The organism is Stenotrophomonas maltophilia (assembly GCF_013464915.1).
GTDB lineage: Bacteria > Pseudomonadota > Gammaproteobacteria > Xanthomonadales > Xanthomonadaceae > Stenotrophomonas > Stenotrophomonas maltophilia_AT.
In genome coordinates, this window is the sequence record NZ_RAVT01000049.1 from 1 (window position 1) to 56,568 (window position 56,568).

The following is a 56,568-nucleotide window of genomic DNA, read 5'->3' on the forward strand; positions in this document are numbered from 1 at the left end:
CCGGCGTGGGGACCCAAGCTACTTCACGGTCGAAAGACCTAGATCCACACGGTCGCCCACGCCGGGCTCTCGGCACCCAAAGTGCCAGATCGGCAAGAGATAAGATCCACGCCATGCGTGGATGTTCCCCACCCAACCGCCAGTAGATCCCGCCATGCGTGGATGTTCCCCACCCGGAGCGGGAACAATAGCCTCGGTCAAGGCAACGCCTCCGCCCCGCGCTACGATGCCTCCATGACCCCGGCCATCAACCTCCTCAAGCGCGAGAAGATCGCCCACACCGTGCGCAGCTACGTGCACGACGCCCACGCCGAATCGTATGGCGGCGAGGCCGTCGACAAGCTCGGCCTCGACCCGGCCCAGGTGTTCAAGACCCTGCTGGCCAGCACCGAGGCACACGAGCTGCTGGTGGCGATCGTGCCGGTGGCCGGCCAGCTGGACCTGAAGGCATTGGCCGAAGCGGCCGGCTGCAAGAAGTGCGAGATGGCCGCCGTCGATACTGCACAGCGCGCCACTGGCTACCTGGTGGGAGGTATCAGCCCGCTGGGGCAGAAAAAGCGCCTGCGCACGTTCCTGGATGCCAGTGCCGAAGCGTTGCCCGCGCTGCATGTCAGCGCCGGACGCCGTGGCCTGGAAGTCGAACTGGCACCCACCGATCTGCTGCGCCTGACCGCCGGCCACTACGCCGCGATCGGCAAGGCACGTTGATGCGCTGGCCGTGGTCCGCAACGCCGTCGCCCCGGCTTGAGGATGCTCAGGCCGACGTCCTGCTGCAGGACCTGCTGTCGCGCGACGCAACGCGCATCACCGATGCCGCCCGAACCGTCGCACGACTGTTCAGTGCCTCATCGTTGGACTCGTTGGCCGCGCATGCAGACCTGATCGAACAGCGCTGCCAGGGCGTCGCGCTCGGCGGCATGCTGATCAGCAACCAGGCCCACCTCAAGGCCGCGCTGCAACGATTGCGCTACTGGCAGGCACGCGAGGGCTGCCTGTGCGCACTCAATGCCCGCTACCCGTTCTTCGATCCGCGTCGCCTGCTTGAACAGGGACAGATGCAGCGGCTCTCGTTGCAGGAGGCCGAGGATGGTTGGGGCGATTGCCACACCGTTGCCTGCACGCAGTGCGGCCAGCATTGGCAGGCGATCGACCGCGAGTACCATTACCCGTGGTGGGAGTGGAAGGCCGTCTGAAGGGCAAGCAGCCACGCATGGCGTGGCTCTACTGCGGTCCGTGCAGCCACGCATGGCGTGGCTCTACTGCGCTGCCGCGTGGATCCACGCCATGCGTGGATGATCACGACCGCTTACGGCCGCCAGTTGGCGTTGCTCTCCCAGAAGGCGACCGAGCGCTGATAGGCCTCGCGATCCAGCGACACGCCGGAGCCGCCCTCCTCCACCCCCAGCGCATTGCGCATCATCGTGATCGGCGCCATCGGCACTTCTTCCGGCTCGGCGGTGTAGATGCAGCCGACGATGCCCCAGTCGGCCTCGATCGGTGAACCTTCCTTGGCCAGCTGTTCCGCGCTGTACAGGATCACCACCAGATAGTTCGCACGCGGCGATTCCACGCCTTCGAACCAACGTACCAGCACCGGCAATTCTTCACGATTGCGCGCCTCGTAGCCGCTGCGCAGCAGGTGGCGGTTGGCATCGGTGATCGGCACCGTCAGGCAGCGCGTGCTGGTCCAGTTCTCGTAGACGAACAGCTTGCAGAACGGCGCGTAGCCCTCGAGCACTTTCAACGGCGCGTGTGCGTTGAGGTGGGCTTCAAACTGCTCGGCAGTGCAGTCCTGGATGGTGTTGCCGCGCGGCATGCGCGGGAACAGGCGGGGACGGGCGAATTCGGTAAGGACGATGGACATGGCATGGCGTGGTCAGGAGTTCCACCGCACAGGGTAACCGCCCCGGAGGCAGGCAGGGCCGGATGCCGATGGTCACTGGCGCCCGCGTCCGGCTTGCAGCACTCTGCGGGCGACCCAATGCAAGGATCGCCGGCTCATGGATGCAGCACGCGCGTTGCCCCGTTCCGCCCGCCGTCGGCGATGGCCGATCGCCCTGGCCATCCTCCTGCTGGCGCCGCCAGTGCTGTTCGCCGCCGCTCTGCTCTGGCCGCTGTCGGCACCGCCGTTGCCCGAGCCGGGCAACAGCCGCGTGATCGTCAATGCCCGCGTGGTGCATGTCGAGCGCGGCCACGTCAGTGAACCGACCACGGTGACAGTGCGCAATGGCACGATCACCACCATTGGCGAAGTGCCACGGGACACCACAATGCCCGTTCTTGATGCCGGTGGCCGCTGGCTGGTGCCCGGCTTCTGGGACATGCATACCCATGCACTGCAGTTGTCGCCGCAGCTGCAGTTCCCGCTGATGCTGGCCAATGGCATTACCGGCACCCGCGACATGATGGACTGCCCGCAGGCTACCGACCCGCTGATCGCCTGCGTGGCCGACAAGCGCCGCTGGACCAGGCAGGCCATCGCCGGGCAGCAGGCCGCGCCACGCTTCGTACAGGTTGCCAGCTTCTATTTCGAGGACCCTTCGCTCTCGCCGGAGGCTGCCGCGTTGCGGGCACGCACCTACAGCGCGCGCGGTGTCGACGCTCTGAAGGTCTACAACCGGCTGCGTGCGGATACCTACCAGCGGCTGGCCACCGAAGCACGGCAGCTGCAGCGTCCACTGGTTGGACACCTGCCCAGGGCGGTGCGGCTGGAAGAGGCCTTGCAGGCGGGGCAGCGCAGCTTCGAACACGCCCATCTGTTCGTGCGGCATTGCTTCGACCATGCAGCCGCGTGGCGTGGCGGCACCCTCGATGGCGAAGACCCGACCGCTCTGGCCGAGCGGATGGTCAGTGGTCATCAGCCCGTGCTGTGTGACGAAGCGTTCGGCCTGATGCAGGCCAGCGGCGCAGCATTCGTGCCGACCCATGTCACCCGGGAGGAGGATGCACGCGCACGCGATCCCGCCTTCATCAACGATCCACGCCTGGCCTACCTGGATCCACTGTCACGCTGGGCCTGGCGTGACGACCTGGAGGCAACCGTAAGCCGCTACCCCGGGTCGCGCGGCGAAGAGGCGCTGAAGGCCTACTTCGCGCATGGCCTCGCGCTCACCGGTGCCGCGCATCGCGCGGGCGTCCCCGTGCTGGTCGGTACCGATACCGGGTTGGGCGGCTTCCGCTACCACGATGAACTGCAATGGCTGCGGCACGCCGGCCTGAGCCAGGCCGACGTACTGCGTGCGGCCACGCTGCAGGCCGCGCGTCATCTGCAGCTGCAGGCATCACATGGCAGCGTCGAGGTCGGCAAGGCCGCCGATCTGGTGCTGCTCGATGGCGACCCGCTGCAGGACACCGCAAACACCCGTCGCATCCACGCGGTACTGCTGGCCGGCCACCTGTACGATCGCCCGCGGCTGGATGCCCTGCTGGCGTATGCGCGTTCACAGGCACGCTCACCAGCGGTGATGGCGCGCCTGCTGTGGGGCTTCCTCACCAGCCCGGTCAGCGCCGAGCTGTAGCCGCAGCTACAACGCCATCCGCTCGCGCAGCTCGCGCGCCTGCCGCCGCGACACGTCCACTTCACTGCCGTCGTCCAGCGTCAGATCGTAGCCATCGGCAATGCTTGGCGTTACGCCGCGAATGCGGCGCAGGTTGACCAGGGTGTTGCGGTTGGCACGGAAGAACAGCTCCGGCGGCAGGCGGGCCTCCAGCGCGCTCAGGCTGCGGGTCAGCAGCGCGTTCTGGTCGCGGAACCACAGCCGCGTGTAGTTGCCATCCACCACCAGCCGGCGGATCTCGGACACCGCCACGAACCAGCAGCGTTCACCCTCGCGTACGAACACCTGGTCCTGCGCGCCCAGCGTGCCACGCAGCTCTGGCGCCTCGGCTGAAACCACGTCGCGCTGGCGCGCCCGCTCCAGCGCCTCCAGCAGCCGCGGCGCTTCCACCGGCTTCACCAGATAGTCCAGCGCATTGGCCTGGAACGCGCGCACGGCATAGGTGTCGTAGGCGGTGACGAACACCACCGCCGGCACCGTCTCCAGGCCGTCCAGCACATCGAAACCACTGCCGGAGGGCATCTGCACATCCAGCAGCACCAGGTCCGGCGCCAGCATGGCGATCGCCTCGCGTGCGGCGGGCACATCGTCGGCCTCGCCCACGCACTGCACCCACGGCAGCGCCGACAACAGCGTACGCAGCTCCTGCCGCGCCAGCCGCGCGTCATCGACGATCAGTACACGCAGTACGCCACTCATTGCGGAATCTCCAGCAGCGCCTGCATGCGATCGCCTACCGGCTGCAGGTTGAAACGCCCACGTGAACCGAGCTGGGCACGCAGATAGGCCAGACCAACACCATGCCCGTGGGTGGGCTCGCCGGCGCTGCCCAGCGGGTTGTCCACCTGCAGGCGCAACATGTCGTCGTCCAACGTGGCCCGAATCTCTATCCCGCCACCGCCGGGGCGACTGGCGATGCCGTGCTTGATCGCGTTTTCCACCAGCAGCTGCAACGCCATCGCCGGCAATTGTGCCTGCATGGCGTCGGCATCGATGTGCTGGTGCACCTGCAGGCGCTGCTCGAAGTGGATCGCCTCGATGGCCAGGTAATCGTCCACCACCATCAGCTCCTCGGCCAGGGTGACCTGCTCGCTGCGATTGTGCGCCAGCGCCTGGCGCAGCGTGCGCGACAGGCGCGTGACCATGTCGCGCGCACGCTCGGGATCTTCCAGGATCAGCGCGCGCAGGTTGTTCAGCGCATTGAACATGAAGTGCGGATTGAGACGTGCGCGAAGAGCATCGCGCTCCAGCGCGCTGCGCTCGGCCTCGGCGCGCAGGCGGGCCAGCTCACTGTGGCGGGCCCGGCGCAGACCATGCAGGCCTGCCCACAAACCGGTCCACATCAGCAGGAACAGTGCGGTGTTCATCCAGTACACCAGCAACGACGACCACTGGTAATCGGCGTGACCGCCAGGCAGCTGCACCCAGCCCAGCGCCAGCGCCGGCAGCAGCAGCGCGGCAGTTACCGCCTGCGCCACGCTGGCGCCGAGCACCACACCGGCAGCCAGCTTCAACACCAGGCTTCCCAGGCTGCCCTCCCACCAGTGCCGGCGTAGTGCAACCGCGCGCAGCGCGCCGCTGCACAACCACAGGCAGGCGGCCACGCTGACGGTGATCAGCACGATGCCGCTGAACACTACGCCGCCACCGATCCGCATCCCGACCCACAGCCCATACATCGCATAGCCAGCCCATGCCAGTGCATTGAGCGTCCAGAAGCGGCCGGATGAGGTGGTGGCGTCCATGGGGGCCTTGGCGGTTGGCAGGGAAGTGGACCGCGATCAGGAATGCGCGGCCAGGAAGCGACGCAGCTGCTCCTGCAGCCAGCGCGGATCATCCCACATCAGGAAGTGGAACCCCTGCGCGCTCATCGCCACCTGTACACCCTGCAGCTTGGCGTACTGGGCAAGGAACACCGCGCGGGTGCTTTCCTCGGTACCCCCCATCGGCTGGTAACCGGCCCAGCTGCCCAGCACCAGCGTCGGCGCGCTGATCGAGGCGATGCTGTCACGCAGGTCGGTGGTCATCACCGCGTGCATGGCGTCAGCCGTGGTCTGGCGGTCGCTGGCTTCGCCCCAGCGACCCAGCTCGGCCTGCCGCTGCGGATCGCGGGTCATGCCCGGCAGGCCGGCCTTCAGCTGCGCCTGCCACTGCGCGGCATCGGCGGCGAGCATGCCCTTGCGCAGCTGGTCGGCCATCGGCCGCACGCTGTCTGCGGTGGCGTTCGGGTCACGCGCCGCCGGCAGGAACGGCAGTGCATCAACCACCACCAGCGCGCTGACCGCCTTCGGCTCTGCCTGTGCCACCTGCAGGCCCAGCAGGCCGCCGAGGCTGTGGCCGACCACCACCACCGGTCCCAGCTGCTGGTCATGCAGGTAGGCCAGCAGCTGCCCGCGCATCGCCGGCAGGAAGCCGGCCGGACGCGGATCGGCAGGGGCCGCGCCGGCAAAGCCCGGCAGCTGCACCAGGTGGCACTGCACGTTCTTCAGCGCCAGGCACGTCTCGCGCCAGACCTCGGCGCTGCTGTTGAGGCCGGGGATCATCAGCAGCGGACGGCCCTTGCCGACCACCTCGACCTGCACCCTGCCGGTGCCGGTGGCGGCCGCCGCATGGGCCGAACCGGAGCCCAGCACGGCCATCGCCATGCCGATCATCGCCAGCCGGGCCAGCGCCTTCATTGCGTACCAGAGTGCCAGGAAGATCTTCATCGTCTGCTCCTTCATCGGGTGGGTGTTGCCGGGATGGGAACAGCGTGCCGCCGGCCACGGCACCCGGGTTGCGATTTCGGAGCAGCGGCCGATCGCCAGGGCGAACGGTCGCAGGCGACGGACGGTGCGCACTTGCACAAATTGACAACATCCATCTTGATGAAGCGATATACTGATCCGCACCTGCCGCCGCCGCCCGCGCCATGACCGCCATCAGCTTCGAGTTCTATCCGCCCAAGACCGACGAACAGCGCAGCCAGCTGGACCGTGCCGCGGCCAAGCTGAAGGACTACGATCCCCAGTATGTGTCGTGCACCTTCGGCGCCGGCGGCTCGACCCTGAGCTATACCTCCGAAACCGTGCGCCACCTCAACCAGCACCACGGATTCGACGCTGCGCCGCACCTGTCCTGCGTCGGCGGTACCCGCCAGGAGATCCGCGAACTGCTCAAGCTGTACCGCGCCATCGGCTGCCGTCGCCTGGTCGCGCTGCGCGGTGACCTGCCTTCGGGCATGGGCTTCCCCGGCGACATGCGCTATGCCGCCGAGCTGATCGACTTCATCCGCGCCGAGCACGGTGACGCGTTCCACATCGAAGTGGGCGCGTATCCGGAAACGCATCCGCAGGCGACCGATGCGCTGGCCGACCTGAAGCACTTCAAGGCCAAGATCGATGCCGGTGCCGATGCGGCGATCACCCAGTACTTCTTCAACCCGGATGCCTACTTCCACTTCGTCGACGAAGTGCGCCGGCTCGGCGTGCAGGTACCGATCACGCCCGGCATCATGCCGATCGCCAACTTCAGCCAGCTGCGCCGCTTCTCCGAACAGTGCGGTGCGGAAATTCCGCGCTGGATCGGCCGCAAGATGCAGGCCTACGGCGATGACGCCGAGTCGGTACGTGCATTCGGCACCGAAGTGGTGGCCAGGCTGTGCCAGCGCCTGATCGAAGGCGGCGCGCCCGGCCTACACTTCTACACCTTGAACCTGGCCAAGCCGACCACGTCAGTGCTGAAACTGCTGCGGGGCTGAAAGCACGCCATGCGGACCTGATCAGCGCTACCCTTCGCTGATGATCCGCCTTTCCCTCCTGCTGGTGCTGTTGCCGCTGTGCACGATGGCCCACGTTGCCCATGGGCAGTCCACGCGCCTGAACCGCTGTACCGATGCGCAGGGCCAGAGTGTCTACACCGACCGTCCCTGTGACAGCGTGGGCGCACGGTCACGGCTGCCGCCGCCTGCCCCCACCGGCAACACCGCGCCGCGCGACACGCTGGGTGCACGCTGCCCACGCCGGCTGAGCGAGCTCGTGGATGCATTGCGCAACGGCATCCTCGGCAACGACGTCAATCGGCTGTCTTCACTGTACCTGTGGGGCGCGGTGTCCGACGCGGGCGCGCAGCGCATTCTCGGCCAGCTGGAATCGCTGGCACGGCGGCCGCTGGTGGACGTGGTGCCGGTGTATCCCAGGCAGGACCAGGTCGCAGTACCGGAGGAGGGCCAGAGCCCTGCTGCGCAGGAATACGACCCTGAGCCGCCGGCCGTGCGGCATCCGGTCGGCCTGCGCCTGGAGCAGACGTTGCCGGGCAGCGTGGCGCGCGCCTCGACGGTGCTCGGGCTGCGGCGGCAGTACGGGTGTTTCTGGATCACCTTGTGATCGGCCGGGGTCGGATCCCTTTCCAGCGAAAGGGCGCCGACCCCGGATTCCGGCGATCGGGTCAGAGCCCCGCGTTGCGGGGATCCGACCCTGTTTGCATCACGCCGGCCACAGCCCACGAATGGCGGCGATGCCCTGCCCGCCGTGGCGGCGCGCTTCGGTGATGTGGCCGCGGCCCATGCCGCCCAGGGCGTAGATCGGCAGTGATACCTGCGCACGCAGCTCGGCGAAGGCATCCCAGCCCAGCGGCACGGCATCCGGGTGACTGTCCGTGGCCTGCACCGGGCCGAGCACGGCGAAGTCGCAGCCCAGCTGCTGTGCCGCCTGCAGCTGCTGCAGGTCGTGGCAGGATGCGGCCACCAGCTGGCCTTCGGGGAGTGGGCGCTGCGACAGTTCCAGCAGCTGTTCGCTGCCCAGGTGTACGCCCACGCCCAACGCACGCGCCAGTTCGATATCGCGGTTGAGCAGCCACTGCACGCCGCTGCGGCGATGCGCACGCACGACCTGCTCGACCATCGCCTGCCGCTGCGGATGCGCCGGCGGCAGGCGCAGCTGGATGCGCTGCTGGCCACCTGCTACCGCACGCTGCAGCTGTTCATGCCAGTGCTGCACGCCGTCCTCATCGTCGGCCGGCGCCGGGGTGATCAGGTAGCGGTCGGGCTGGCGCAGCGCGGCCACCACCGGCAGATCGGCCGGTGGCATCGAATAGCGGCCCAGCTTGTCCGGCGCCACCCAGGTGATCGCCTGGCCCTCGCGCCCACGCGGGGTGCCCTTCCAGCTGCGCACATGGCGCACTTCCAGGGTCAGGTGCTTGTCCGGGTAGCGCTGCGGCACGTCCATCAGCCACTCGCCGACATCGGCCTCGATGCCCAGCTCTTCGCGCAGTTCGCGCACCAGCGCCTGTTCGGAGGTCTCGCCGGATTCACGCTTGCCGCCCGGGAACTCCCACAGGCCGGCCATGTCGCGGTTCTCGGTTCGGCGGTTGAGCAGCACGCGGCCCCGGGCGTCGGTGATGACGGCGGCCACGACATGGATCGATCGGGTGGGGGAAGGCATGGGGGAAGCATGCCCAGAACAGGGCGGCCCGCGCAATCGCGGATCTGGCCAGGATCATGCACCAGAAAAGAAAAGCCCCGCTTTCGCGGGGCTCTTCGGGATCAGCTCAGCTGGCCGTGGCAGTGCTTGTACTTCTTGCCACTTCCGCACGGGCACGGATCATTGCGGCCGATCTTCGGCTCGTCGCGCTGCAGCTGCGCCACGCCCTGGCGTTCGGCCTCCACCTGCGCCGCTTCCTCGTCGGCGCTGTAGCCGCCCGCGTCCTGATGCTGGAACTGCGACTGGCGCAGGCGGGCTTCCACCTGCTGGCGCTCGGCCGCTTCCAGCGCCTGCACTTCCTCGTCGCTGCGCACGCGCACGCGCGACAGCAGGGTCACCACTTCGCGCTTGACGTTCTCCAGCATGTCCGAGAACAGCTCGAAGGCTTCCTTCTTGTATTCCTGCTTCGGCTGCTTCTGCGCGTAACCACGCAGGTAGATGCCCTGGCGCAGGTAGTCCATGCGCGCCAGGTGTTCCTTCCAGCTCTGGTCCAGCACGGTCAGCATCACGTGCTTCTCCAGCGCGCGCATGGTCTCTTCGCCCACGCCGGCTTCCTTCTCGGCGAAGTGCTGGTTCACGCGTTCCTGCACCTTGGCGGCAATCGCCTCGGCGTCCAGTTCCTCGTGTTCCTTGACCAGGCCGGTCAGCGACATCTGCAGGCCGAAGTCCGACTCCAGGGTCGCTTCCAGGCCACGCAGGTCCCACTGCTCGTCGATCGAGTTCGGCGGCACGAAGCGGGCGACCACATCGAAGATCACATCGTCGCGGATGCCGTCGACGTTGCCCTTCACCGACTCGGCGTCCAGCAGCTCGTCGCGCTGGGCGTAGATCACCTTGCGCTGGTCGTTGTTGACGTCGTCGAAGTCCAGCAGGTTCTTGCGGATGTCGAAGTTGTGGGCCTCGACCTTGCGCTGCGCCTTTTCGATCTGGCGGCTGACCAGGCGGTCCTCGATGACGTCGTCTTCCTTCATGCCCATCATGCGCATGGCCTTCTGCACCCAGTCGGAGGCGAAGATGCGCATCAGGTTGTCTTCCAGCGACAGGTAGAAGCGGGACGAACCCGGGTCACCCTGGCGGCCCGAACGGCCACGCAGCTGGTTGTCGATACGGCGCGATTCGTGGCGCTCGGTGCCAACGATGTGCAGGCCACCGGCAGCCTTCACCGCGTCGTGGCGCTTCTGCCATTCGGCCTTGACCGCAGCCTTCTGCTCGTCGGTCGCGTCCTCGCCCAGGGCGTGGATCTCGGCTTCCAGCGAACCGCCCAGCACGATATCGGTACCGCGACCGGCCATGTTGGTGGCGATGGTCACGGCCGCCGGACGGCCGGCGTTGGCGACGATGGTCGCTTCGCGGTCGTGCTGCTTGGCGTTGAGCACTTCGTGCTTCACGCCGGCCTTGCTCAGGTGCTCGGACAGCATTTCCGAGGTTTCGATCGAGGTGGTACCCACCAGCACCGGCTGGCCGCGCTTGGCGCACTCTTCGATGTCGGCCAGCACCGCGTTGAACTTGCCCTTGCGGTTGAGGAACACCTGGTCCGGGCTGTCCTTGCGGATGGTCGGGCGGTTGGTCGGGATCACCACCACTTCCAGGCCGTAGATGCTCTGGAACTCGAACGCTTCGGTATCGGCCGTACCGGTCATGCCGGACAGCTTCTTGTACATGCGGAACAGGTTCTGGAAGGTGATGCTCGCCAGCGTCTGGTTTTCGCGCTGGACCGGCACGCCTTCCTTCGCCTCCACCGCCTGGTGCAGGCCGTCGGACCAGCGGCGGCCGGCCAGGGTACGGCCGGTGAATTCGTCGACGATGACCACTTCGCCGTCGCGCACGATGTAGTCCACGTCACGCTGGTAGATGGCATGCGCGCGCAGGGCGGCATTGAGGTGGTGCACGACGGTCAGGTTCTGCGCCGCGTACAGGCCTTCGGTCTCGCCATCGAGGATGCCGGCTTCGACCAGCAGCTGCTCGGCGTGCTCCATGCCTGCTTCGGACAGGTGCACCTGCTTGCCCTTCTCGTCGACCCAGAAGTCGCCTTCGCCGTCTTCCGCTTCCTGCTTGACCAGGTTCGGCACGACGCGGTTGACGCGGATGTACAGCTCCGGGGAATCATCAGCCGGGCCGGAGATGATCAGCGGGGTACGCGCTTCGTCGATCAGGATGGAGTCGACTTCGTCGACGATGGCGTAGTGCAGGCCGCGCTGGTAGCGGTCGGCCTTGGACAGCGCCATGTTGTCGCGCAGGTAGTCGAAACCGAATTCGTTGTTGGTGCCGTAGGTGATGTCGGCGGCATAGGCTTCGCGCTTGTCGCTGTGCGGCATGCCCGGGTAGACCACGCCCACGCTCAGGCCCAGCCAGTTGTACAGCTTGCCCATCTGCGCGGCGTCGCGGCGGGCCAGGTAGTCGTTCACGGTGACCACGTGCACGCCCTTGCCTTCCAGCGCGTTGAGGTACACCGGCAGGGTCGCCACCAGGGTCTTGCCTTCACCGGTGCGCATTTCTGCGATCTTGCCCAGGTGAAGCACCATGCCGCCGATCAGCTGCACGTCGTAGTGGCGCATGCCCAGCACGCGGCGGCCGGCTTCGCGGCAGACCGCGAAGGCTTCCGGCAGCACCTTGTCCAGGGCTTCACCGTCGGCGATGCGCTGCTTGAACTCCGGCGTCTTGGCCTGAAGCTGCTCGTCGGAAAGCTTCTCGATCTCCGGCTCCAGCGCATTGATCTTGGCGACGATGCGGTTGAGCTGGCGCAGCTGTCGTTCGTTACGACTGCCAAATACGCGGGTAAGCAGGCTGTTGATCATTGAAGGAACCGGGTTGGATGGACACGACGCCCGGCCTCCCCCTTGGGATCCGTCCGCCGCAAACGAAACAGGGCGCCTGGCGCCCTGTCGATGGCAACACCCATTGTAGCTTGGGACGGCCGGCTGAGGTTTCAACCCCGAGGGGTAGTGCCGGCCGCHGGCCGGCAATCCGCGATGCTGCCGAAGATCATGAGGTTGCCGGCCAGCGGCCGGCACTACCAGATCAACCGCGTCGGGTCAGAGCCCTTCCGCGGCGCGGAAGGGATCCGACCCGGGCATCAGCCGCGGCTGACGCGGCCGACCGGCGTATTGCCGCCGTCGCCGAGGAACTTGCGCGGGTTGACCACGTTGCCGTTCTCCCACACCTCGAAGTGCACGTGGGCGCCGGTCGAACGGCCGGTGGAACCGGCCTTGGCCACTTCCTGTCCGGCACGGACCAGGTCGCCGGCCTTCACCACCAGGCGCGAATTGTGCGCGTAGCGGGTGACGTAGCCGTTACCGTGGTCGACATCGACCACGTTGCCGTAGCCGCCCTTCACACCGGCGAAGCTGACCACACCCTCGGCCACGGCCATCACCGGGTCACCAACCTTGGCGTGGAAGTCCATGCCCTTGTGGGTGGCGGCACCGCGGCCGAACGGGTCGGCACGGGTGCCGAAGCCGGAAGTCACGTAGCTGTTGCGGATCGGCATGCGCGAGGGCACGGCGTTCTGCTGCAGCTGGTGGTCGAACATCAGCGATTCCATCACCGACAGCTGGCGGCCTGAAGCAGCGAAGCGCTGCTCCAGCACCTGTAAGTCGGCGTTGACGTCCTTGACCGGGATGTCGCTGGTCGGGCCGCCGGCATCGCCATCACCGAGGCCGGGGGTCTCGTTGAAGTCGAATTCGCCGTCTTCCAGCTTGCCCATCTGGGTCAGGCGTTCGCCAAGGGCGTTCAGGCGGGTGGCCTGGGCCTGCAGCTCGCCGAGGCGGGCCGCCAGTGCGTTGACCTGGGTCTGCGCGTCGCGCTTGACCTTGGCCAGTTCCGCATCCTGGCGCTCGACCTTGGCCTGCAGCCGGGAATCATTCAGCGCGCTGGCGCCAATGCCGCCAGCAAGGCCGATAATGCAGCCTACCCCGAGCACGCTGCCCAGCAGGGCACGGGGGCGGTCCTCGAAATAGAACCGCAAACGCGCGATCGGCGACGACTTGGCCTGTCCTTCACGCGTTTTGATTACGATCTTTTTGAATGCCATCAGTGAGTTTTCATGTCTGAGCCGAAATCCAGCGTTCGCCCCGCGTCAGTGCCGAAGCCGGCGCTGGATGCGGTGATGGCGGACAAAAGCGGGAACCCGCTGCGGCGTGCCTTGTGGCTCGACGCGCTGGACCGTCAGTTGCGCCCCCAGTTGCCGCCACCTCTGCGCAGCCGTTGCCGGCTGGCCAATGTGGACGGGGAACACCTCGTTTTTCTCGTCGAATCCCCGGTCTGGCATGCCAAGTTGCGGCTTGCCGAAGCCCAGTTGCTCGACGCGGCCCGTTCCATCGGGCTGAAGGCCACCAGGGTGACCATCAAGACTGCGTCTCCCACTCCCACGCGCTCCCCAGCGCTCGACAACCGGAATGGACCCCACGCAGTTTCAGCCGCCACGCACAAAGGGCTACGCGACGCCTTGGCTTGCCTGCAGGACGTTCCTTCGAAGCCGAAGAAGCGATCCTGACAGCAACGGAGCATCCGGCTCCGCTCCCCGTCGCGCGTGTCACCACGGCGTGAAACATTTCGGGGGCCGGGTCGCATCCTAGCTGCCATCCGGGGGCCTGTCGTTAGATTGTTGTTAAAACCGCGTTAAATTCAGGCTTCCGATCCAACAGGTTCACAAAACCGTGACCTCGAACCGGCCTTGATGGCCGTCAAGCATGCTGAATGCGATGCGCGTTGCGGAAACGACAACGCCGCCCTTTCAGGCGGCGCTTTTCTCTTTGGATTCAACAACCTGCAGAAATCAGGCGTAAGCAGGGGTAGCGTATTCGACCGGATCCGGGGTGGCCGGCGAGTCGAAGCTGACCCATTCCCAGGCAGTGGCGTCGGCCATCAGTGCGCGCACCAGCTTGTTGTTGAGCGCGTGGCCGGACTTGAAGCCCTCGTAGGCGCCCAGCACCTGGCCACCGGCCAGATAGAGGTCGCCGATTGCGTCGAGGATCTTGTGGCGCACGAATTCGTCGGCGTAGCGCAGGCCGTCTTCATTGAGCACGCGGAACTCGTCCAGCACGATGGCATTGTCCATCGAACCGCCCAGGCCCAGGTTGCGCTCGCGCATGTATTCCAGGTCGCGCATGAAGCCGAAGGTACGCGCGCGGGAGATTTCCTTGGTGTAGGCCAGCGTCGAGAACTCGATTTCCTGCCGGGACTGCTTGGCCGGGATCATCGGGTGGTCGAACTGGATGGTGAAGCCCAGCTTGTAGCCCTCATAGGGGGTGAAGCGGGCCACCTTGTCGCCCTCGGTCACTTCCACGGTCTTCAGCACGCGGATGAAGCGCTTGGGCGCATCCTGTTCCACGATGCCCGCCGACTGCAGCAGGAACACGAACGGGCCGGCCGAACCGTCCATGATCGGCAGCTCGGCCGAGGACAGTTCGACGATGATGTTGTCAACGCCCAGGCCGGCCAGCGCCGACATCAGGTGTTCGACGGTCTGGATCTTGGCGTCGTTGCAGGTCAGGCCGGTGCACAGGGTCACTTCGGTGACCAGCTCGGCCTTGGCCGGCACTTCCACCACCGGGTCCAGGTCCACGCGGCGGAACACGATGCCATGGTTGACCGGTGCCGGGCGCAGGGTCATGTAGACCTTGTCACCGCTGTGCAGGCCAACGCCGGTGGCGCGGATCGTGTTCTTGAGGGTGCGTTGCTGGATCATGGGGGATGGACCGGAAGTGACACATTAGATTAACACGCACGGTCCCCTACCCCGGCTGAAAGGCAGGCAGGACAGACCGGCGCGCCAATGGGACGCACATGAAGCAGGGCGGCCGGGCCCATCCTGGCCCGGCGCCCGCGTTTTCAGGACATGGTGGCGCAACCCGGGGAGGACAACCCCGGGGCCGCCCCGCTTAGTCCGCCTGGCGGCGCAGGAACGCCGGGATGTCCAGGTAATCGTTGGGCAGTTCAGCTGCCGCCGGAGCCGAAGCGGCCGGAGCCGACGGCGCAGAAGCGGAAGCGGTGTCGCTGCTGGCACGACGCAGGCCCAGGCCCATACCGCCCACGGCCTTGGACACGGCGTCGCCGCCGTTGTCGAAGTCGCCGAATTCCGGCTGGCCGGTGGTGGCGTTGCGGACCAGCTTGATCGGCGCACGCTCGCCCGGACGCTGGGTCTTGCTGGCCGACACGCGGTTCAGGCCGGTGGCAACCACGGTCACGCGCACTTCATCCTGCATGTCCGGGTCGAGCACGGTGCCGACCACCACGGTGGCGTCTTCCGAAGCGAAGCCGTCGATGGTGCGGCCGATCTCGTCGAACTCGGCCATGGTGAAGTCCGCACCGGCGGTGATGTTGACCAGGATGCCGTTGGCACCGGCCAGGTTCACGTCGTCCAGCAGCGGGTTCTGGATGGCCGATTCGGCAGCAGCCTGGGCGCGGTCATCGCCACGGGCGGTGCCGGTACCCATCATCGCCAGGCCCATTTCGGACATGACGGTGCGCACGTCGGCGAAGTCGACGTTGATCAGGCCCGGACGCACGATCAGGTCGGCGATGCCCTGCACGGCGCCCTGCAGCACGTCGTTGGCGGCACGGAAGGCCTGGATCATGGTGGCGTTGCGGCCCAGCACGGTGATCAGCTTCTCGTTCGGAATGGTGATCAGCGAGTCGCAGTGCTGGCTCAGTTCCTCGATGCCCTTCAGCGCCACCTGCATGCGGCGACGGCCTTCGAACGGGAACGGCTTGGTGACCACGGCCACGGTCAGGATGCCCATTTCCTTGGCCAGCTGCGCCACCACCGGTGCAGCGCCGGTGCCGGTGCCACCGCCCATGCCGGCGGTGATGAACACCATGTCCGCACCCTGCAGGGCGTCCATGATGCGCTCACGGTCTTCCAGCGCGGCCTGGCGGCCGACTTCCGGGTTCGCGCCTGCGCCCAGGCCCTTGGTCACGTTGGTACCCAGCTGCAGCTGCAGCTTGGCACCGCAATTCTTGATGGCCTGCGAGTCGGTGTTGGCGGTGATGAATTCCACGCCATCCACTGCCGAGTTGACCATGTGCGCCACGGCATTGCCGCCGCCGCCGCCCACGCCAACCACCTTGATCACCGCATTGGGTGCCATCTTTTCGATCAGTTCAAAATGCGCCATGTCCGTGTCCTCGTTGTATCCGCTTTGGCTGGCATGGGCATTCGGGCGTCCTGCCGTCCTGCTGCATGCCGGCGTTGCGGCTGTGTGGGTTGTGTGTTGCCGGTGTTGCGTTGTGATGCGGGTACTGCGGGTACTGCGACCGGGCCAGGCCCGGCACTACGGGTTCCGCGTCAGAACTCGCCGCGGAACCAGGTCTTGAGTTTCTTGAACATGCTTCCGGCGCGCCCGGTCGGCAGCGACGGCCGCCGCGGGTGCTCGATCTGGCTGCCCATCAGCAGCAGGCCCACGCCGGTGGCGTGCACCGGGTTGCCCACTACTTCGCCCAGCCCGGTGACGTGCTGCGGAATGCCCACGCGCACCGGCATCTGCAGCATTTCCTCGGCCAGCTCGACCACGCCTTCCATCTTCGAAGCGCCACCGGTCAGCACCATGCCGGCGCGTACCAGTTCCTCGAAGCCGGAGCGGCGCAGTTCGGCCTGCACCATCTCGAAGATCTCCTCGTAACGGCCCTGCACCGCCTGCGCCAGCGAATGGCGCGGCATGCGGCGCGGCGGGCGGTCGCCCACCGACGGCACCTGGATGCTTTCCTCGGCGGTGGCCAGCTGGGCCAGGGCGCAGGCGTAGCGCACCTTGATCTGCTCGGCTTCCGGGGTGGGCGTGCGCAGCATGTGCGCGATGTCGTTGGTCACGTGGTCGCCGGCGATCGGCAGCGAGGCGGTGTGGCAGATCGCGCCCTGCACGAACACGGCGATATCGGTGGTGCCGGCGCCCATGTCGACCAGCACCACGCCCAGCTCGCGCTCGTCGGCGGTCAGCACTGCCACGCTGGAGGCCAGCGAGGACAGCACCAGATCGTCCACCTGCAGGCCGCAGCGCTGCACGCACTTGCTGATGTTGGCCGCGGCCGACTGCGCGCACACCACCAGGTGCGCATGCACTTCCAGGCGCACGCCGGTCATGCCGACCGGGTTGCGGATGCCTTCCTGCGAATCGTCCAGAACGTATTCGCGCGGAATCGCATGCAGGATCTTCTGGTCGGCCGGAATCGCCACCGCCTTGGCCGCATCGAGCACGCGATCCAGGTCACCCCAGGTCACTTCCCCGTCGCGGATCGGCACGATGCCCGGCGAATTCTTGCACTGCACGTGATTGCCGGAAATGGAGGCGTACACCGAGCGGATCTCGCAGCCGGCCATCAGCTCGGCTTCTTCCACCGCACGCTGGATCGACTGCACGGTCGATTCGATGTCCACCACCACGCCGCGCTTCAAACCGCGCGACTCGTGCGAGCCGATGCCGATCACTTCGATCGGATTGCCAGGCGAATACTCGCCCACCAGCGCCACCACCTTGGAGGTGCCGATGTCCAGGCCAACGATCAGCGATTTGTCACCCTTGCGATTCATGTCCTTTCCTGCGTCCTGCTGGCCGGGGTCGCCGGCGTTTTCGCCGGCGTGGCCGGGGTACCCCAGCTCAGCGTGAAACCATTGGTGTAACGGAGGTCGGCGCGCTCGATCGGCGCGTCCTGGCGGTTCAGCTGCGGCAGCACCTTGACGAAGCGCTGCATGCGCGAGCGCGCGTCGTCACGGCCAACCACCACTTCGGTGCCGTTGCTCAGCACCAGCGACCAGCTGCCGCGTGCATCCATCGTCACCCGGCGCACGTCGACGCCGGCCGGTGCGAACAATGCACGCGAGTCGCTGTACAGCTTCATCACTTCTTCGGTCTGGCTGTCCGGGCCATCCAGTTCCGGCAGCGCCAGGTCGGCCAGCTTCTTCGGCGTGGGGAACAGCTTGCCCTGCTCGGAGACCAGGCGGTCGTTGCCCCAGCGTGCGAACGGCTTGTGCTCGACCAGGGTCACTTCCAGCACATCCGGCCACTGCTTGCGCACCCGCGCGCTTTCCACCCACGGCAGCTTTTCCAGCGCGTCCTGGGCATCCTGCAGCTTGACCGCGAAGAACCCGGCGCGCGCATACGGCAGCAGCACCTGCTGCAGCTGTTCGGCCGGCACCCGCTTGAACTCACCATGCACGCGCAGCTTTGCCAGCGGCCAGCGCTCGGCGCCGACCCAGCCATTGACCACGGCCACTACCGGCAGTGCAACCACCGACAGCGCCAACAGCCAGACGAAGATGCGCAGCACCGCGTTCATGCGTGCGGGGCCTCCAGGGTCTGTTCCAGCACGCGCCACACCAGCTCTTCGAAGCTGATGCCGGCCTGGCCGGCCGCCTTGGGTACCAGCGAATGGCTGGTCATGCCCGGCGCGGTGTTCACTTCCAGCAGGAAGAAACGGCCGCTGCTGCGATCACGCATGACATCCACGCGGCCCCAGCCACGGCAACCGGCGGCACGGAACGCGGCCAGCGCAATGCGCCGGATTTCCTCTTCGTCGTCACCCTCCAGGCCCGGGCACAGGTACTGGGTGTCCTCGGCGATGTACTTGGCGTTGTAGTCGTACCACTGGCCCTTGGGCACGATGCGGATCGACGGCAGCGCGACGTCGCCGAGGATGGCCACCGTCAGTTCGTCGCCCACCACCATCTGCTCCATCAGCAGCTGGCCGTCGTAGCGCGCGGCCAGGGCCACCGCCTCGTCCAGGCCGGCGTCGTCGGTGACCCGGCTGATGCCCACGCTTGAGCCTTCGTTGGCCGGCTTCACCACCACCGGCAGGCCCAGTTCGGCCGCCAGTGCATGTACGTTCGAAGCGTCGACCTTCCTGTACTGCGGGGTCGGCAGGCCCAGCGACAGCCACACCTGCTTGGTGCGGATCTTGTCCATGCTCAGCGCCGAACCCAGCACGTTCGAGCCGGTATAAGGCACGCCGAAGGCGTCCATCAGGCCCTGCACGATGCCATCCTCACCGCCACCGTTGTGGCCGTGCAGGATGTTGAACACACGGTCGATGCCACCGGCGGCCAGCGCCTTGGCCAGCGCCGGGATGCCATCCACCGCGAACGCATCGACGCCGCGCGACTGCAGCGCTTCCAGTACGTTGCGGCCGGAGTCCAGCGACACTTCGCGTTCGCTGGAACTGCCACCGAGCAGCACGGCGACGCGGCCGAACACGGCCGGGGCGGTCACGCGCAGCGGCGGGAAGGTCAGCGTGCTCACGCCTCGCCCTCCCCCTTGAAGCCTTCCACTGCGATATGGGTGGCCACGGCGCCGATGTCGCCCGCCCCCATCATCAGCAGCAGGTCGCCGTCCTGCAGCACATCCGGCAGCACGCTGGCCAGTTCGGCAGCCTTGCCCACCACCACCGGCTCGCTGCGGCCACGCGCGCGGATGGCGCGGGCCAGCGCGTGCGAGTCGGCGCCGGCAATCGGTTCCTCACCGGCAGGGTAGACCTCGCTCAGCACCAGTGCGTCGACGCTGGACAGCACCGCGGCGAACTTGTCGAACTGGTCGCGGGTACGGCTGTAGCGGTGCGGCTGGAAGGCCACCACCAGGCGCTTGTCGGCCCAGCCACCGCGGGCGGCGGCGAACACCGCTTCCAGCTCGCTCGGGTGATGGCCGTAGTCGTCGATGATGCGGACCTTGGCACCGCTGGCGGTGGTCACTTCGCCCAGATCGTTGAAGCGACGGCCGACACCGGCGAATGCTTCCAGCGCGCGTGCGATGGCGTCCGGGGCCACGCCCAGCTGCCAGCCCACTGCGGCGGCGGCCAGTGCGTTCAGCACGTTGTGCCTGCCCGGCAGCGCCAGTACCACTTCCTGGCTGGTGCCCTGCGGCAGGCGCAGGGTGAAGCGCATGCGCGAACCTTCCTGCACCACGTTCTCGGCACGCACGTCGGCCTGCGGGCTCATGCCGTAGCTCATCACGTGGCGCGGGGTCTTCGCCGCCAACGCGGCCACTTCCGGGTCGTCGATGCACAGCACCGCCAGGCCGTAGAACGGCAGGCGCTGCAGGAACTCGGCGAACGCCGCCTGCACGCGGGCGAAGTCGTTGCCGTAGTTCTCCAGATGATCGGCGTCAATGTTCGTGATGATCGACATCAGCGGGTTCAGGCGCAGGAAGCTGCCATCGCTTTCGTCAGCCTCGGCCACCAGCCACTGGCCACCACCCAGCTTGGCGTTGGCACCGGCGGCCAGCAGCTGGCCGCCGATCACGAAGGTCGGGTCCAGGCCGCCTTCGCTCAGCACGGCAGCGGTCAGGCTGGTGGTGGTGGTCTTGCCATGAGTGCCGGCCACCGCAATGCCGCGACGGAAGCGCATCAGTTCGGCCAGCATCGCCGCACGCGGCATGATCGGAATGCGCTGGCTGCGCGCTTCCATCAGCTCCGGGTTGTCTTCGCGGATGGCGCTGGAGACCACCACGCAGTCGGTGCCCAGCACGTTGGCCGCCGAGTGGCCGCGCATGATGCGCGCACCCAGGCTGGCCAGGCGGCGGGTCGCGCCGTTGTCGGCGTTGTCCGAACCGGACACTTCATAGCCCAGCGTCAGCATCACTTCAGCGATACCGCTCATGCCGGTGCCGCCGATGCCGACGAAATGCACGCGCGGGAACGCGCGCACCAGGTCGTTGGTGTCGTGCAGGCGGCGGATCATGCGCGGCCTCGCGCAGGGCAGGCGCGGTGGCATGCCTTCTTCATACAGCTTCCTCGAGAATGATATCGGCGATGCGCTCGGCGGCATCGACCTTGGCCAGGGCACGCGCGGCTTGCGCCATCTGCATGCGGCGGGCGGGATTTTCGGACAGATCGCGCAGCAGTGCGGCAATGCCGTCGGCCAGCGTTCCGTCCTGCTTCAGCAACACCGCCGCGCCGCGCTCGACCAGATACTCCGCATTGCGGGTCTGGTGATCGTCGACGGCAGCGGGGAACGGCACCAGCACGCTGCCGACACCCACCGCGCACAGCTCGGCCAGGGTCGATGCACCGGCACGGCACACGACCAGGTCGGCCCAGGCGAACGCTTCGGCCATGTCGGCGATGAACGGGGTGATTTCGGCCTGCACACCGGCCTTGGCATACGCCTCGACCGCTTCGGCGTGTAGTTTTTCGCCGCTCTGGTGGCGTACCTGCACCGGCACCGCGGCGCCCAGCGCAGCGATGGCCTGCGGCACGCCGGTGTTGAGCGCGCGTGCACCCTGGCTGCCACCGACCACCAGCACGCGCAGCGGGCCATGGCGGTCGGCGAAGCGCTGTTCCGGCGGTGCGATGGCGGCGATTTCCGCACGCACCGGATTGCCGACGAACTCCTCGCGCGCGGCGAAGGTGCCCGGGAAACCGGTCAGCAGGCGGCGCGCATAGCGCGACAGGATGCGATTGGTCAGGCCCGGCGCGCGGTTCTGTTCATGCACGATCAGCGGCAGGCCATGCAGGCGCGTGGCCATGCCACCGGGACCGGAGGCGAATCCACCGAAGGCCACCACCACACGCGGCTGGCGCTTGCGGATGATCATGCCGGCCGCACGCAGGGCGCGCATCAGCCGCCACGGCGCGGCCAGCAACGCCAGCTTGCCCTTGCCGCGCAGGCCAGTGATGGCCAGCGTGTCGATGGCGATGTCGTGCTGCGGCACCAGGCGGGTTTCCATCGCGCCTTCGGCGCCCATCCAGGTCACCGGCACGCCACGCTCGCGCAGCACGCGGGCCACGGCCAGGCCGGGGAAGATATGACCGCCGGTACCACCGGCCAGGATCATCACCGGGCGGGCGTTGGAAGCGCTGCTCATGACAGCCTCCCGAAGGTCGGTTCGATGCGCGACTGCAGGCGGCTGGTGCCACGCGCAGCGTTCGGCGCAGCGGCAGCCACCGGCTCGGCGCTCATCGGTACGCTGGCGGCCACCGGCGCGGCCGGCTCGTCGCTCGGCTCGGCAGCAACGTCTTCGGCGCCACCGATACGCACGGCCTGGCGGCGCTCGGCGCGCTTGAGTTCATAGGACACGCGCAGCAGCAGGCCCATCGCCACGCAGGTCATCAGCACCGACGAACCGCCGGAGGAGATCAGCGGCAGCGTCAGGCCCTTGGTCGGCAGGATGCCCAGGTTCACGCCGATCGAGACAAAGGTCTGCATGCTGATCCACAGGCCGATGCCGAAGGCGATGTAACCGGAGAAGTGGCGCTTCATTTCCACGCAGCGCATGCCCAGCCAGAAGGTGCGGCCGACCAGCAGCGCGTACAGGGCCACGATCACGCAGGTGCCGAGGAAGCCGAATTCCTCGGCAGTGACCGAGAAGATGAAATCGGTGTGCGCTTCCGGCAGGTAGTACAGCTTCTGCACCGAGTTGCCCAGGCCGACGCCGGTCCACTCACCACGGCCCACTGCCATCAGCGCGTTCGACAGCTGGTAGCCGTCGCCCTGCTGGTCGGCCCACGGGTCCAGGAAGGAAGTGATGCGGCGCATGCGGTATGGCTCGATGATCGCCAGCGCGCTCATGCCCACCAGGCCGATGATCACCGGCATCGACATGCGCGGCATGTTCACACCGCCCAGCACCAGCATGCCGGCGGTGATCGCCAGCAGCAGGGTGGACGAACCGAAGTCCGGCTGCAGCAGCAGCAGCACCACCAGCGCACCGGCCACGCCCAGCGGCTTGAGCATCGCCGGCCAGGTCGCGTTGACCTCGTCGCGGAAACGCACCAGGTAGCTGGACAGCCAGACGATGTAGAGCACCTTTACCGCTTCGACCGTCTGGAACTTGGAGATGCCCAGGTTGATCCAGCGGCGCGCGCCGTTGACGGTGCTGCCCAGGCCCGGCGTGAACACCGCCAGCAGCAGCACGAAGCAGCCCAGCAGCAGCATCTGGTTGTACTGCTCGATCGACTTCAGCTCGGTGCGGGCGGCGATGACCGCCAGCACGATACCGACCGCCAGGAAGATCAGGTGGCGGTTGAGGTAGTAGAACGGGCTGCTCATCAGTGCGATCGAGCTGGACGCCACCATCACCACGCCGACACCGGTGAGCGCGATGATCGCGCCCAGCAGCCACTTGTCGTAGCTGCCTTCGATGGCTTCAAGGCGTGTTGCCTGGCGGGACAGGTCGTTCATCTCAGCGCACCTTCAACGTGGCCAGGCCGATCAGCACGAGCACGACGGAGATGATCCAGAAGCGCACGATCACGCGCGGCTCCGGCCAGCCCTTCAGTTCGAAATGGTGGTGGATCGGCGCCATGCGGAACACGCGCTTGCCGGTCAGCTTGAACGAGGCGACCTGGATCATCACCGACAGCGTCTCGATGACGAACACACCGCCCATGATCACCAGCACCAGTTCCTGGCGGGTGATCACCGCGATCGTGCCCAGCACCGCGCCCAGCGCCAGCGCACCGATGTCGCCCATGAACACCATGGCCGGATAGGTGTTGAACCACAGGAAGCCGAGGCCTGCACCGGCGATGGCCGCACAGATGATGACCAGCTCGCCGGCGCCCGGGATCTGCGGGATCTGCAGGTAGTTGGCGAACACCACGTTGCCCGAGGCGTAGGCGAACACACCCAGCGCGCAGGCCACCAGCACGGTCGGCATGATCGCCAGGCCATCCAGGCCGTCGGTCAGGTTCACCGCATTGGAGAAGCCGACGATCCAGAAGTAGGCGATGGCTACGAAGCCGATGCCGGCCAGCGGCAGCGCGATCGACTTGAACATCGGGATGTAGAAGGTCAGCGCTGCCGGCACGTCGGCCGTGTAGAACAGGAACAGGCCAGCGGCCAGGCCGAAGATCGACTGCAGCAGGTACTTCCAGCGCGACTTCAGGCCGTTCGGGTCGCGACGGACGATCTTGATCCAGTCGTCATACCAGCCGATGGCGCCGAAGCACAGCATCACCGCCAGCACCAGCCACACGTAGCGGTTGCGCAGGTCGGCCCACATCAGCACCGACAGGGTGATGGTGAGCAGGATCAGCGAACCGCCCATGGTCGGCGTGCCGGCCTTGGAGAAATGGGTCTGCGGGCCGTCCTTGCGGATCGGCTGGCCGCCCTTGAACTGGGCAAGCTTGCGGATCATCGCCGGGCCGAGCCACAGCGACAGGAACAGCGCCGTCAACGCGGCAAGGATGGCGCGGAACGTCTGGTAGTTGAACAGCCCGAACAGGCTCTCCAACTGCTGCAACCATCGAGCCAGTTCATACAACATGCGGGGATTCCTCTCCTTGCGCCAGCAGCGCTTTGACGATCAGGTCCATGGCACTGCCACGGGAACCCTTGACCAGGCAGCGCACACCAGCGTGCAACTCATCCTGCAGCGCCTGTGACAGCGCACCATGGGTAGCGAAATGGCGACCGCCTTCACCGAAGGCGGCCGCAGCGGCGGCACTGAGCGGACCCAGCGCATACAGCCGCTTCAGTCCGGCAGCGCGTGCGCGGATGCCCGCCTGCGCATGCAGCGCTTCGGCGTCCGGGCCCAGTTCGCGCATGTCGCCCAGCACCAGCCAGCCCTCTTCCGGGGCCGCGGCCAGGGCATCGATGGCCGCAGCCAGCGAGCCGGGATTGGCGTTGTAGCTGTCATCCACCAGCACCGCGCCGTTGCGCAGCTGATGGGCGATCTGGCGGCCCGGCACCGGCTGCGCTTCGGCCAGGCCGGCGGCAATCAGCGCCAGGTCGACACCAGCGGCCAGCGCCAGGCTGGCGGCAGCCAACGCATTGCTGACGTTGTGGCGGCCCGGCAGGCCGAGCACCACGCGGGCTTCACCGGCCGGCGAAACCAGGGTGAACTGGCTGCCCTGCGCACCGGCGCGGATGTCGCGCGCGGTCACCTCGGCGGTATGTTCCAGGCCGTAGCGCAGCACGCGGCAGCGCGGCGGGGTGCCGACGAAATGCTGTTCGAACCAGCGACCGTAGGCATCGTCGGTGTTGATCACCGCCACACCATCGGCCGGCAATGCGGCATAGATCGCGCCCTTGGTCACTGCCACGCCGAGCAGGCTGCCCATGCGTTCCAGGTGGGCCGGGGCGATGTTGTTGACCAGCGCATAGCGCGGGCGGGCGATATCGGTCAGGTAGGCGATGTCGCCCGGCTTGCCGGCGCCCATCTCGTAGACGGCGTAGTCGGCATCTTCCGGCGCGTCGATCACCGCCAGCGGCAGGCCGATCTCGTTGTTGCGGTTGCCCGGGTTGGCGTAGACCACCTTGTGCGCGTGCTGCGACACCTGCTGCAGGATCGACAGCAGCAGGCTCTTCACGCTGGTCTTGCCGTTGCTGCCGGTGATCGCGAACACCTCGGTGCCGCGATCGCGCTGCATGCCGGTGGCGATCTTCGCCAGCGCCAGCTCGCTGTCGGCCACCAGCACCTGCGGCAGCTCGATCGGCAGCAGGCGCTCGACCAGCAGCGCACTGGCACCACGCGCCAGCGCATCGGCGGCGAAGTCATGGCCATCGAAACGCTCGCCGCGCAACGCCACGTACAGGCTGCCCGGGCCGAGGCTGCGGGTGTCATTGCTGACCGCGTCGATGGCCACGTCGTCGCCGTGGATCTCGCCGCCGGCCCAGTGTGCAATCAGCGAAAGCAGGGTGCGCTTCATGCGGCGCCCTCCCCGGCCTGGGCTGCTAGAACGCCGGCCTTGGCCGCCAGTGCAGCGGCGGCCACTTCGGTATCGTCGAAGTCATGGCGCACGCCGTTCACTTCCTGGTACGGCTCGTGGCCCTTGCCGGCGATCAGGATGATGTCGCCGGCACCGGCACGCTTCACCGCCAGGCCGATCGCACGCGCACGGTTGCGCTGCACGGTCACGGCGGAGGCATCGGTGAAGCCAGCGAGGATGTCGGCCACGATCACATCGCCATCCTCGCCACGCGGGTTGTCGTCGGTGACGATGACCTGGTTGGCCAGGCGCTCGGCGATCGCCGCCATCTGCGGGCGCTTGCCGGTATCGCGCTCGCCACCGCAGCCGAACACGCAGAACAGCGTGCCCTGCAGATGGCCGTGCAGGCTGTCCAGCGCCTGTTCAAGCGCGTCCGGGGTATGTGCGTAATCGATCACCACAGTCGGCAGACCGTCTTCGCCGCCGAGGCGGTTCATGCGGCCGCGGATCGGCTGCAGCGCCGACAGCACCTGGGCGATGCGCGGCAGCGGCTGGCCCTGCGCATGCAGGGTACCGGCCACCGCCAGCAGGTTGTCCACGTTGAAGCGGCCCAGCAGCGGCGACTGCACCGCCGCACGCTGGCCGTCGATGACCAGTTCGAACGCAATGCCACGGCCATCCAGCTGCAGCGCTTCGGCGCGAACGCTGGCCTTGCTGGCACCGCGCGAGCTCAGGCCGATCGGCTGCACGCCCGCCGGCAGGCCGGCGAACAGCTGGCGGCCGAAGGCGTCGTCCAGGTTGATCACCGCCGCCTTCAGGCCCGGGCGATGGAACAGCCGCGCCTTGGCCGCGCCGTAGCTGGCCATGTCGCCGTGGTAATCCAGATGGTCGCGGGTGAGGTTGGTGAACACCGCCACGTCGTAGTGCACGGCGTCGACGCGGCCCTGGTCCAGCGCGTGCGAGCTGACTTCCATCGCCACCGCGCGCGCACCGGCGTCGCGCAGCTGCGCCAGCAACGCATGCATCTGCAGCACCAGCGGCGTGGTGAAGCCGGTCGGCTCAACCGCACCATAAAGTCCGGCGCCCAGCGTGCCGATACTGCCACTGGGCGTACCGAGCAGATGCCAGGCCTGGGCCAGCAGCTGCACGGTGGAGGTCTTGCCGTTGGTGCCGGTCACGCCCACCATCGCCATCGCCCGCGACGGTGCGCCATGGAACTGGTCGGCCATCGCGCCCATGCGCGCGCGCAGGCCCGGCACCGCGATCGCATCGGCCGGGGCCGGCAGCTCGGCAGGTGCCGGCGGTTCGAACAGGATGACGCCGGCGCCGGCCGCACGGGCCTGCTCGACAAACCCCAGGCCATGCGCGCCGAAACCGGCGATCGCGACGAAGGCATTGCCGGGGCGCACGGCGCGGCTGTCCAGCACCAGGCCGGTCAGAACGGGGTCGTGCCCTGCAAGAGCGACGTCCGGAAGCAACTGCGAAAGCAACATCGAAGGACTCATTGCGTGCCTCCCGTAGCGGGCGGCGTCTGGGCGTGCGCGCTGGGCAGCGCAGCATCGAATTCAGCGGCGGCATCGGCCGGCAGCGCGGCTTCGGCCGGCGGCGCGGGCAGGATCGAGGCCGAGTGGCCGACCTTGCCGGACTGTTGTGCGGCCAGCCACGACTGCAGGTCGTCCAGCGGCACGTCCATCAGGCGCAGGGTGCCTTCCATCACGTTGTGGTAGACCGGCGCCGACACCAGGCCGCCGTAGAACTTGCCGGCCTGCGGGTCGTTGATGACGATGACGGTGGCGAAGCGCGGGTTGGTGGCCGGCACCACGCCGGCGAACAGCGCGTTGTAGTGGCCGCGCTCGTAACCGCCGGGGCCGGTCTTGCGCGCGGTACCGGTCTTGCCCGCCACGCGGTAGCCCAGCACCGCTGCCTGCTTGGCGCCGCCCTGGGTAACCACCGTTTCCATCATCGCCACCACCTGCCTGGCGACGTTCTCGTCGATGATCTGATGCGCTTCGTTGCGCTGGCCCTTGACGAAGGTCGGCGCGATCAACTTGCCGCCATTGGCCAGCGCCGAGTAGGCGGTGGCGATCTGCAGCGGCGTCACGTTCAGGCCGTAGCCGTAGGACATGGTGGTCTTGGTGGCACCGTCCCAGTTGGCCGGGCGCCGCACCACGCCACCGGATTCACCCGGGAAGCCGCTGTGCGGCACCGAGCCGTAGCCGAAGCGGCGCACGCCGTCATAGAACACCTGGTCCGGCATCTTTGCCGCGACCTTGGCCGCGCCGATGTTGGAACTGCGGGTGATCACGCCGGTCACGTTCAGCACGCCGTTGTTGCGCGGCACGTCGCGAATCGTGAAGCGGGCTACCTGCATGTAGCCCGGGTTGGTATCGATGATGGTGTCCTTGGTCACCGCACCGGCCTGCAGCGCGGTAGCGATGGTCAACGGCTTCATCGTCGAACCCGGCTCGACCAGGTCGGTCACCGCACGGTTGCGGCGCGCATCGGGCAGCGCGCCGGTCAGCGAATTCGGGTTGTAGGTCGGCAGGTTGACCATGGCCAGGATCTCGCCGGTGGTCACGTCCATGATCACCATCGAACCGCCGGCTGCCTTGTTGGCCACCAGCGCGTTGCGCAGTTCCTTGAAGGCCAGGTACTGGATGCGGCGGTCGATGCTGAGTGTCAGGTCCTTGCCCGGCTCGGCGGCGCGCAGCAGGTCGCTCTCGACGGTTTCGCCCTTGCGGTTGCGGATCACCCGCTTGGCACCGGCCTTGCCGCGCAGCCATTCGTCGAACGCCAGCTCCAGGCCTTCCTGGCCGCGGTCGTCGATGTTGGTGAAGCCGAGCACGTGCGCCATCGCCTCACCCTGCGGGTAGAAGCGGCGGAACTCGCGCTGCGCGGCCACGCCCGGAATCTTCAGCGCAACCACCTTCTCTGCCTCGTCCGGATTGATCCGGCGGCGCAGGTACATGAATTCCTTGTCCGACTTCTGCGACAGGCGGCTGCTCAACTCGTCCACCGACATGCCGACCGCCTGGGCCAGCTCCGGGATGCGCTCGGGCGAACGCAGCAGATCCTGCGGATTGACCCAGATCGAAGCAACCGGCGTGGACACCGCCAGCGGCTCGCCGTTGCGGTCGGTGATCATGCCGCGCGAGGTCTTGATCGGCAGCTCGCGCAGGTAGCGGGCCTCGCCCTGGCGCTGGTAGAAGTCGCTGTTGATGATCTGCACGTAGGCGGCGCGACCCACCAGCGACACCGAGCACAGGCCGAGCGCCAGCGCGACCCAGCGCAGGCGCTGGCGCAGGTTGAAGGCGTTGCGCGGGCGGTTGCGGCCGGTCTTGCTCATGGCCGCACCACCACGATGTCACCGGCTTCGGGGAACTTCATGCCGAGCTTTTCGCGGGCGATGCGATCGACTCGGTTGGCTTCGGCCAGGGTCGCCTGCTCCAGCTGCAGGCGGCCGAATTCGAGGTTGATGTCATCGCGCTTGCGTTCGGCGCGCGACAGCTCGATGAACGTCTGCCGGTGACGGTGACGCACGAACACGACGCCGATCGCCGAGGCCACGGTCGAGGCCAACAGGATGATCAGCAGCAGCCGGCTCATGCATCGGCCTCCCGCTTCTGGGCCACGCGCAGCACCGCACTGCGGGCGCGCGGGTTGGCAGCCAGCTCTTCGTCGGTGGCCTTGATGGCACCGCCGATCAGGTCCAGCGTCGGCACGAACGCGACCGCCTCGGGCAGGCGGCGGTTGGCCGGCGGCGCCTTGGCCAGGCGGTTCATGTACTGCTTGACGATGCGGTCTTCCAGCGAGTGGAAGCTGATCACCGCCAGCCGGCCACCGGGCTTGAGCCGTTCCACCGCCGCATCGAGCCCGGCTTCCAGATCGGCCAGCTCGCGGTTGATGTGGATGCGGATGGCCTGGAAGCTGCGCGTGGCCGGGTGGATCTTGTCTTTCCCACGCGGCATCACCGAGGCGATCAGCTCGGCCAGTTCGGCGGTGCGGGTGAACGGCTGCTTCTCGCGGCGCGCCACGATGGCACGCGCGATGCGGCGGCTCTGGCGTTCTTCGCCATAGGTCCACAGCACGTCGGCGATCTCGCGGTCTTCCACGCGGTTGATCCACTGCGCGGCGCTTTCACCGCTGTCCGGGTCCATGCGCATGTCCAGCGGGCCGTCCTTGCCGAAGCTGAAGCCCCGCTCGGCCACGTCCAGCTGCGGCGACGACACGCCCAGATCGAACAGCACGCCGTCCAGGCCTTCAGCCGTCGCATCCCACTGCAGCAGCTGGGCGAAGCTGCCACGGAAGATGGACACGCGCGGGTCCGGCGCGAAATCGCGCTCGGCAACGGCGATGGCTTCCGGATCCTTGTCCATGACCAGCAGGCGCCCCTCGGGACCGAGCTGGGTGAGCACGCCACGTGCATGACCGCCACGACCGAACGTGCCATCCAGATAACGTCCGTTTTCGATCACCCTCAGGCCTTCGATGACCTGGGTGTACAGGACCGGCAGGTGCACCGCCGGCGACTGCGACACCGGAAGGTGACCGGTCTGCGCTTCTGGGCGCATCCGGGCACCCCGGCTCACAACTTCAGGTCGAGCAACCCATCACCCAGATCCTCGTCAGACAACGTCTGCTGGATCAGGGCCCGATGCGCCTGCTCGCTCCACAATTCGAACTTGTCGCCCATACCGAGCAATACCGCCTTCTTCTCAATGCCCACCGCACCGCGGTGGCTGGCGGGGATGCTGATGCGACCGTTGCCGTCCAGCTCCAGATGGGCGGCCGAGCCGACCAGCTTCTGCTGCAACAGGCGCACGACGCGCTGGGTGTTGGGCTTGGACATGACGTCGTCGCGGACCCGTTCCCATTCCGACTCTGCATACAGCCACAGGCAGCCGGCTTCGAACGGGTTGTAGGTCAGCACGAGACGGTTGTTGCTGGCGCGCGCGACGAGGTCGCGGTAAGCGGTGGGAACCGCCATGCGCCCTTTATCGTCAACTGTGATGGCCGTCTCGCCCTGGAACACGACGCGTGCACCTATCCTTCGCCCGGTGAAACATTGAACCACGAAAACCCACAAAACACCCGGATTTCCCTCTGATGCCCACCTTAGCAGCGGCCGAAGGGTTGTCAACAACTTTTCAGCGGGGAAATCGCCAGCCGCATCAATGGCTTGCAACAACCTTTAGAGAATTGTTCAAGGCTTATCCACAAGTTGCTGATCCGTCTCAATTTTTGAGATTGAACGGAAGTTCAGGGCTGTGGACAGGGCGTGAAACATCGCCCGCGCATTCATCCGGAACCGGCCGGAAACGCCGCCGGACTGCGCAAACCATGCACAATGAAGCCATGTGCCTGCTCGCTCTTGGCTGGATGCACCACCCGCGCTGGCGGCTGGTGATGACCGGCAACCGTGATGAGTTCCACGCCCGCCCGACCGCGGCGCTGGCCCCCTGGCAGGATGAGACCTCCGTCATCGGGGGGCGCGACCTGCGCTCCGGCGGCGGCTGGGCCGGCGTGGGTGCCGGCGGGCGGATGGCCGTGGTCACCAATGTCCGCGATCCACTGGCCGCACAGACTGGCCCGTCGCGGGGCGCGCTGGTGGCCGACTTCCTGCGCGGGCGCGACCCGGCCGCCGTGCATATCGACCGATTGGCGACCGTGGCGGGCGCCTACGCCCCGTTCAACCTGTTGCTGGCCGATGGCGACAGCCTGGAGTATCTGGGCAACCATCCGGCCGAACGGCAGAGCCTGGGCCCCGGCGTGCACGGCATGTCCAACGGCGCATTGGACGCGCCGTGGCCGAAGACCCGGCGGCTGATGGCTGCGCTTGAAAACTGGCTGCAGCACGACGGGATCGGATCCCTTTCGCAGAGCGAAAGGGCTCTGACCCCAGACCTGACCCCACTCTGGCAGGCCCTCGCCGACGAACACCGCCCGGTCGACCGCGACCTGCCCGACACCGGCATCGGCCTGGAACGCGAACGCTGGCTGAGCCCGGCCTTCATCCGCGGCGACGACTACGGCACCCGCGCCAGCACCGTGCTGCTGATCGACGCTGATGGCCACGGGCAGATCCACGAACGTCGCTTTGGCCCGCAGGGCGTCGCACTCGGCCAGAGCCGCGTCGACTTCTGACCCTGTACCTGTTTTCTGTGTCTATAAATGTCTGCACGCACGCCACACGATGACCGGGCGCGGCGCTGCCGCGCGCCCCACCGATTCACAGGGAGTCATCGATGCGCCGTGTTCTCGTACTTGCCGCCACCCACCTGCTCACCCTCGGCCTCGGCTTCGGCCTGGGCGTGTATCTGCTGCCGATCCTGATCGCCCCCGACGACCCGCCGGTGGCGCAGGTGCAGGCGGCCATGGGCGACGCCCGCTACCACACCACCTTCCGCCGCGACCTCAAGGGCAGCGATGCGGTGCACTGGGCCGAAGGCAACGTCAGCGTCAGCCCGCGCCAGGTCGCGTTCGACGGCAAGATGGGCCCGGGGCCGGACTACAAGGTCTACCTGGTCCGCGACTTCGTCGACAACAAGGCCGATTTCCTGAAGATCAAGGCGCAGGCCCAGCGCATCGGCGAGGTGAAGACCTTCAACCGGTTCCTGGTCGATGTGCCCGAAAGCGTCAACGTGGACGACTACACCACCGTGGTGGTGTGGTGTGAACGGTTCGAGCAGTTCATTTCCGCCGGGCAGTACCGTACGCCGGGTTGAGCCATGGCACCGGGGTCGGATCCCTTTCCGCAGGAAAGGGCTCTGACCCCGCGCGTCGTGGCCGGCAACGGCTTGATGCGTCCGGAGATCAGGATGTTGCCGGCCAGCGGCCGGCACTACCGATGCGCGGTTCACGCATATAGAAGAAGGAGGCGGAGCCGGCCGATAAGCCGGGTTCTGTCGTGGACAGTCATTCCTCTAGGCGTTACGTCACCGCAACGCTCAAGCAACCTACCCGGATCCAACGCGGGCCGCGCCAAAGGATCCCTATTTGGTCTTGCTCCAGGTGGGGTTTGCCGTGCCGGTCTGTTACCAGACTCGCGGTGCGCTCTTACCGCACCATTTCACCCTTACCGGCCTTCCGAAGAAGACGTAGGCGGTATCTTTCTGTTGCACTTTCCGTCGGCTTGCGCCGCCCAGGCGTTACCTGGCACCTTGCCCTATGGAGCCCGGACTTTCCTCGGCACCCCCGAAAGGATGACGCGACTGTCTGGCCGGCTCCGCCAGCGCGCATTCTAGCGTACGCACACCCATCCTGGCGTGCTGATCACAGCGTCCCGTTCATCCATTCACGCATGGCGTGGATCTACCGATTCCGCTGTTCCGGTGGCTGCGGACCCTGGTCCGCACGATCCATCAACTGCCGTACAACGCCTTGCGCGGCGCGCCGGTCAGCTCGGCGGCCAGCTTCGCCGCGGTCGACGGCGGCAGATGCTCGCTCAGCTTGGCGTACACGCGACGGCCATGCGCCAGCTGCGCTTCCTCATCGTCGCCAGCGCCCTGCACCATCACCACGAACTCGCCCTTGCGCTGGTTCTCGTCGGCTTCCACCTTGGCCAGCAGGCCGGCCAGATCACCATCCAGCACGGTCTCGAACAGCTTGGTCAGCTCGCGCGCCAGTACTGCCGGGCGCTCGCCACCGAAGATCGCCGCCATGTCGGCCAGCGACTCGGTGATGCGGTGCGAGGATTCGTAGAACACCATCGTGCGCACTTCGCCGGCCAGCGCCTGCAGGCGGTCGCGGCGGCCGCTGGCCTTGGCCGGCAGGAAGCCCTCGAAACTGAAGCGGTCGCTGGGCAGGCCGGCTACGCTCAGCGCGGCGATGGCGGCGCAGGCCCCGGGAATCGGGCTGACCTTGATGCCGGCCGCCCGCGCGGCGCGCACCAGGCGGAAACCGGGATCGCTGACCAGCGGGGTGCCGGCGTCGCTGACCAGCGCCAGCGACTCGCCGGCCTGCAGGCGCGAGACCAGGCGCTGGGCCAGGGCCTCTTCATTGTGTTCATGCAGGGCCACCAGCGGCTGCTGGATGCCGAAATGGGACAGCAACTGGCCGCTGCGGCGGGTGTCCTCGGCACAGATGGCCGCCACCGAACGCAGCACCTCCTGCGCGCGCGGGCTCAGATCGGCCAGGTTGCCGATCGGGGTGGCGACGACGTACAGGGTTGGGACACTCATTTCAGCGGTACTCACGGGGCAAGGGTAGAATCGTAGCGTGTACCCGGCCAAGGCCGCTGCCCTCATCGCATGGACCCGATCATGAACAAGCCCGCCGCACGGATCTCCGCCCTGTCGTTGTCGCTGATGCTGTTGGCCGGCTGTGCCACCACCAGCCTGACCAGCGCGCCCGAATCGCCGGCCCAGAGCCAGGCGCTGGCGCTGATCGAACAGGGCAAGCCGCGCGACGCCGCTCTGCAGCTGGAGGGCCTGGCCGCCACCCTGCGCGGCGGCGCCCGTGCCAATGCCCTGGCCGATGCCGCCTGGGCCTGGCACCTGGCCGGCGACAGTGCCCGCGCACGCAGCCTGCTGGGCCAGCTCACTGCCCGCCAGCTGACCGGCGCCAGCCTGCAGCGCTACCAGTTGACCGGTGCCGAGCTGGCCCTGGCCGACAAGCAGCCGGCGCAGGCGCTGGCCCTGCTGAAGGATCATGCCGACAGCGTTGCGGTCGGCCTGCGCACCCGCTGGCTGCTGGCCCGCGCCCAGGCCCTGCAGGGCACCGGCGATGCCTTCGGTGCCGCCAACGAGCGTGCCCGCGCCCATGCCGGCCTGACCGGCAGCGCACGCAGCGAGAACCAGGCCGCCATTGCCGGCCTGCTCGGTACGCTCGACGACGCTACCCTGCGCAGCCGTGCCGCCGCCCTGCCGGCCAACGACCCGCTGTACAACTTCGCTGGCCGGGCGCTGATCGCACGCGGCCTGCCGCTGCCGCGACCGTTCGACCGCGATGGCGCCGCCCAGTTCGATACCAGCAAGCGCCCGCCGGCAATGAGCGACGGTTACCGTCCGCCGGCCAAGCTGGCCGTGCTGCTGCCGCTCAGCGGCCGCCTGGCCACCGCCGCACAGCCGGTACGTGATGGCCTGCTGGCCGCCTACTACGGCGAGACCCGCCGCCGCCCGGACATCAACTTCATCGACACCGCCGGTACCCCGGCCGGTGCGCTGGCAGCGTATGACAAGGCCGTCGCCGCCGGTGCCGACTTCGTGGTCGGCCCGCTGGGCCGTGACGAAGTGGATGCGGTCTATGGCCGCCAGCAGCTGCAGGTGCCGGTGCTGGCGCTGAACCGTGGCAAGGATGCGCCGCCGGCCGGCAGCGCCGGTTTCTCGCTGGCACCGGAAGACGACGGCATCGTTGCCGCCGAATACCTGCGCGGCCGCGAGCGCGGCAAGGCGCTGGTGATCAACAGCGCCGACGACACCGGCCGCCGTGCCGCCGCCGCCTTCGCCCAGCGTTTCGCCCAGCGTGGCGGCCAGGTGGTGGCCACGGTCGGCGTCAGCGATGCGGTCGGCGATGTCGGCGCGCAGGTGCGCAATGCCGGCCAGGTCGATGCCGTATTCCTGGCCGTGCGCGCGCCGCAGGCCCGCCTGCTGGCGCCGCAGCTGGCACTGGCCGGTGCCGGTGGCGCCACCCGCGTCGGCACCTCGCAGCTGACCGTCGGCAGCGGCAAGGTGGAAGAGGACGTGGCGCTGGACGGCATCGTCTACCCGAACGAGGCCTGGAACGTGCGCAGCGTGTCCGGCCTGCCCTCGGCCAGCCAGGTCGCCAGCACCCTGCCCAGCGCACGCGGTGCGGCCGGCCGCCTGTTCGCCTTCGGCGCCGATGCCTGGAAGATCACGGCCTACCTGGACAAGCTGTCCAACGAAGGCGGCCTGGACGGTGCCACCGGCACCCTGTTCCTGGACAGCAACGGCAACATCCTGCGCCAGCCGGCGTGGTCCACCTTCAATGGTGGCCGGCCGATGCCGATCGTCGGTGGTCGCTGAGCGCAGCCAACGGGGCTCGGCGGTGGAAGCCGCCGCCGAGCAGCATCTGCAACAGGCCGGACTGCATCCGCGTGCGCGCAACGTGCGCTACCGCGGCGGTGAACTGGACCTGGTGATGGATGACGCCGGCACCGTGGTGTTCGTGGAAGTGCGCTACCGCGCGCGATCCGATTTCGGTGGCGGTGCTGCCTCGGTGGATGTGCGCAAGTGCCGACGTCTGGCGCATGCCGCGCAGCTGTACCTGCAGGACAATCCCGCGCTGGCCGATGCGCCGTGCCGCTTCGATGTGGTGGAAGCCACGGGTGAACCGCCACAGTTGAACTGGTTGCGCGATGCGTTCCGGTTGGATGATTGCTGATGGCTGCCCATTGCCGGCCAGCGGCCGGCACTACCACGAGCGACTGCCGGCCAGCGGCCGGCACTACCCCGGTGCGTGACTGATGCCTTCGATCATTACCCACGCGGCCGTGCCGCTGGCACTGTGGTGCGCGGCCGACCGTGGCCGCATCCCGCCACGCCTGCTTGCGGCCGGAGTGATCGCTGCGATGCTGCCCGATGCCGACGTGCTCGCCTTCGCCCTGCACATTCCCTATGCCGATGCGTTCGGACACCGCGGGGCCAGCCATTCGCTGCTCTTCGCCTGCGTGCTGGCCGCGTTTGCGGCGATTCTGCAGCACCTCGGTAGTGGCCGACCTTGGTCGGCCGTTTCGTGCCAACCAAGGTGGGCATCTACCGTGCAGGCTGCGGTGTTCGTCTTCGTCTGCGCGGCCAGCCACCCGTTGCTGGATGCAATGACCTCCGGCGGCCTCGGCGTTGCCCTCGCCTGGCCGTGGAGCGAACACCGCTTCTTCGCACCGTGGCGACCGATCCGCGTTTCACCGTTCGCGCCGCAGTTCTTCAGCGCACGCGGCCTGGCCACCCTGCTTTCTGAACTGCGCTGGGTGTGGCTGCCGCTGGCTGCCGCCGTCGTTGCCTGGAAACTGATCCAACCCGCTCCTGCTGCCCCACGAGATCCATCATGAGTACTGCCCTGCCTGCTGCCCTGGTTGCCGAACTGTCTGCCCTGCTGGGCGCGGAGGGCTGGCGCATGGATGACGGCGCGCTGGAGGCAAACGCACAGGACAATTCGTGGCGCAATCAGCGCCCTGCCGCCGTTGCGCTGCCCGCCGATGTCGAACAGGTGCAGGCACTGGTCCGCGCCTGCCGTGCACACCACGTAGCGTTGGTCGCACGCGGTGCGGGCACTGGCACCACCGGCGCAGCCGTGCCGCTGCCGGGCAGCATCGTGCTGTCGTTCACGCGCATGAACCGCATCGTCGAGATCCGTGCCGGTGACCGCTGCGCCGTGGTGCAGCCGGGCGTGCTCAACGGCACCCTGCAGCAGGCGCTGGCGCCGCATGGCCTGTTCTGGGCACCGGATCCTTCCAGCGCCGAGATCTGCAGCATCGGCGGCAACCTCGCCTGCAATGCCGGTGGTCCTCGCGCGGTGAAGTACGGCACCAGCCGCGACAACGTGCTGGGCCTGGTGGCGGTCACTGGCACCGGCGAGGTGATCCGCTGCGGCGGTGCCTACACCAAGGACGCCACCGGCTACGACCTGACCCACCTGCTGGTGGGCAGCGAAGGCACGCTGGCGCTGATCGTGGAAGCCACGTTGAAGCTGACCCCGTTGCCGGTCAGTCAGGCCGGCCTGCGCGTGCTGTACCGCGATGCCGATGCCGCCGCTGCGGCAGTATCGCGGCTGATGTCGCAGCCGGTGGTGCCCACCCGCCTGGAATTCATGGATGCACGCAGCCTGGAACTGCTGCGCCTCAACGGCGCCGACGTGCCCGAGGCTGGCGCCATGCTGCTGGTCGAAGCCGATGGCGACCACGACACCCTGCCCTACCTGCTGCAGGCACTGGCCAGCGCTGCCGAGGGTGACGGCATGATCGAACTGGACGTAGCGATGGAAGGACGCGCGCGCGACCAGCTGTGGGCCGCACGCAAGGCGCTGTCGCCCGCGCTGCGCAGCGTCGCGCCAGGCAAGATCAACGAAGACGTGGTGGTGCCGGTATCGCGCATTCCGGAACTGGTGGCCGGCGTACAGGCCTTGGCGCGCGACTACACGCTGACCATCGTCACCTTCGGCCATGCCGGCAACGGCAACCTGCACGTCAACATCCTCTACCACCCCGACGATGCCGACGAGAACGCGCGCGCGCATGCGGCGCTGCCGAAGATCTTCGAGTTGACCCTGGCGCTGGGCGGCACGCTGTCCGGCGAACACGGGATCGGCCTGGCCAAGCGCGATTTCATGGCCAAGGCGTTCACACCGGAAACGCTGGCGACGATGCGCGCGATCAAGGCCGCGCTGGATCCGGATGGGATTCTCAACCCGGGCAAGGTGCTGCCGCCGGTGTAACGTTCCGCCGGGCATGGCCCGGTGCTACCGGGGCGATCGTTCTGTAGAGCCGAGCCCACGCTCGGCTGCCTTTCGGTCAGATCGCGATGAGCCGAGCGTGGGCTCAGCTCTACAAGCAGTGAGGGGTCAGAGCCCATTGCCATGGCAATGGGATCCGACCCCGTCACCCTCTCTTACCAGGTCATGCGCACACCCAGCTGGCCGCCCACGTTGCGGTAGCCGTGGTCACCACGCTGCACGGTCATGCCACCCCACGCACCCCAGCGCTGGCCCAGCTTCAGCTCGGCACCGGCCTGCATTTCGTAGCGGTTGCGCGGTACGTCCGCACCCAGCGTGCCACCGTTGAACTGCAACGTACTGGTGCCACTGCCGCGCAGCCAGTTCACGCCCAGATACGGCTGCACGGTGTTGCCGGCGGCAGTGCTATGACCAGATACACGCACGCCCACGCGTCCGCTCAGGCCGCCGGCATCCGCGCGGTCGATCACCGTGCCATTCGTTTCCAGGTGGCGATCGGAGTGGAAATCAACATAGTTCAGCTGCAGCTGCGGCTGCACATACAACACGCTGGCAACGCCCTCCCACACATTGAAGGTGTAGCCACCTTCCAATGCCACGCTGGCCATGTGCGAGTCGTAGTTCTCCGGTTCCAGCCCGATACCCTGCACCCGGTTGTCGAAACGGCCGTACTGCAGGTTCGCGTCCACATAGGCTCCGATGCCTGCATCGCCCTGTTGCAGCCACGTGCCGTACACACCCACCGCGGTGCCACGCACACGCCCCTTGGCGCTGTAGCCGGTCAGCGCTGACACCACGCTGCTGTCGGCACGGCCGTTGCCCAGCATCACGCCGAATGACATATCGCCACGACGCAGCACATCGCTGCCGATCTGCAGCACCGAGGTGTTGCCGTCCACCGACAGCTGTCCGCCAACGGCGCTGAAATCGGCATGGCTGCGGCCCACGCGCGCCCAGGCATGGCGGTCACGCTGCGGCGACAACGCCCCACCCCGATCATGCAGACGGTGGCCGAACATGTTCACCGCCGCCGACTGGTTGGCCAGGTAGGCTCCGGCTTCCGGGCGCAGCACCGGCGGCGGCAGGATCGGGCCGACGCCACCACCGCCTTCGCCGCCCCCCTCACCGCCCTCGCCCGGATCGGGGCCGGGGCCGGGGCCCGGCGCAACCTCGCACCCCGGTGCAGTCGGAACAAGCTCACAGCGATCACCCAGCTGCGAACGCAGGTACCAGTTGCCATCGTTGGGATCGGTCAGCCCGCCCTGGAACAGGAAGTATTCATGGGAACCACCGACCGCGCGCCCGGCCAGCGCATAGGTCGCCAGCGATGCACCGTCCACGTCGATCACGCCGATGCCATCGACGGTGTCCGCACCCATACCGCCGATGTTCCTCACCCTGATCGAGGCATCGCCGCTGGTATCACCGCGCACATGCAGGCGGTCGATGACCGAACTGTCATCACCCAGTGCGCCGTTGAACAGGAAGGTGGCGCCTTCGCTGTGCAGGTCGCCATCCACGGTGAGCGTGTTGAAGCGACCATTACCCTCGGACAGCGCCACGGTGCTGTCGCGCACTTCCAGGTCACCCACAACGGCATCGCCGGTCAATGTCCATCGACTTTCCCCCGCCAGCGCCACGCTCTCCAGCAGCTGCGACGTTCCCGTCCAGACGCTGCGGTCGGACAATGCCAGATGCACCTGCGACTGCGGCACCAGGCCGGCGGCCTCGTCTTCCGGGGTGATGACGATATCGCCGAACAGATACGAATCACCGTCCAATGCCACATCGAAACGACCGGCAACGGCGGCATCCAACGCCACGCCGATACCGTTGCCGCCCGCCACCACGGCTCCACCGCCGAGGGTGAGGCCCGGATCCCGCGTACTGCGTACCCACACGCCGCCGTGCCACGCACTTATCAACGAGCCGCCATCAACCTGCAGGCGACCACGATCATTGACGATCGCAGCCCAGCTGCCTTCACCTTCAGTGCGCACATGCGTATCGATCAGATGCATCGCACCTGCTCCTGCCGATACCACGCCGGGCGAGTCTCGCCCCGTGGTCAGCAGATGGCTCCGCTCGATGTTCAGCGTGCCACCGCTCCAGGCAACAGCTGCCGCTGCACCTTCACCATCGGTGCGGATGCTGGACGCGTCGATGTTCACCAGTGGCCTGCCACCGCCGTCATCCTGTGCCACGATCCCAGGCGAGAATGCACCGTCGGCGCGCACACTGCTGCGGGTGACGTGAACCAGACCGGCGCGAACGTCAATCGCGGGTTGCGCAGTGCCGTGCGCCAGCACTTCGCTGTCGTGCAACGTCAACTGCGCGACGCGCGGCATCCAGATCGCAGAGCCCGTGTTGGACTCCAGCCGGGAGCCCGTAATCGTCATCGCACCACCGTTGCCCTGGACCTCAACGGACGCCTGCTCGGTTCGCAGATCGACGCTGTCCAGAGTGACCTGCCCGCGCTCGCCCATCCAGATGCCGGTCCCCGCGCGCAACGTCGAGTTCCGCAGGCTCAGCTCGGCTTCGTGGACCTCTGCGATGCGGCCATCTGCCGCGACCGTGATCTGCAGGGTATCGGCGTCCACCCTTGCACCTTGCCGCGCATTGAGGCCGGTGCCTCCTCCCTGCAGATCGATGACGGAGCCTGTCAGCGATACCCGCGCGCCGTTCTCGGCAAGCACCGCCCTGCTGGAAAATCCGGTGCCCACGATGCGCCCTCCAAGCAGGTCGACCTGCGATGCACCACTGGCCAGTACGCCCGTGCCGCTGCCGCCGCCCAGGTCCATGGCTACGTCTGTCAGCGTGGCGTTGCCCGCCATCGCCCGCAGCGCGCTGTTTGAGCCACCGGCAAGGGCGATGCTTCCCCCTCGCATCTGCAGATCGCCGTCGGCCAACCACACGCCATGGGCACTACTGAGGATGGACACCGCCTCCAGATGCGCGCTGCCGCCCTCGATCCGAAGGCCGTACGCGCTGTTGCCCCGTGTCTCTACCGCAATGCCCACAGCAGTCAACGAAGCACCCGCCGCCACGGAGAGTCCTGCAGCGCCAGCCCCGGAGGTGACGATGCTGCCGCCCTGCAACGTGATATGGCTGCCCGCTCCCTCGGCATGGGCTGCGTGCGCATTGCGCCCCTCTGTGATCAGATGCACCGCGCCCGTTGGTTGGATGCGCCCTCCATTGAGGGCCAGGAAGGCATGGCCTGCGAGGTCACCCGGCGTCACCGGCTCAGTCGTGTGGTACTGCCCAGGCGCAGGATGCTGCTCATCGCCATCAGCAATGATCTGCTGCGCCCATCCATATGCAGGCGACAGGAACACCGCCGCCAGCGCCAGCGTCAACGGAGAACGGGAAGGTCGTTGCATGTGCATCACGCATCTCATCAGAAGGGATGCACATCCTCAGTACCGCGCGATGGCTCCACCATCGAAGAAGTTGCAAGCAGGCGGTGATGCCGTGTCAGCTCAACTGAATGGAAAGGATGCCAGCGACGGTGAGCAAGCGCGCTTTGCAACAAATTGCATGGGAATGCTCGTGGCCGAAACCGACACTTGCGCCGCTCGAACACCGCTCGGACACCGCTCGGCCATCACAAATCCTTCACCCGGCACGCGTCAATACGCGATCTGCGTGAACCCGGATCTCTCGATGTGTCCACCTGTTTAGCCAACCTGAGGACGCACCATGAACCACCGTAGCCACTCTCCCCTGTCCCTCCATCCGCTCGGCCGCAGCTTGGCCCTCGCCCTGGCCACGGCTTCCGCAGCGCCCGTCGCATGGGCTGGCGACCTGGACAACGAGCAGGCCGAGGTGGTCGCTGGCGATCCGGTGGAAGCCTGGAGGCTGTCCAACGGTTCAACGTTGACGGTAACCGGCGGTACTACCCACCGTATCGATGCCAGCGCGTCCGAGGTCATCCTCGATGGCGCCACGGTGACGCCCGCCAGCCCGGCCGATGGCTACGCGATCCGGGCGTCCAATCACGCATCGCTGCGCATCGGCAACAACAGCGCCGTCCTTGACAGCATCAGTGTGCAGGGTGGCAGCACCCTGAGCATTTCCGGGAGCAGCATCCTGGTGACGTCCGCTGGCATGGACCCCACCGTTGGCTCGTCCTGGGGCGTAGATGTGTCTGCAGCCGGCGCAGGTGCTCAGGATCCCTCACATGCAGTCATCGATTCCACGCTGATCCAAGTGGATGACGCACCGGACACCAGCCGGGACTACCTGAGCGGCCTGGGAATCCGCGTGATGCGCGGCGAGATGGACATCATCAATGGCTCACGCATCCTCGCCGCCAACGTGGGCGCCATGCTCTGGGGAGAACGGCTCAACGCTGGCGCGGTGCGACTTAACATCGACAACTCCACGCTGCAATCTGGCCGGGGCGCGGCCATTCGCGTGATGCCTTTGTATGACAACACCTACGACATCACCGTGGCCAATGGATCGCAGCTGATCGGTGGCGATGGCAACGTGCTGCTGGTTGAGAACGCCCTCAACTTTGCATCTCCTGCCCGCACCGACGTGCGCTTCACCGTGGATGACTCCCGCCTGGTCGGCAACGTGACCTTCGACCCCACCACCGTCACCAACGGCACGCTGGACGTGATCCTGCGCAACGAGGCGCAGATCGATGGCCGCTTCATCAACGTTTCCAGCGCCAGCATCGACGGCGACAGCGCCTGGCTGCTGACCGGCGACAGCAACGTTGGCCAGATCAACCTCGGCGCTACCGGTACGGTAGCACTGGGCGATGGCAGCAGCTTCAACACGCTCAACGTGGACAGCTTCACCGGCAATGGCGGCACCCTTGGCTTCAACACCGTGCTGGGCGATGACAGCTCGGCCACCGACAGGCTGATCATCAGCGGCGACGCCAACGGCCAGGCCAACGTGCGCGTGCACAACGCTGGCGGCGCCGGCGCGCAGACCAGCAAGGGCATCGAGCTGATCCGCATCGGCGGCGCGTCCAACGCGCAGTTCGATCTGGTCGGCCGCGCGGTGGGCGGCTCCTACGAGTACTTCCTGTTCAAGGATGCGACCGACGGCGGCTGGTACCTGCGTTCGCAGCTGGCGACCGCGCCGGACCCGTGCGTGGTCAACCCGACGCTGCCGGAGTGCCAGCTGATTGTCGACCCGATTGATCCGGTCGACCCCATTGACCCGATCGACCCGGTGGACCCGATCACCCCGATTCCGGTGCTGCGCCCGGAGGCCGGCGCCTACCTGGCCAACCAGTTCGCGCTGGACCAGCTGCTGCGCCACCCGTGGCGCGACCGCCAGGGCGGCAGCCGCGCCGACGACGGCGTGCGCGGCTGGGCGCGCGTGGACGGCACGCAGAGCAAGCTGTCGGCGGTGGAAGATCAGCTCGACCTGCGCGTGGACCGCTCGCGCCTGCAACTGGGTGCTGACCTGGGCGTGTTCGACGACGGCCACGGCCGCGTGGGCGTGATGGGCACCGTGGCCCAGTCCAGCGCCACCTCGCGCTCGCTGCTGACCGGCTATAGCGCCAAGGGCAAGGTGGAAGGTGGCGCGCTGGGCGTGTATGGCAACTGGACGACCGATGCGCTGTACGTGGATGCCAGCGTGCAGCGCGGCCAGTTCCGCAACCGCGTACAGGGCGAAGGCCTGGCCGAGGAACGCTACGACTCGGACATCTGGCAGTCCTCGCTGGAAGCGGGCTACCGCTTCGGCATCGGCCAGATCGGCAGCACCGCGCTGAGCCTGCAGCCGGAGCTGCAGCTGGTCTACACCGATGCGAACATCGACCGTCATGAAGAAACCAATGGCACCGTGGTGCGCAGCCTGGGTGACAGCGGCCTGTCCGGTCGCGCTGGTCTGCGCCTGCAGGGTGAAGGCCATTCCGCTGCGGGTGCTTCGGTGAGCCCGTACGTGGTGGCCAACTGGTACCGCGACGGTGCCAGCAATGGCATGGCCTTCGACGATGAAGCGCTGAAGGCCAGCGTGCCGCGCAACCGTTACGAGTTGAACGCCGGTGCGCGTGTGGACTTCCAGTCCGGCCTGAGTGCCTGGGGCGGGCTGGGCGTGATGCGCGGCGACCACGGCTACCGCGAAGCGACGGCGAACGTGAGCGTTGCCTATAAGTGGTAAGGCAAGGGAGGCACCGGGTAGGCAATTGCCCGGTGCTTCTGCTCAACCACGGCTCGCCAGTTGTCGGTAGACAAACGGTGCAGCAAGCGCCTGCGCCTCTTCGTCATCAACGTGGGCATCAACGCATGCGCGGTACGCTGCAGTGTCGGTCACCGCAGAGAATTTTCCGAAGTGCGCCCTGACACGCTTCAGATCGTTGTCGGGAATCTTGCGAGTGGACTCATACGCCGAACGGTAGTTGGCATCGTAGGCAACCGCGCGCGAGCCCACCGGCTGCGTGGCACCATGGGGCCGCATGTACTCTGAATACACGACCTCGGCGAACTTCACGGCCACGCCCTCCTCGATGGCGGCTACAGGCGTGACCGCGACGTCAGCGATCGGATCAAGCAGATGCAGGCTCTCGTGGGCAAGCTCATAGATCACGTCAGACCAGATAACGGAGCCGCCGCCGATTCCGATCCCGTACAGATCATCTTCTCCGCAGTTGAAAACGCCGGAATTCAGCCGATTGCTGGACCCAGGCAATTGATCCATGAAGAACGGAAGTTCGCGGACGCGATGACGTCCTGCCGACCCGTAGAGCGCTTCGGCCCGCGCGACGAGGCAGCCCTGGAGCATCGCCAAGGCCGCCCAGTTCGCATCCCCACCATCGCGCGGCATTCCGGTCATGGCAGTTGTCTTCTTGTTCACCGCCGCAATGAAGCGATGTCTCTGCGCAGGATCCTTCTCCAGGCTTTCAATCAGCGAAGCAAGCACGTTCCGTACAAATTCCCGCTGTGATTCATCTGCCGTCATCGCACTGCCCACCCTCGCTACTGTTGTCCAGACACTATCCGCAACTTTCAGCACTCAGGGAAGTTCGGCAGAACATGACGCAATCAGCACCATCACGCTGATGCAGATGATCAATGTCCTGCATTCATGGGACTACCTGTTCTTCGAGATTTGAAACGATTCTCATTGGAATCGCTGATGCCCCATGTGAATCATGACTCGTCACCACAGGGCCAACAGATGGCTATGGCGCGCATCGACCTTGCCACTGCCGGGCTGACCTTCCTGCTGGAATTGCTGCACGCCAGCGCGCGCGTCCGTTTGGATGGCCAGGGCGGCCAACCGCTGGGTGACGACGCACGGGCAGGCCTGCTGCTGGCCTGCCGCGGGCTGGCCGAGCATGTGGATGTGCCGCTGCGGGCGGCGTAATGGCATGACCGCCGGGCCGCCGCTTGCACGGGCGTGTCGTGCCCGGCACTCTGTGCGCGGGCCCCTATCTGCAGGGTTGTGCCATGGCGTCACCGACCGACTCCGTGCTTGCCACCCTGCGACACCTGCAACGCAGGGTGCTGTTTGGCGGCGGCGCGATCCTGACCGTACTGCTGCTGGCTGCCGGCGCTGCGGCCCTGTGGCTGCGGCTGGAAACCGTGCACCAGGAAGAGCGTGATGCCCTGCGCCGCGGCCTGCAGACCGTGGACCGCTACATTGGCGAACGCAGGCGCGCCTACGTCGCCAGCCTGAACACCAATACCACCCTGTGGGCGACGCAGCAGCCCGTACTGGTGGCCCGCGGCATGCCCCTCGCCGAACGCCTGGCGGCGCAGCAGGGCCAGGTACAGGTGCTGGCGCCCGGCGCACTGTCGGTTCCCTGGCTGGCCGTGTCGCCACCGCAGCGCCGCCTTGCACCGCAGGCTCAGGCCGCTTTCCTGGGCATGGTGGAAACCTATTCGGCCTACATGGCCGCCACGGTGGCGGCGCAGGATTCGCCCACCTCGCTTATTTCCTACACCTACGAACCGGAAGGGCGCCTGTTCGCGGTGGCCGGGCTGCAGGACGAAGCCCAGCTGCTGCGCACCATGGGCATGCAGACCCGCGAACAGGCCCTGGCCGCACTGCGCCGTACCGCCGACGAAGGCTGGCAGGATGCGGGAACAGGCACCGAAATCGCCCTGCCCAGCGGGCGCCTGCGTGTGTACTACGGGCGCAATCCATTTACCGGTCAGGACGCACTGGTGACCCAGATGCGCCTGCGCAGCGAAGGCACGCCCTTTGCCCACCGCCTCACGTTCGAGCCGCTGCATGCGCTGCACGAACGGCTGACCGAAGCCGCTGCGGGGGGATGGCAGGTAGTGGACCGGCAGGGTCGCGACGTGCTGCATGCCACTGCCACAGAGGCACCGCCGGCCAGCCAACCGTTGAACGGCAACCACCGCTTCGAGGTATCAGCGCCGCTGCGCGGTGTGGACTGGGTGCTGGTACGGTCCTACCGCTGGACCGACGTCTGGGCCACGCAACGCGTCTATCTGCTGGCGGCTGCGCTGATGCTGGCCGTACTGCTGGGCGCGCTGTGGGCGGTGCTGCTGCGGGTGGACCGGCGCGTGCTGCGGCCGGCGCTGGAGCAGGCTGCACGCGTGCATGAAAGCGAGGCGTTGAGCCGGTCCCTGATCGAAACCTCGCCGGTGGGCCTGTGCCTGCTGGACCAGCAGAGCGGGCAGCTGATCCTGCACAACCAGGCGCTGGAACAGCTGGCGGCCAGCAGCGACCACGGCCTGACGGCGCTGGTGCAGCACCTGCTGCAGGACGTCGGCAGCAGGGACCAGGGGCAGCCCTTCCAGGCACCTGCCGACGATGGCGGCACGCCCCCTCGTTTCCTGCGATCCATCGTCGCCGCCTCGCGCTACCAGCAGCGGGCGATCTGGGTCTTTGCCGTGACCGATGTGACCGCGCAGGAAGAAACCCGGCAACGGCTGCTGGACGCGCGCCACCACGCCGAGCAGGCCCGCCACGATGCGGAAGCCGCCGACCACGCCAAGACCGCCTTCGTGGCGATGATCAGCCATGAGATACGCACGCCCCTCAGCGGTGTTCTGGGGCATCTGGAACTGCTTGCACGCCAGCCCATGGCAGCGGTGGCGCAGGAGCACGCCGCGCGCGCGCGCGCCGCCGCTGGCGTGCTGCAGTGGCTGGTGAATGACACGCTGGACCTGTCGCGCATCGAAGCGGGGCTGATGCAGCTGGAACCGGTGACCTTCGACCCGCGCGCCCTGCTGCGGCAGACCGCCACCCTGTTCGGGCCACAGGCAGCGGCCAAGGGGGTGCAGCTGGTGGTGCAGAGCGCCGATACGGTGGCAGCGGCGTACCACGCCGATGCCCATCGGCTGGCACAGATCATCAACAACTTCGTCGGCAATGCGCTGAAGTTCACCGATGCGGGAACAGTGACGATCCGCGTTGATGCCCGCGGTCGGCCCGACGGGACCGAAGGCCTGCGCTTCGAGGTCTGCGACACCGGGCCAGGCATCGCCGCCGAGGACCAGGCGACGTTGTTCACGCCCTTCGTGCAGGCCGATGCCGGCAGGCAGCACGGCGGTAGCGGACTGGGGCTGGCGCTGTGCCAGCGGTTTGCCGAGCTGATGGGGGGCACGGTGGGTGTAGACAGTACGCCCGGTTCGGGCAGTTGCTTCCACGTGGAGGTGCCGGCAACGCATGCCACCGCCGTGGCGTCGACCTCGCCCACGGTGAATCCCGCAGTGGGTGCGCAGTTGCCGGGTGGCCACGCACTGCTGGTGGATGACAGCGTGATCAGCCGAGATGTGACGCTGGCGCAACTGCAGGCGCTGGGCTGGCGAGTGACCACCGCCACAGACGGCATTGAAGCGTGGGAATGCTGGCGTGACGGCCGGTTCGACCTTGTCCTGACCGATCTGAACATGCCGCGCATGGATGGCTACGCACTTGCACGCAGGCTGTGCGCAGACAACGCCCGCGTTCCCATCGTGGCCCTGACCGCCAGTGCATTGCCCGACGACGCTGAGCGGGCACGTGCGGCCGGCGTGATGCGGTTGCTGCTGAAGCCGCTGGATCTGGATGCGCTGCAGGCCGCGCTGCATTCCATCGATCTGTGGCACGCGGTGCCCACCGCGGCAACGCCGCTGATGAGCGACGCCGTGCTGGCGCAGATGCGCGATGCCTTCCTGAAAACGGCACGCCGGGATCTGGATTCACTGCGCCAGGCCATGGACATGGGCGATTCCACTGCGATGACCGACCTGCTGCACAGCTTTGCCGGGGCCCTGGTCTTTCTTGGGCAGAAGGATGCCGCGCAGGCCTGCCAACGGGCCGAGCAGTCACTGCAGGCCACCGGCGCAGCGGATGCTGTGGCGATGGCCAGTGTTGTCGAGGCCATCGCATGGGTCACGACCAGCGTGGAAGGTTTCGAAACGCCGAAGTGATGAGGCGCTGGATCTTCAGTCGTAGGCGGCGGTGACGACAATCTCGGTGGAGATGTTGCCCGCATTGATGCCGCTGGTGGTGGCGATGTAGTAGCCCGCGCGCAGCGGGTAACTGGCCGTGGCGCCCGATACGGTCACCGGAATATCGGCATCGCCTTTCTTCAGATAGGTATTGCCGCTGGTACCGGACAACAGCGCGATGGACACGCCCGTAGCGGGCGTTGTACTGGCGGTGTTCTTCCAACGCTGTGCATCGCCATCGGCCGCGGTGCCGTCGAAGGACAGCCGCGCACGGGCCACGCCCACGCAGCCGGTGAAGTTCAGCGTGCCGGTCTTCAGCTTGCTGGGCGTGGCCGCTGTCATCTCGTCAGCCTTGACCGGGTCCAGGGTGATGGCCGGCGCGGCCAGGGTGCAGGTGCCGGGCAGCACTCGCCCGGTGATCGAAAGCGTGGCGGTATCGGCCAGCGCGGCTGCGGGTGTGGCCAGCAGCAACATCAGTACGGCAGTGCGGGACATATCGGTCTCCAGTAGTAACAAGGATCACGCGTCATTGCACCGGAGCAGGCAGGGCTCCGGGCATCGCGTGGATCAAGTGGGCCTGCACCTGCAACAGCGGCGGTGGCGGCGCCCAGGGCAGGCATTGGGCCTGGCTCCAGGACAGCCCGTAGGCGTCGGGTGCATCGGGCAGCCGGTATTCCAGGCGGCAACGGCCCCGCCCGTCCGGGTCGACGATCAGGGCGCCCTCAGCCTGCGCACCGCGCAGCTGGATGATGCCGCCCTGCCCGACCGCGCCGCGCGGCTGACCCGCGTCATCGACGACGCGGGCGGCAAAGGGCAGCGGCTGGCCCAGCGCATCGGTGGCGTCGATGAACAGCGTGCGCTCACGGCGCACCTCGAAAGCCACGCGCACGATGCTGCCAGCGGTGGGGGCCACCCGCTGCGAGGTCTGCAGCAACTCCACGTCAAGCGGCAACCCGGCCGGGTCCAGGTCGATGCGGTTCCAGCGATAGGGGCTGACATGGGGCAGCAGCGCATGGCCGTTGCGCGACACGCGCAGGTCCTGGCCAGTACCGATGCGCGCACCCTCGGCGCCCTTGGCCTGCACCACCGCGAAACCATTGCCGAGCGGCGCGCCACTATTGATGCCGCCGGGATGCAGGACCACGCTGCCGCTGGCGCCGAGGGTCTGGCTGTGCTGGTGGCCGCTGCGGCTGTACCCCGCATTGAAATGGCCGTGATTACCCTGGTAGGCGGCGTAGGCACTGAGGCTGCTGTCTTCGTTGCGGCCATGGCTGGATGACAGGCTGTAGGTCAGCGCGCGACGCTCGCCGAGCGCCCCGGTCACCCCCAGTTGTGCCTGTCCGCCACGCGCCGAGTGGCTGAGCTGGCTGCCCAGGCGCGGCGCCTGCGCGGTGCTGCCCAGCGGGACGCTGACGTTGAACGCGTAGCGGGTGTCCTGGCGGCCTTCGCCGGTGTGGTAGCGCTGTACGGACAGGGCAACGTTGGCGCGCCTCACGCGGGTCTGCAGCGCCAACTGCACGTCGTTCTGGCGTGAACCACCGCCCCAGTAAGCGATGCGGCCACCACTGAGGGTCAGCGCGCTCTGCGTGCCCAGCGCTTGGGTGACATTGAGCTGATAGCGCTGGCGCGCGCGGCCGGTGTCCACCCAGTCGTCGCTGCGTACCTGCGCCACCTCGCCCAGCGTGCGGTAGCCCTGCGTGCTGTAGCGGTACGCCGCCAGACCGACGTGGGTACCGCTGTCGGCCAGGTAGCGCTGGTAGTTCACCCGGTAGCTGTTGCCGTGGGCCTGCCCTTCCGGCAGGTGCGCACGCGCATGGGTGATGTCGGCACCGAAGGCGCCCACGGCGGTATTGACCACGGTGCCCAGCAGGAGCGCCTGATAGCCCTCGCCCCACTGCGCGCCACCCAACAGGGTCAGATGATTGTTGAGGCCGCGTGCGTAGGTGGCCTCGGAAAAGCGCAGCGCCTGCAGGTGCCCATCGCGGGTTCGCAACGTACCGGCCGCGGCGCTCATCCGCGAGGTGCCCGCGCGCAGCGCCTGCGGCACCGCCGAGAAATTCACGGTGAAGCGCTGGGTGCGTCCATCGGCTTCGGTGACGGTGACATCCAGATCGCCACCGAAGTGTGTGGGATAGAGGTCTTCGATCACGAACGGGCCGGGAGCCACATTGCTTTCGTGGATGACCACGCCGTTCTGGCGGATGCTGACCACCGCATTGCCTTCGGCGATGCCACGCACCACGGGCGCGTACCCGCGCACCGAGTCAGGCAGCATGCGTTCGTCGGTGGCGACGCGAACGCCGCTGAAGCCGACACTGTCGAACAGTTCGCCCCCGGTCGTACCCTGCCCCACCATCAGCTGGCTGTTCCACTGCGGCAGATCACGCTGCAGCTGGTTGCCGATGACGGTGTGGCGCGTGCCACTGCGCCCGTGCGTGATCGAGGCACGATGGCGCAGCCGCCAGTGGCCGAAGTTCACTCCGGCGCGCAGGCCCGCGTAGCTGCTGTCCGAGCCTTGGCTGCGATGATGGTTGACGTGGTAATCGACGAAGCCGGCGGTGATGCCGGGATCGCGCAGGTGCGCGGCGACATGGCCGCGCGCTTCGCGTGCCTGCGCGGCCTGCGGAACCGTCAGCAGAAGCTGCAGGGTGCTGCTGTCGAAGCTGACGGTCGCCGCCGCCACCGCCGCCGTCAGATCCAGGCACGGGCCCTCGCCGTCGGCCAGCACCGCGTTCAGCGCGGGCGTGAGCTGCAATGCCGGCAGCAGTCCGCGTGGCAGGCAGGGCTCGGCGACATGGGGATCATCGCGCAGGGCGAAGTGGATGTCGGCCCGCTGCAGGAACTGCCCGTTGAGCAGCACTTCCACGGCGTAATCGCCGGCGGGCAACGGGTTGCCGCGCGCATACCGGGTCATGTCGATGGCCTGCCCGCCCAGCAGGAAGCCGTCGCTGAACTCCACCGCCAGTGAAGGCGCTGCGTATGCGGACGCGCACGCCAGAACGCTGCCGATGGCAGTGAACAGGCGCAGCGGCACCGGCATTGAAGGCGTGGACACAGGCATGAACGGAGAATTGCGGGCCGGCAGGGACGGGGACGGGGAGGCTAGACGCTGCGGGCAGCAACGACCATGCAACGAATTGCAAAACGCCGTGCGAATGCACCGGCGATGCCGCCCGCGCTGCACGGGCAGGGCCCGACCGGTTGCCCGTGCAGGCCGCTGCGACCGCTCCGGACTGTGCCGATTTGCAATTTGTTGCATGTTCGTGCGCTGCGATGACATCGACACTTCCCCGGTTGCTGGCGGGCATTCGCCCGGCGGCCAACATCCCTGTTTCCCTGGAGAGCATTTCCATGTCACGCACATCGCACCTGCTGTACCTGTCCCTGATCGCCCTGGCCATCGCCCCGGCCGCCCACGCCGAACGCCTGGAAATCACCGGCGAACTCACCACCTCCACCTGCGCGGTGCAGTCCACCGGCGGTGCGATCACCGTACCGATGGGCAAGGTCGACCTGGTGTCGGTCAATGCCGCTACCCGAGCCGGCCAGAAGAACTTCAGCATCCAGCTGGACTGCAGTGGCTCGGGTGCCTCGCAGGATGTGGGCGTGCGCTTTGGCGGCATGCCGCATGCCAGTACCGGCAACCTTGCGCTGACCGCCGCGTCGACCGCCACCAACGTGGGTGTCGCGCTGTACGACGCCAGCGGTGCGCACCAGCGCCTGGGCGACGAGCCGACGCAGTGGCTGACCATTGCCGCCGGCGCCAGTGGCCAGCTGGATTACAGCGCCTGGTACGCCTCGCCGGGCCAGAACGCCACCGCCGGTTCGGCCAATGCATCGGGCGACTTCGTGGTGCTCTACAAGTAAGCCCTTCACCGGGGAATCGTCCTCAGGGCGATTCCTCGACTCTTCAAGGATTCCCCATGAACGTCCGCGCCAGAGCGTGGCTGGCCGCACCGCTGGCCCTCGCGCTATCAACACCCGCACCGGCTGCAGTGACCCTGCAGGGCACCCGCATCATCCATGACGCCCGCCACGGGCGCGATGTCACGGTGAAGGCCAGCAACATCGGCACCGCGCCAGCACTCACCCAGGTCTGGATCGACGATGGCGACAGCCACGCGCGGCCGGAGCATGTGCGCTCGCCCTTCCGGCTGACACCGGCCGAGCCGCGCCTGCTGCGCGCCGAACACAGCCAGGCGTATCGCATCACCCATGCGCCGCACCCCTCGGACACGCCGCTGCCCACCGATCGCGAATCGGTGTTCTATTTCAATCTGTTGGATATTCCGCCGAAGCCGACCGATGCAGATGGGCAGAACCTGCTGCAGTTCGCGGTGCGTACGCGGGTGAAGCTGTTTCATCGACCCGTGGACCTGCCAGGCCATGCGCGTGATGCGGCCGGGCAGTTGCAGTGGCAGGCCAGCGGCCAGTCGCTGCGCGTGTACAACCCGAGCGCCTACCACGTGACGCTCAGTACGCTGACGCTGGCCGATGGCCAGCGCGTGGAGGTGGACATGATCGCTCCTGGCGCGCAGGTGGATCTGCCGCTGCCGACCGGCACGGCGATACCAGCCACGGTCAGCTTCCAGTGGCTGGATGACTACGGCACCGCGCGCGATGCGCAGGCAGCCGTAGGTCGATGACCGACACCCGGATCGTGCTGCCGGCGGGCAGCACGGTTCAGCGATAGTCGGCCGTCAGCACCGCCTCACCGGTCAGCACGCCGGTGTTCAGGGCTCCGGAGATGCGCAGGTATTCTGCCGCCAGCGATATCCGGTTGAGGCCAGCCGTGCTGCTGCCGTGATTCCATTCGGTGCCCAGGCGGATGATCGTTCCTCCCCGCAGCAGGCGGATAGCAACACCGGTGGTGGTACTGCCTGCAGCAGGTACCAAGGCAGTAGTGACGTTGGCCGGGTTGCTGGCGTCGGTCATCGTCAGTTTCACCGGCGTGCCCGCGAACGGGCAGTTCATGTCCATCGTGAACGTCTTCCGCCCTCCACTGTCGCCGTCCGCACGCAACACATTGGCTGAAATGTCATCCAGCCGCACGGTCGCATCGGACAGCGTGCAGGTCGGCCCGCGCACGTTCACGCCCAGCGCCAGATGCTGGCGCACTACGTTGCTGGGCTGTTGGCGCACGGTGGTGGTGAAGGTCCCCAGCGTCGCGTGCGGCAGCGGCTGCAACGGGCCGCCCGGCGAGTACAGGACCACTTCCACCCGGAGCTGGACCTGGGGGGAGCTGTCATACCAAGCGAAGCTCTTCGGCCGATCCGGGGTCAGTGAATGCCAGTACTCCACACCCTCAAAGTCCGGATCGTCATTCGGACCGTGCGCTTCCATGGTGAAGCTCATCAACGGTGAACCCGGCGCAGAGACAATCTCGTAGGCCGGCTCGCCATTGATGTCGCGCACATAGCGCAGCCCGGCAAGCAGGCCGGAAACATCCATGTCGACACGGCCGGTACAGCGTCCGAACGAGACGAAAGCACCCGAGCGCGAGCCGAGCCGCACATTCGGCACATCGGTGTACTGCACGTCGAAGACGTGGTCCAGCAGGCCCTCAGGGACCACTACCGGACAGGCCACGGCCATCGACGGCAGCGCCAGGGCCATCAGCAGCGGGTAGGCGCGGATATGCGGACGGAAGGGGTGATTGCAGCGCATGGAATCTGGCGGCGATACGATCCACCGCGATGGGAGTGACGCTGCAGCGTAGGCAGCGTCGACCGTGCTTACCATGCAACTAATTGCAGAATGCGCGCGGCGCGCGCGTACCTCAGCGGAAGTGCTGGTATCCGCCGTCGGCGGCTTCACCATCCACCTGCACGCCCCGCCCTTCGACGATGCGACCGATGCGGGTGAGCGGAATCTCCAGCGATTCGGCCAGGTAGTGCAGCGCGTCACGCTGGCTGGCGGCGGCGGTGAAGCACAGTTCGTAATCATCGCCGCCGCGCAGCGCGCAGTCGCGGGCGCCGTCGCGGCCCAGCAGTTCACGCAGCGCGTGCGAGATGGGCAGCAGGTCGGCATCCACTTCGGCACCCACGCCACTGCGAGCGGTGATATGGCCCAGGTCGGCCAGCAGGCCATCGGATACATCCACCGCCGCATGGGCAAACGCACGCAGGCGCAGGCCCAGGGTCACCCGCGGTGTGGGCCGCAGCAGGCGCAGGCGCAGGCTTTCGTAGTCGGGCAGCAGCGTGGCGGCGGTCACGTTCAATGCACCCTGCTGCCACAGCTGCAGTGCACCAGCGGCGTCGCCCAGGGTGCCGCTGACCCAGATGTCATCGCCCACCTGCGCGCGGTCACGACGCAGTGCCTGGCCGCGCCCGACCTGGCCCATCGCGGTGACCGACAACGACAGCGGGCCACGCGTTGTGTCGCCGCCGATCAGCGCGATGTCGTGCTGGTCGGCCAGGGCGAAGAAGCCGTCGGCGAAGGCCTCGATCCAGTCTTCAGACGCTTCCGGCAGCGACAGCGCCAGCGTGCACCATGCCGGGCGCGCGCCCATCGCGGCGAGGTCGGACAGGTTGACGGCCAGCGTCTTCCAGCCGATGTCGAAGGCCGGGGTTTCGGTCGGGAAATGCACGCCGCTGTTGAGCGTGTCGGCGGTGACCACCAGTTGCTCGTTCGGGCGCGGCTGCAGCAGTGCAGCGTCATCGCCGATGCCGAGCACGATGTCGTCGCGCTCGAGGGTGCGGGCGCGGATGCGGTCGATGAGGGCGAATTCGGCCAGGGACATGGGGCGCTCCGGCGGGTTGCATGGATGGGCGGAGGGCGCGAATGCGGGCGGATCGTGCCGATGGGGTGACTTCGGCTGGGTGGAACCGATTGGGTGGAACTGATTGGGTCGAATCGATCGGGTGGTGCCGACTGGGTGGTGCCGACTGGGTAGAGTCGACTGGGTAGAGTCGACTGGGTAGAGTCGACTGTTAGTCGACTGCTCTTCCTGTTCGACATCATGACCGCTGATCGGAAAGCAGTCGACTAACAGTCGACTCTACCAAGCCAGGTTCCCGCACCATTCAATGATCACAGCAGGTTCCGCACCATTCAACGATCACAGCAGGTTCCCGCACCATTCAACGATCACAGCAGGTTCCCGCACCACTCAACGTTCAAGCGGGTCTTCAACCGTGCCAACCAGGGTTGGCACCCGTCCGAAGCAGAACCGGGTCAGTGACCCGATTCGACCTTGCGCCATTCCACGGCGGCACGATCCAGCACGCCGTTGACGTAGGTGTGGCCGTGTTCGGAACCGAAACGCTTGGCCGATTCGATGGCTTCGTTGATGACCACGCGGTACGGCACGTCCAGGCGGTAGCGCAGCTCGTATGCGGCCAGGCGCAGCACCGCGCGTTCGATGGCGTCCACTTCTTCGATGCCACGGTCCAGGTACGGGCCGAGCGCTTCATCGATGTCGCGACGGTTGTCGAGCACGCCATGCAGCAGCGCCTCGAAGTACGCCAGGTCGGCGATTTCACGGGCCTGCTCGTGGGCGAACTGGGCGATCAGCGACTGCGCGTTGCCGCCGGAGATCTGCCAGGCGTAAATGGCCTGCACGGCACGGCGGCGCGCGCGCGAGCGCAGCACCGGGTCGACGCCATCGCGGCGGACGGGTTTACCGGAGGGCTTGCCCTGGGTGTTCTTGTTCATGGCAGCTGCTCCAGAAGGTTGACCATTTCCAATGCGGCGAGTGCGACTTCCTCGCCCTTGTTGCCGTGGCTGCCGCCTGCGCGGGCCTCGGCGTCTTCAACGCGTTCCACCGCCAGCACGCCGTTCAGCACCGGCACGCCGAAGTCCAGCTGCACGCGCATCAGGCCCTCGGCGCAGCGGTCGGCCACGTGTTCGTAGTGGCGGGTGTCGCCACGGATCACGCAGCCCAGGGTGAGGATGGCGGCGTGTTCATGGGCGGCTGCCAGGCGCGCGGCGACCAGCGGCAGTTCCCAGGCACCCGGCACGCGGATCACGTCGATGTTGGCTTCGGTGATGCCGTTGCCGGCCAGGCTCTGGCGGGCGCCAGCGACCAGCGTGTCGGTGATGCGGGCGTTCCAGCGGCTGGCCAGGATGGCGAAGCGCGCCGACTCGGGAGTGCGAAGATCGCCTTCGAAGTGGCTCATATGCGGCTTGGGGGATTCGATTAGGGGGTAATTCTAGCGTGGATGGGCCCCGGGGCGCCCGTGGGTAGTGCCGGGC

The 56,568-nt window shown here is 67.4% G+C and carries 47 protein-coding genes, 1 other RNA gene and 1 pseudogene; 17 read left to right on the forward strand and 32 right to left on the reverse strand.

Annotation, left to right across the window (positions count from 1 at the left end; genetic code table 11):
* Nucleotides 1-234 precede the first annotated feature (234 nt).
* Together ybaK and D7T59_RS16485 are read left to right on the forward strand one after the other, a co-directional pair.
* On the forward strand, nt 235-708 hold the full coding sequence (gene ybaK / locus D7T59_RS16480; RefSeq protein ID WP_180852922.1) for a Cys-tRNA(Pro) deacylase: 474 nt from the start codon (nt 235-237) through the stop codon (nt 706-708).
* Nucleotides 708-1,193: a hypothetical protein gene (locus tag D7T59_RS16485; protein WP_180852921.1), complete on the forward strand. Its 486-nt coding sequence runs from the start codon at nt 708-710 to the stop codon at nt 1,191-1,193. Before ybaK ends, D7T59_RS16485 begins: the two co-directional genes overlap by 1 nt.
* A 113-nt stretch (nt 1,194-1,306) precedes the next feature.
* Here the strand turns inward: D7T59_RS16485 and D7T59_RS16490 are convergent, their stop codons facing one another.
* Nucleotides 1,307-1,864 (reverse strand): DUF3228 family protein, encoded by a 558-nt coding sequence (locus tag D7T59_RS16490; protein WP_180852920.1) that lies wholly within the window; start codon nt 1,862-1,864, stop codon nt 1,307-1,309.
* 136 nt (nt 1,865-2,000) lie between these two features.
* Here D7T59_RS16490 and D7T59_RS16495 point away from each other — a divergent pair, with 136 nt between their 5' ends.
* Entirely contained in the window at nt 2,001-3,518 is a 1,518-nt protein-coding gene (locus D7T59_RS16495; protein WP_180852919.1) for an amidohydrolase family protein, read from the forward strand.
* A 6-nt stretch (nt 3,519-3,524) separates the two neighbouring features.
* Here D7T59_RS16495 and D7T59_RS16500 read toward each other — a convergent pair whose 3' ends face one another.
* Genes D7T59_RS16500 through D7T59_RS16510 form a run of 3 tightly spaced genes read right to left on the reverse strand, consistent with a single transcriptional unit; the run spans nt 3,525 to nt 6,265 of the window.
* On the reverse strand, nt 3,525-4,256 hold the full coding sequence (locus tag D7T59_RS16500) for a LytR/AlgR family response regulator transcription factor (RefSeq protein WP_164138853.1): 732 nt from the start codon (nt 4,254-4,256) through the stop codon (nt 3,525-3,527).
* The gene (locus D7T59_RS16505) at nt 4,253-5,302 is read right to left on the reverse strand and encodes a sensor histidine kinase (RefSeq protein WP_180852918.1); all 1,050 of its coding nucleotides are present in this window, start codon (nt 5,300-5,302) and stop codon (nt 4,253-4,255) included. Before D7T59_RS16505 ends, D7T59_RS16500 begins: the two co-directional genes overlap by 4 nt.
* A 36-nt stretch (nt 5,303-5,338) precedes the next feature.
* A complete protein-coding gene (locus tag D7T59_RS16510) occupies nt 5,339-6,265 on the reverse strand; it encodes an alpha/beta fold hydrolase (protein ID WP_180852917.1) in 927 nt (308 codons plus the stop codon).
* Between the two features lie 203 nt (nt 6,266-6,468).
* Here D7T59_RS16510 and metF point away from each other — a divergent pair, with 203 nt between their 5' ends.
* A complete protein-coding gene (gene metF, locus D7T59_RS16515) occupies nt 6,469-7,296 on the forward strand; it encodes a methylenetetrahydrofolate reductase [NAD(P)H] (RefSeq protein ID WP_164138857.1) in 828 nt (275 codons plus the stop codon).
* Between the two features lie 40 nt (nt 7,297-7,336).
* A complete protein-coding gene (locus D7T59_RS16520) occupies nt 7,337-7,921 on the forward strand; it encodes a DUF4124 domain-containing protein (RefSeq protein ID WP_180852916.1) in 585 nt (194 codons plus the stop codon).
* 99 nt (nt 7,922-8,020) lie between these two features.
* On the opposite strand, the gene D7T59_RS16525 is transcribed toward D7T59_RS16520, so the two are convergent.
* The 3 genes from D7T59_RS16525 to D7T59_RS16535 form a co-directional block, all read right to left on the reverse strand.
* Nucleotides 8,021-8,977 carry a Nudix family hydrolase gene (locus D7T59_RS16525; protein ID WP_180852915.1) on the reverse strand — a complete coding sequence of 319 codons (957 nt, stop codon included), beginning with the start codon at nt 8,975-8,977 and terminating at the stop codon, nt 8,021-8,023.
* A gap of 101 nt (nt 8,978-9,078) precedes the next feature.
* Nucleotides 9,079-11,811 carry a preprotein translocase subunit SecA gene (gene secA / locus D7T59_RS16530; RefSeq protein ID WP_180852914.1) on the reverse strand — a complete coding sequence of 911 codons (2,733 nt, stop codon included), beginning with the start codon at nt 11,809-11,811 and terminating at the stop codon, nt 9,079-9,081.
* 278 nt (nt 11,812-12,089) lie between these two features.
* Nucleotides 12,090-13,046 (reverse strand): M23 family metallopeptidase, encoded by a 957-nt coding sequence (locus D7T59_RS16535; RefSeq protein ID WP_033834438.1) that lies wholly within the window; start codon nt 13,044-13,046, stop codon nt 12,090-12,092.
* A 12-nt stretch (nt 13,047-13,058) separates the two neighbouring features.
* On the opposite strand from D7T59_RS16535, the gene D7T59_RS16540 reads away from it, so the two are divergent.
* Nucleotides 13,059-13,508 (forward strand): DciA family protein, encoded by a 450-nt coding sequence (locus D7T59_RS16540; protein WP_005408086.1) that lies wholly within the window; start codon nt 13,059-13,061, stop codon nt 13,506-13,508.
* A gap of 282 nt (nt 13,509-13,790) precedes the next feature.
* Here the strand turns inward: D7T59_RS16540 and lpxC are convergent, their stop codons facing one another.
* The 15 genes and pseudogenes from lpxC to mraZ all read right to left on the reverse strand — a co-directional run bounded on the left by lpxC (nt 13,791) and on the right by mraZ (nt 30,620).
* A complete protein-coding gene (gene lpxC / locus D7T59_RS16545; protein WP_004143722.1) occupies nt 13,791-14,702 on the reverse strand; it encodes a UDP-3-O-acyl-N-acetylglucosamine deacetylase in 912 nt (303 codons plus the stop codon).
* 193 nt (nt 14,703-14,895) lie between these two features.
* A complete protein-coding gene (gene ftsZ, locus D7T59_RS16550) occupies nt 14,896-16,131 on the reverse strand; it encodes a cell division protein FtsZ (protein WP_049428898.1) in 1,236 nt (411 codons plus the stop codon).
* A gap of 170 nt (nt 16,132-16,301) precedes the next feature.
* Nucleotides 16,302-17,537 (reverse strand): cell division protein FtsA, encoded by a 1,236-nt coding sequence (ftsA, locus tag D7T59_RS16555; protein ID WP_005408083.1) that lies wholly within the window; start codon nt 17,535-17,537, stop codon nt 16,302-16,304.
* Between the two features lie 68 nt (nt 17,538-17,605).
* A pseudogene (locus D7T59_RS16560) lies at nt 17,606-18,283 on the reverse strand (cell division protein FtsQ/DivIB); the annotation flags it as partial.
* Nucleotides 18,280-19,242: a D-alanine--D-alanine ligase gene (locus D7T59_RS16565; protein ID WP_180852910.1), complete on the reverse strand. Its 963-nt coding sequence runs from the start codon at nt 19,240-19,242 to the stop codon at nt 18,280-18,282. The pseudogene D7T59_RS16560 and the gene D7T59_RS16565, both read right to left, overlap by 4 nt.
* On the reverse strand, nt 19,239-20,675 hold the full coding sequence (murC, locus tag D7T59_RS16570; protein WP_180852909.1) for a UDP-N-acetylmuramate--L-alanine ligase: 1,437 nt from the start codon (nt 20,673-20,675) through the stop codon (nt 19,239-19,241). The genes D7T59_RS16565 and murC overlap by 4 nt, the downstream gene beginning before the upstream one ends.
* Before the next feature lie 40 nt (nt 20,676-20,715).
* Nucleotides 20,716-21,801 carry an undecaprenyldiphospho-muramoylpentapeptide beta-N-acetylglucosaminyltransferase gene (murG, locus tag D7T59_RS16575; RefSeq protein ID WP_180852908.1) on the reverse strand — a complete coding sequence of 362 codons (1,086 nt, stop codon included), beginning with the start codon at nt 21,799-21,801 and terminating at the stop codon, nt 20,716-20,718.
* Complete coding sequence (ftsW, locus tag D7T59_RS16580) at nt 21,798-23,117, reverse strand: putative lipid II flippase FtsW (RefSeq protein ID WP_106549217.1); 1,320 nt, start codon at nt 23,115-23,117, stop codon at nt 21,798-21,800. Before ftsW ends, murG begins: the two co-directional genes overlap by 4 nt.
* Nucleotide 23,118: 1 nt before the next feature.
* Nucleotides 23,119-24,204: a phospho-N-acetylmuramoyl-pentapeptide-transferase gene (mraY, locus tag D7T59_RS16585; protein WP_010481929.1), complete on the reverse strand. Its 1,086-nt coding sequence runs from the start codon at nt 24,202-24,204 to the stop codon at nt 23,119-23,121.
* Nucleotides 24,194-25,588, reverse strand: a complete 1,395-nt coding sequence (locus tag D7T59_RS16590; protein WP_180852907.1) for a UDP-N-acetylmuramoyl-tripeptide--D-alanyl-D-alanine ligase — start codon at nt 25,586-25,588, stop codon at nt 24,194-24,196. Before D7T59_RS16590 ends, mraY begins: the two co-directional genes overlap by 11 nt.
* Nucleotides 25,585-27,093, reverse strand: a complete 1,509-nt coding sequence (locus D7T59_RS16595; protein WP_180852906.1) for a UDP-N-acetylmuramoyl-L-alanyl-D-glutamate--2,6-diaminopimelate ligase — start codon at nt 27,091-27,093, stop codon at nt 25,585-25,587. The genes D7T59_RS16590 and D7T59_RS16595 overlap by 4 nt, the downstream gene beginning before the upstream one ends.
* Nucleotides 27,090-28,934 carry a peptidoglycan D,D-transpeptidase FtsI family protein gene (locus D7T59_RS16600; RefSeq protein ID WP_106549214.1) on the reverse strand — a complete coding sequence of 615 codons (1,845 nt, stop codon included), beginning with the start codon at nt 28,932-28,934 and terminating at the stop codon, nt 27,090-27,092. Before D7T59_RS16600 ends, D7T59_RS16595 begins: the two co-directional genes overlap by 4 nt.
* Nucleotides 28,931-29,194 (reverse strand): cell division protein FtsL, encoded by a 264-nt coding sequence (ftsL, locus tag D7T59_RS16605; RefSeq protein WP_005408074.1) that lies wholly within the window; start codon nt 29,192-29,194, stop codon nt 28,931-28,933. The genes D7T59_RS16600 and ftsL overlap by 4 nt, the downstream gene beginning before the upstream one ends.
* Nucleotides 29,191-30,159: a 16S rRNA (cytosine(1402)-N(4))-methyltransferase RsmH gene (rsmH, locus tag D7T59_RS16610; protein WP_164137171.1), complete on the reverse strand. Its 969-nt coding sequence runs from the start codon at nt 30,157-30,159 to the stop codon at nt 29,191-29,193. Before rsmH ends, ftsL begins: the two co-directional genes overlap by 4 nt.
* A 14-nt stretch (nt 30,160-30,173) precedes the next feature.
* A complete protein-coding gene (gene mraZ, locus D7T59_RS16615) occupies nt 30,174-30,620 on the reverse strand; it encodes a division/cell wall cluster transcriptional repressor MraZ (RefSeq protein WP_004143635.1) in 447 nt (148 codons plus the stop codon).
* A gap of 323 nt (nt 30,621-30,943) precedes the next feature.
* Between mraZ and D7T59_RS16620 the strand changes: the two genes are divergently transcribed.
* Together D7T59_RS16620 and D7T59_RS16625 are read left to right on the forward strand one after the other, a co-directional pair.
* On the forward strand, nt 30,944-31,732 hold the full coding sequence (locus tag D7T59_RS16620; RefSeq protein ID WP_180852913.1) for an NRDE family protein: 789 nt from the start codon (nt 30,944-30,946) through the stop codon (nt 31,730-31,732).
* Between the two features lie 101 nt (nt 31,733-31,833).
* On the forward strand, nt 31,834-32,313 hold the full coding sequence (locus D7T59_RS16625; RefSeq protein ID WP_180852905.1) for a DM13 domain-containing protein: 480 nt from the start codon (nt 31,834-31,836) through the stop codon (nt 32,311-32,313).
* 150 nt (nt 32,314-32,463) lie between these two features.
* Here D7T59_RS16625 and rnpB read toward each other — a convergent pair.
* Both rnpB and rsmI read right to left on the reverse strand, forming a co-directional pair.
* Nucleotides 32,464-32,815, reverse strand: an RNA gene (gene rnpB, locus D7T59_RS16630) — RNase P RNA component class A.
* A 134-nt stretch (nt 32,816-32,949) separates the two neighbouring features.
* Nucleotides 32,950-33,768: a 16S rRNA (cytidine(1402)-2'-O)-methyltransferase gene (gene rsmI, locus D7T59_RS16635; RefSeq protein WP_057501028.1), complete on the reverse strand. Its 819-nt coding sequence runs from the start codon at nt 33,766-33,768 to the stop codon at nt 32,950-32,952.
* An 81-nt stretch (nt 33,769-33,849) separates the two neighbouring features.
* Here rsmI and D7T59_RS16640 point away from each other — a divergent pair, with 81 nt between their 5' ends.
* The 4 genes from D7T59_RS16640 to D7T59_RS16655 all read left to right on the forward strand — a co-directional run bounded on the left by D7T59_RS16640 (nt 33,850) and on the right by D7T59_RS16655 (nt 37,975).
* Entirely contained in the window at nt 33,850-35,571 is a 1,722-nt protein-coding gene (locus D7T59_RS16640) for a penicillin-binding protein activator (protein WP_164137173.1), read from the forward strand.
* On the forward strand, nt 35,561-35,929 hold the full coding sequence (locus D7T59_RS16645) for a YraN family protein (RefSeq protein ID WP_180852904.1): 369 nt from the start codon (nt 35,561-35,563) through the stop codon (nt 35,927-35,929). The genes D7T59_RS16640 and D7T59_RS16645 overlap by 11 nt, the downstream gene beginning before the upstream one ends.
* 82 nt (nt 35,930-36,011) lie before the next feature.
* The gene (locus tag D7T59_RS16650; protein WP_180852903.1) at nt 36,012-36,593 is read left to right on the forward strand and encodes a metal-dependent hydrolase; all 582 of its coding nucleotides are present in this window, start codon (nt 36,012-36,014) and stop codon (nt 36,591-36,593) included.
* Entirely contained in the window at nt 36,590-37,975 is a 1,386-nt protein-coding gene (locus D7T59_RS16655; RefSeq protein WP_180852902.1) for an FAD-binding oxidoreductase, read from the forward strand. Before D7T59_RS16650 ends, D7T59_RS16655 begins: the two co-directional genes overlap by 4 nt.
* A gap of 173 nt (nt 37,976-38,148) precedes the next feature.
* Here the strand turns inward: D7T59_RS16655 and D7T59_RS16660 are convergent, their stop codons facing one another.
* On the reverse strand, nt 38,149-41,379 hold the full coding sequence (locus tag D7T59_RS16660) for an autotransporter family protein (RefSeq protein WP_180852901.1): 3,231 nt from the start codon (nt 41,377-41,379) through the stop codon (nt 38,149-38,151).
* Between the two features lie 313 nt (nt 41,380-41,692).
* Here D7T59_RS16660 and D7T59_RS16665 point away from each other — a divergent pair, with 313 nt between their 5' ends.
* Nucleotides 41,693-44,122, forward strand: a complete 2,430-nt coding sequence (locus tag D7T59_RS16665) for an autotransporter family protein (protein ID WP_180852900.1) — start codon at nt 41,693-41,695, stop codon at nt 44,120-44,122.
* A 42-nt stretch (nt 44,123-44,164) separates the two neighbouring features.
* Here the strand turns inward: D7T59_RS16665 and D7T59_RS16670 are convergent, their stop codons facing one another.
* Nucleotides 44,165-44,881: a hypothetical protein gene (locus D7T59_RS16670; protein ID WP_180852899.1), complete on the reverse strand. Its 717-nt coding sequence runs from the start codon at nt 44,879-44,881 to the stop codon at nt 44,165-44,167.
* 264 nt (nt 44,882-45,145) lie between these two features.
* On the opposite strand from D7T59_RS16670, the gene D7T59_RS16675 reads away from it, so the two are divergent.
* Nucleotides 45,146-45,328 carry a hypothetical protein gene (locus D7T59_RS16675; protein ID WP_258015393.1) on the forward strand — a complete coding sequence of 61 codons (183 nt, stop codon included), beginning with the start codon at nt 45,146-45,148 and terminating at the stop codon, nt 45,326-45,328.
* A gap of 83 nt (nt 45,329-45,411) precedes the next feature.
* Nucleotides 45,412-48,351 (forward strand): ATP-binding protein, encoded by a 2,940-nt coding sequence (locus D7T59_RS16680; protein ID WP_180852898.1) that lies wholly within the window; start codon nt 45,412-45,414, stop codon nt 48,349-48,351.
* A gap of 15 nt (nt 48,352-48,366) precedes the next feature.
* On the opposite strand, the gene D7T59_RS16685 is transcribed toward D7T59_RS16680, so the two are convergent.
* Together D7T59_RS16685 and D7T59_RS16690 are read right to left on the reverse strand one after the other, a co-directional pair.
* Complete coding sequence (locus D7T59_RS16685; RefSeq protein ID WP_258013152.1) at nt 48,367-48,867, reverse strand: fimbrial protein; 501 nt, start codon at nt 48,865-48,867, stop codon at nt 48,367-48,369.
* Between the two features lie 31 nt (nt 48,868-48,898).
* Nucleotides 48,899-51,433 carry a fimbria/pilus outer membrane usher protein gene (locus tag D7T59_RS16690; protein WP_180852897.1) on the reverse strand — a complete coding sequence of 845 codons (2,535 nt, stop codon included), beginning with the start codon at nt 51,431-51,433 and terminating at the stop codon, nt 48,899-48,901.
* A gap of 290 nt (nt 51,434-51,723) precedes the next feature.
* Between D7T59_RS16690 and D7T59_RS16695 the strand changes: the two genes are divergently transcribed.
* Nucleotides 51,724-52,239: a fimbrial protein gene (locus D7T59_RS16695; protein WP_180852896.1), complete on the forward strand. Its 516-nt coding sequence runs from the start codon at nt 51,724-51,726 to the stop codon at nt 52,237-52,239.
* Between the two features lie 56 nt (nt 52,240-52,295).
* Complete coding sequence (locus D7T59_RS16700) at nt 52,296-53,018, forward strand: fimbrial biogenesis chaperone (RefSeq protein ID WP_180852895.1); 723 nt, start codon at nt 52,296-52,298, stop codon at nt 53,016-53,018.
* A 37-nt stretch (nt 53,019-53,055) separates the two neighbouring features.
* Here D7T59_RS16700 and D7T59_RS16705 read toward each other — a convergent pair whose 3' ends face one another.
* The 4 genes from D7T59_RS16705 to ribH form a co-directional block, all read right to left on the reverse strand.
* The gene (locus D7T59_RS16705) at nt 53,056-54,192 is read right to left on the reverse strand and encodes a fimbrial protein (RefSeq protein ID WP_180852894.1); all 1,137 of its coding nucleotides are present in this window, start codon (nt 54,190-54,192) and stop codon (nt 53,056-53,058) included.
* On the reverse strand, nt 54,152-55,114 hold the full coding sequence (gene thiL, locus D7T59_RS16710) for a thiamine-phosphate kinase (protein ID WP_180852893.1): 963 nt from the start codon (nt 55,112-55,114) through the stop codon (nt 54,152-54,154). The genes D7T59_RS16705 and thiL overlap by 41 nt, the downstream gene beginning before the upstream one ends.
* A 434-nt stretch (nt 55,115-55,548) precedes the next feature.
* Nucleotides 55,549-56,028, reverse strand: a complete 480-nt coding sequence (gene nusB, locus D7T59_RS16715; RefSeq protein ID WP_005408062.1) for a transcription antitermination factor NusB — start codon at nt 56,026-56,028, stop codon at nt 55,549-55,551.
* Nucleotides 56,025-56,492, reverse strand: coding sequence for a 6,7-dimethyl-8-ribityllumazine synthase (gene ribH, locus D7T59_RS16720; protein WP_005408061.1), 468 nt, complete (start codon nt 56,490-56,492; stop codon nt 56,025-56,027). Before ribH ends, nusB begins: the two co-directional genes overlap by 4 nt.
* Between the last annotated feature and the right edge of the window lie 76 nt (nt 56,493-56,568).

Coding starts and splice junctions, on each gene's coding strand:
- D7T59_RS16665 (WP_180852900.1), top strand. CDS start 41,693: ATGAACCACCGTAGCCACTCTCCCCTGTCCCTCCATCCGCTCGGCCGC.
- rsmI (WP_057501028.1), bottom strand. CDS start 33,768: ATGAGTGTCCCAACCCTGTACGTCGTCGCCACCCCGATCGGCAACCTG.
- D7T59_RS16650 (WP_180852903.1), top strand. CDS start 36,012: ATGCCTTCGATCATTACCCACGCGGCCGTGCCGCTGGCACTGTGGTGC.
- D7T59_RS16590 (WP_180852907.1), bottom strand. CDS start 25,588: ATGAAGCGCACCCTGCTTTCGCTGATTGCACACTGGGCCGGCGGCGAG.
- D7T59_RS16535 (WP_033834438.1), bottom strand. CDS start 13,046: ATGGCATTCAAAAAGATCGTAATCAAAACGCGTGAAGGACAGGCCAAG.
- metF (WP_164138857.1), top strand. CDS start 6,469: ATGACCGCCATCAGCTTCGAGTTCTATCCGCCCAAGACCGACGAACAG.
- nusB (WP_005408062.1), bottom strand. CDS start 56,028: ATGAACAAGAACACCCAGGGCAAGCCCTCCGGTAAACCCGTCCGCCGC.
- D7T59_RS16695 (WP_180852896.1), top strand. CDS start 51,724: ATGTCACGCACATCGCACCTGCTGTACCTGTCCCTGATCGCCCTGGCC.
- secA (WP_180852914.1), bottom strand. CDS start 11,811: ATGATCAACAGCCTGCTTACCCGCGTATTTGGCAGTCGTAACGAACGA.
- ftsA (WP_005408083.1), bottom strand. CDS start 17,537: ATGAATCGCAAGGGTGACAAATCGCTGATCGTTGGCCTGGACATCGGC.
- D7T59_RS16690 (WP_180852897.1), bottom strand. CDS start 51,433: ATGCCTGTGTCCACGCCTTCAATGCCGGTGCCGCTGCGCCTGTTCACT.
- ybaK (WP_180852922.1), top strand. CDS start 235: ATGACCCCGGCCATCAACCTCCTCAAGCGCGAGAAGATCGCCCACACC.
- murG (WP_180852908.1), bottom strand. CDS start 21,801: ATGAGCAGCGCTTCCAACGCCCGCCCGGTGATGATCCTGGCCGGTGGT.
- D7T59_RS16485 (WP_180852921.1), top strand. CDS start 708: ATGCGCTGGCCGTGGTCCGCAACGCCGTCGCCCCGGCTTGAGGATGCT.
- D7T59_RS16660 (WP_180852901.1), bottom strand. CDS start 41,379: ATGCACATGCAACGACCTTCCCGTTCTCCGTTGACGCTGGCGCTGGCG.
- lpxC (WP_004143722.1), bottom strand. CDS start 14,702: ATGATCCAGCAACGCACCCTCAAGAACACGATCCGCGCCACCGGCGTT.
- murC (WP_180852909.1), bottom strand. CDS start 20,675: ATGATCCGCCGCCTGCACGACACCAACGACCTGGTGCGCGCGTTCCCG.
- D7T59_RS16540 (WP_005408086.1), top strand. CDS start 13,059: ATGTCTGAGCCGAAATCCAGCGTTCGCCCCGCGTCAGTGCCGAAGCCG.
- D7T59_RS16620 (WP_180852913.1), top strand. CDS start 30,944: ATGTGCCTGCTCGCTCTTGGCTGGATGCACCACCCGCGCTGGCGGCTG.
- D7T59_RS16495 (WP_180852919.1), top strand. CDS start 2,001: ATGGATGCAGCACGCGCGTTGCCCCGTTCCGCCCGCCGTCGGCGATGG.
- D7T59_RS16520 (WP_180852916.1), top strand. CDS start 7,337: ATGATCCGCCTTTCCCTCCTGCTGGTGCTGTTGCCGCTGTGCACGATG.
- D7T59_RS16680 (WP_180852898.1), top strand. CDS start 45,412: ATGGCGTCACCGACCGACTCCGTGCTTGCCACCCTGCGACACCTGCAA.
- mraY (WP_010481929.1), bottom strand. CDS start 24,204: ATGTTGTATGAACTGGCTCGATGGTTGCAGCAGTTGGAGAGCCTGTTC.
- thiL (WP_180852893.1), bottom strand. CDS start 55,114: ATGTCCCTGGCCGAATTCGCCCTCATCGACCGCATCCGCGCCCGCACC.
- D7T59_RS16510 (WP_180852917.1), bottom strand. CDS start 6,265: ATGAAGATCTTCCTGGCACTCTGGTACGCAATGAAGGCGCTGGCCCGG.
- ftsZ (WP_049428898.1), bottom strand. CDS start 16,131: ATGGCGCATTTTGAACTGATCGAAAAGATGGCACCCAATGCGGTGATC.
- D7T59_RS16700 (WP_180852895.1), top strand. CDS start 52,296: ATGAACGTCCGCGCCAGAGCGTGGCTGGCCGCACCGCTGGCCCTCGCG.
- D7T59_RS16525 (WP_180852915.1), bottom strand. CDS start 8,977: ATGCCTTCCCCCACCCGATCGATCCATGTCGTGGCCGCCGTCATCACC.
- D7T59_RS16600 (WP_106549214.1), bottom strand. CDS start 28,934: ATGAGCAAGACCGGCCGCAACCGCCCGCGCAACGCCTTCAACCTGCGC.
- D7T59_RS16595 (WP_180852906.1), bottom strand. CDS start 27,093: ATGAGTCCTTCGATGTTGCTTTCGCAGTTGCTTCCGGACGTCGCTCTT.
- ftsL (WP_005408074.1), bottom strand. CDS start 29,194: ATGAGCCGGCTGCTGCTGATCATCCTGTTGGCCTCGACCGTGGCCTCG.
- ftsW (WP_106549217.1), bottom strand. CDS start 23,117: ATGAACGACCTGTCCCGCCAGGCAACACGCCTTGAAGCCATCGAAGGC.
- D7T59_RS16685 (WP_258013152.1), bottom strand. CDS start 48,867: ATGTCCCGCACTGCCGTACTGATGTTGCTGCTGGCCACACCCGCAGCC.
- D7T59_RS16705 (WP_180852894.1), bottom strand. CDS start 54,192: ATGGTGAAGCCGCCGACGGCGGATACCAGCACTTCCGCTGAGGTACGC.
- D7T59_RS16640 (WP_164137173.1), top strand. CDS start 33,850: ATGAACAAGCCCGCCGCACGGATCTCCGCCCTGTCGTTGTCGCTGATG.
- D7T59_RS16675 (WP_258015393.1), top strand. CDS start 45,146: ATGGCGCGCATCGACCTTGCCACTGCCGGGCTGACCTTCCTGCTGGAA.
- D7T59_RS16500 (WP_164138853.1), bottom strand. CDS start 4,256: ATGAGTGGCGTACTGCGTGTACTGATCGTCGATGACGCGCGGCTGGCG.
- D7T59_RS16505 (WP_180852918.1), bottom strand. CDS start 5,302: ATGGACGCCACCACCTCATCCGGCCGCTTCTGGACGCTCAATGCACTG.
- D7T59_RS16490 (WP_180852920.1), bottom strand. CDS start 1,864: ATGTCCATCGTCCTTACCGAATTCGCCCGTCCCCGCCTGTTCCCGCGC.
- rsmH (WP_164137171.1), bottom strand. CDS start 30,159: ATGCGCCCAGAAGCGCAGACCGGTCACCTTCCGGTGTCGCAGTCGCCG.
- ribH (WP_005408061.1), bottom strand. CDS start 56,492: ATGAGCCACTTCGAAGGCGATCTTCGCACTCCCGAGTCGGCGCGCTTC.
- D7T59_RS16625 (WP_180852905.1), top strand. CDS start 31,834: ATGCGCCGTGTTCTCGTACTTGCCGCCACCCACCTGCTCACCCTCGGC.
- D7T59_RS16655 (WP_180852902.1), top strand. CDS start 36,590: ATGAGTACTGCCCTGCCTGCTGCCCTGGTTGCCGAACTGTCTGCCCTG.